Below are 49559 nucleotides of genomic sequence, written 5' to 3'. Positions count from 1 at the left end.
AAAACAGCGCTCCTTGGCCGTGTATGGAGCTATCCCCAGGGGATAGTTTCCACTGAGCACAGCGATTGAAGGGTGCTCAATCAGGTACAAGTTTTGGTGATAGCTTCTTGGCATGCCATGAGTCTGTCTCCGAGGTCTGTTTGATGTGCAGGCGTTACGGTCTGCAAAACAGTCAGGCGGCATTGACCATATCGAAGGTTGCGGCACCCGCGCCGCCGTTGAAGCCGCACGCGCCAAGTTCGTGCCGCCTGCATAGGCGCGGCACTTTTCCAGTGACATCCACTGGAGCGACGGCGGAACACACAGCCTATCCAAAACAGCGCTTTATGGCGCTCAGTGGAAGTGTCCCCTGGGGACACTTTTGACCAATAAGCATTTACGCGGAAAACAACCGGGAGCATCCCGATTGCGGTTTATTGACTGACAGCCTTCCCGCTCATCTTGAAACTGACGGCTCGTTTATTTCTACCGCGAGCCGTCACCATGTCCAATCCCGAATCCTTGCAACTGAACCTCGGTTCCCTGCGCAGCAATATGTCGCTGACGCTGCATACCCACCACGCCTCACGTATCTGGCATGGCCGGGCGGCCAGCGAAAGGCAGGCGGCGATTGTCGGGCTGAACGGCTATATCGCTGCAATGAACAAGATGAAGCGCGGCAGCGAGCAGGACGATCCGTATTCCGACTGGTGGATGCTGCGCATTGAAGACAAACTCGACCAGACCAAGGCGACCTTGCAAATCCTGCGTGAACAGGTCGAACAAGTGCTTGTCAATGTCCCACCGGCCTTGGATTTGGGCGAGAACCTGAACGTGCAGCCGGTGAAACTGCCGCTGTTTATCAGCGCCCAACTGGGCTTTGCCGCAGTTTACCTGCTGGCCGAATACGACGACATCGCTCGCAAACTGCTGTTGGCGCATCACGCGGCGCTGATTGACCGCCCCACACTGGACGGCTGGCTTAACGACGGTGCGCACGCTTTGCGCAGTCTGTTTGCGCTGGCACAGCATTACCGTTACTCCGGCTGCACCCGCGACGATTTTGCCGCCAATAACGCCGCTGCCCGTGCCGCGCTGGAAAAGTTTGGCGAACTGCCGCAAGACGTACTCGAAGGCACCCGTCGCAGCCGCTTTGCGCCGCCCATTGTGCGGCGAGGGGGATTACAAACAAAGAATGACAGCACGTCGGCACCTGAGACAGAGGACATCGAAGTCACAGCGTCCAGCGAAGCCGAACGGGTTGTATCCGATCATGAGGAATCCGCATGACCCCGTGCGACAGCCCCCAACCCAGACACTTCCAACCGCTGGAACAGACCGCCTTCCGACGGCTGGAACACGCAGCCTACCTAAAAGGCCTTTTAAAGCCTTTTAAAGGTAAGGGGAGTTTGAAAGTCTGGGCCAACCAGTGCGTAGCGCTGCGCGATGCAATGATGGGTTTGGCAGAACATCACATCCTGCCACAGGTTCGCAGCTACCCCTACAGCCTGCTGGGTGTGCAACTGGCCCAACAACACACTGGCGCAGGCACAACCTTTCTGCGCTGGCGCAACCTCGACCGTTCGGCGATGGGCGTGGTGCTGTGGCAGCAGGTGATGATGAGTCCGGCAACCCCAACGACGCTGATTGATGACCTTTACGTCATCGAACAACAACGCATCGTGCTGAATATGCAAATCAGTTTGCTGCATACGCTGGCACGGCAGGCACGAGAATGCGCCAACAAGGTAGCGGCTGCCGAGAACGTATATCTGCGCCGAATGGCAGAGGCTGCACAATGAGGCCGTCCCCCGAACACTGGCTGGACAAAACCCACGCGGGTGATTGCCTGGGATTACTGCAACGCATGCGTGATGATGGTGTGCAGGTGCAGACCTGCATTACCAGCCCGCCGTATTTCCGGCTGCGCAGCTATCTGCCATCAAACCATCCCGATAAACCGCTGGAAATCGGCGCGTGTGCAACGCCCGAACAGTACATAGACCGTCTGGTGCAGGTTTTTCGCGTGGTGCGCGAAATCCTCACCGATGACGGCACGTTGTGGATTGTCATCGGTGATAGCTACGCAGGCAGTCGCAGCGCCCGCTCTGGCAGTGTTTATATCGGCGGCAAGCATGGCAAAGCGCAAGCAGCAGTCAACAGGATTACACCCGTCGGCGACATCAAACCCAAAGACCTGCTCGGCATCCCGTGGCTGCTGGCATTCGCCTTGCGCCGTGATGGTTGGACGTTGCGCCAGGACATCATCTGGCACAAACCCAACGCCATGCCCGAAAGCATGACCGACCGCTGCACCCGTTCGCACGAATACCTGTTTTTGCTGTCCAAATACCCGCGCTATTACTTTGACCAGACCGCCATGCAGGAACCCGCTGCATATCCGCGCGGACCGGGCAATCTACATCCCGCACGCCAACCACCGCATGAGCATTTACGGCTACGCAGCAATCTGCACAACATCGGGACGCGTGCTGTTCGCAACAAACGCGATGTCTGGACGGTCGCCACCGGCGGTTTCAAAGGCAGTCATTTCGCCGTCTTTCCGGCCAGATTGATTGCGCCTTGTGTACTGGCGGCCTCGCGTGTGGGCGACACCGTGCTTGACCCGTTTATGGGCAGTGGTACTACGGCTGCCGTGGCGTTGCAACACCAACGCCACTTTATCGGCTGCGAGCTTGTTCATGAATTTATCGCGCAACAGCGTCTGCATGTTTGATGCAGGATTTTTCCACCCAACCGGAGTTTTTGATATGAGCACCTATTTCAGCGGCGAAGGCAATATCGGTTCCGCGCCCGAATACCGCGAGTTCCCTAGCGGCAATGAGGAACCACGCCGACTGCTGCGGTTAAACGTTCATTTTGATAATCCCGTACCAACCGGCGATGGAGAATTTGGAGACCGTGGCGGTTTTTGGGCACCCGTGGAAATCTGGCACAGGGATGCTGGACATTGGCAAACTCTGTACCAGAAAGGCATGCGGGTATTGGTTCAGGGCCGCATGGTGCGCGACGAATGGGAAGATGCCGACGGCAAGTCGCGCGAGACCTTCAAAGTACAGGCGCGGCGCGTGGGGATTTTGCCCGTGCGCATCGAAACCATCACGCTTACGTCAAAACCGGCGGATGCGCAGCAGAACGAATAAGCGATAGGGAACACGCACCAAACTATCCCCGGGGGATAACGCCATACTGCGCCAAGGAGTTTCGTTTTCCCGTGCTTGAGACCTGTCCCCTGGGGACAGGTCTCAAAAACAGACACGGCCACATTCGGTTTGTTGACTGTCAATTACCGTCATTTCCGACATTCTCCCATCCAGAATTGATTCAACAGGATGCGAATAACCCATGCGGCTGTTTTTATGCGAGAAACCTTCCCAAGGCAAAGACATTGGCCGCGTACTGGGCGCAACCCAGCGCGGCAATGGCTGCCTTAATGGCGCCGGTGTCACCGTGACCTGGTGCATCGGTCATCTGGTTGAAGCCGCCGCGCCCGAAACCTACGATGCACAACTCAAACGCTGGGCTATCGAGCAGCTTCCCATTATTCCCGAGCGCTGGCGGGTGGAGGTCAAACCCCAGACCGCTGCGCAGTTCAAGGTTGTCAAAGCGCTTCTCGCCAAGGCAACCCACCTTATCATTGCCACCGACGCTGACCGCGAAGGCGAGCTGATCGCCCGCGAGATTGTTGAGCTATGCGGTTATCGCGGGTCGATTGAACGGCTGTGGCTGTCTGCATTGAACGATGTGTCCATTCGCGCGGCGTTGAATAAACTGCGGCCATCGAACGAAACCATGCCGCTGTACTACTCGGCGCTGGCGCGTTCGCGGGCAGACTGGCTGGTCGGCATGAATTTGAGCCGCCTGTTTACCCTGCTGGGGCGCAAGGCCGGTTATGACGGTGTGCTGTCCGTCGGGCGTGTGCAAACGCCGACGCTGAAACTGGTTGTGATGCGTGACCGCGAAATTGCCAAGTTTGTCGCTGTGCCGTATTGGGCGATTGACGTGGAGTTATCTGCCAACGCGCAGGCATTTTCTGCACAGTGGCTTGCGCCAAAAACCAGCGCCGATGATGCCGGACGGTGTTTGCAGGAAACCATCGCACAACAAGCCGTGCAGCGCATCCGCAGTGCAGGTACCGCACAAGTTGTCTCCGTCGAAACCGAGAGAATACGCGAAGCGCCGCCATTGCCTTTTGACCTTGGCAGTTTGCAGGAAACCTGTTCAAGGCAGCTTGGTCTTGATGTGCAGGAAACCTTGAATATCGCCCAAAGCCTGTACGAAACACACAAGGCCATCACCTATCCGCGTACCGATTGCGGCTATCTGCCTGAAAGCATGTTGTCCGAAGTCCCCACGGTATTAAACAGCCTGCTCAAAACCGATGCCACGCTGCAGCCTATCATCGGCCAGCTTGACCGCAACCAGCCCTCGCGTGCCTGGAATGACAGAAAAATCACCGCCCACCACGGCATGATTCCTACACTGGAACCGGCCAATCTGGCTGCGATGAACGAGAAAGAATTGGCCGTATATCGGTTGATTCGTGCGCATTATCTGGCACAGTTTCTGCCGCAGCATGAATTTGACCGAACCGTTGCCCGTTTCTCCTGCACGGGTGAAACCCTGCAGGCCACCGGCAAACAAGTCGTTGTACAGGGCTGGCGTTTGGTACTGGCAGAGCCGAAGGATGCGGATAACACACAGCGCAGCCAAAACCTGCCCGCACTACATGAAGGCTTGAGTTGCCAGGTATCCAACGTCGAACTGAAAGCGCTGAAAACTCAGCCACCAAAGCCCTATACGCAAGGCGAGCTGGTCAAGGCAATGAAAGGCGTTGCCCGCTTTGTCACCGATCCGCACTTGAAACAAAAGCTCAAAGACACCACCGGCATCGGCACCGAGGCGACCCGCGCCAATATCATCAGCGGCTTGCTGGCACGCGGGTATCTGCAAAAACAAGGCCGCGCGGTGCGGGCTTCTGATGCCGCATTTACCTTGATTGATACCGTCCCCGCCGCCATTGCCGACCCCGGCACGACGGCGATTTGGGAACAAGCGCTGGACATGATAGAAGCCGGACAGCTTGCACTGGATGCGTTTATCGATAAACAGGCGCAGTGGGTCACGCAGCTTGTTCAGCAATACCGCGATACCGCTTTGACAATCAAGCTGCCCGAATCGCCCGCTTGTCCATTATGCCAAGCAGCCATGCGCCAGCGCAGCGGCAAAAACGGCGCGTTCTGGTCATGCACGCGATACCCTGATTGCAAAGGCACGTTGCCGGTGGATTCCGGCAAAGCCGTGACCATACGCAAGCGTCGCCGAGCATCCCAATCATCTTGACCATTCCCCGTCCTGCATTCCCCGCAGGACAGCCAGCGCGCTTTGCCTTCCAAGATGTGCGCGTTTCGCAAGGCTGCGGAACCAGAAGGCCGATTTCTCCTACGCCTGCGCGTGATTGTTCTGATGATGAGGTTGGCTGCGAAGGGTCTTCTGATGCTTTTCTGGATGAGAGCCATCAGAAGACCCTTTGCGGTCAGCGGTATTCGATGCCTGCACCCGCAGGCGAAACAACGGGTGCCTTTTGTGCGCGGATGTGTGCCAATTGATACCGATTCCAGCCACGACAAGAATCGGGTGCGAGTGCTGAAAACAGCAAACGGTTTAGCGATGGCCGGTGCTGCGTCAGCCCACGGGTGTGTCTCTTTCCCAGCCGAAGGCGTATTCGCCTTCGGCATCTTGGTCTGCTGTCACAAAAAACGCCATGACCGATTGCGTATTGATGCGCGACAAATGCTGATCGCCGCGCCATCCTGATTCCCGCACTTGCTGACTGACTGTCAGCCCTTGCCAGCAGCCAAGGTCGCTCGGGCTGCGTCACGTTTTGACGTGCCGACCACTTTCTTCATCGGGCTTTGCCCATTCCCCCTATCCATCACGGCAAATCGGCTCCATGCGTTCGCGCATCGGGGACGGCTGCGCCTGTTTTTTCCAAGGAGTGACTCCCATGCGTACCATCTCGTTAAAGACCAATCAGCACCGCCTGATTGCCAATCTTCGCCATGCCTTTACCCCGCGTTCCATGCTGGGCGAGTTGTTGCAAAATGCTCGCCGTGCCAAAGCCAAACGTATCGATGTCACGGTGGACGGCGATACCCTGACCGTCAGCGATAACGGCTGCGGCATTGCGGATTTGCAGACGCTTATCTTCATTGCCGAATCCGGCTGGGATGAGCCGACCAAATCCCGCGAAAACGCTTTTGGTCTGGGGGTCTTGTCCACGCTGTATTTCGCCAGAACCTTGAGCGTGCATTCGGGCGAGCAGGCGTTTGCGGCAGAGACAGCGGCCATCATCAACGGTGATGACATCACGGTTCATGCAAAGCCACCGCGCATCGGCACACAAATCCGTCTGAGCGGCGTGCAGTCACCCGACCCCGCCAAGCGCCTGCGCGTTTGGGTCGCCAAAGAGTTGCAGCGGCTGTGCAAAGCCTTTCCGGTTCCTGTGTTTTGCAACGGTGCTGAAATCGCCCGTCCCTTTGCCGATAAAACGTTGCCGTGGCGTAAAACCAAAATGGGCAAGGTGCTGATAGACCTGAAGGCTTCACCCCATCAATGGCGTGCCTTTCTACAGGGCTTGCCGATTGGCGTTAAGGAATCGTACAACGATCATGGCTGGCACCAGACGGTGTTGCTGCCGGATGGCACGCTCGCCAAACTGCCAGATCGGCAACACTTACTCAACGAAGAGCAAGACAAGCGGCGCATTCAGGCCGCTGTCAATACGGCCTACCGCGAGGTATTGATGGAAGCCAAGGCCAGCTTGTCGCCTGAAGCGTTCATCACCCAGCACGCCAGACACTGCCTGGATTCCCGCAATGCCGACCTGCTCAACGATGTGCCGTTTGCATCATTGAACTGGTTTCGGGATTGGGACGATGAACCGGCAGGGTTTCGCCATGACTGGAACCGTTGTTATCGTGACGGCCTGGTTTCGCGCAAGGAAATCGAAGCGCGTGGTGTCTGGCGCATGGCCGCAAGCGACGACGAGCGCGACACCTTTGCCGCGCAGGTTTATCTTCAGGCTGCGCAGGCGTTTGTGCTGGAAGAAGAGCGTCTGGCTCACGGTCACTGGCTGCATGATGCGGCCAAAACCGTTGAACTGCCACGTATCCAGGTGCGTCATGGTGCCATCCGGCACCGCAGCCACGCGGTCGGTCTGGAAGACGCCGTGGAACTGGTTTTGGTCGATAGTCTGCATGTGGGGATGCAGGGGCTGCCTGAATATGTCGTGGATGCAATACGGCATCACGACGTGCTCTATCTCACCACCCAGGCCAATGCCCCTACCCAGCTCGTGTCCGATTACATCTTCAACGAGGCTTACGAGGAAGCGGCTGAAGATAACGATGCTGACCGCATCCGCACCTTTATCGCTATCGCGTGCGAGGATTCGCCTGCCAAGGTACTGACGGCGTTGCTGCCGTATTCCTTGCGCTATGCCGGGCAATCCAAACTCGCCAACGCGAAGGTTCAACTGCGCTTTGATAACGAGGGCAAGTTGATCTGGGTGGATTGAATCGGGTTCGGTGTTTCTCTGCGGCTCCCCCTTATCCGGGGAGCCATTTTTTTGCGCGTCAAAAAAACGGAAAGCAGTGCGTTCGGATTTTTACATGACTGGCCAGTCTCCATGCCTGATGCTGCGTCCATGCGTTGCTGATGTATTCAGCGCATGCCAGCAGTCAAGGGTTTCAGACTGCCGCGAGAGTCTCTCTCGTGCTGCCCGACTTCACCCACCCACCTGCGGGAACGCCTTTCCCGCACGGGACAAGGATATTCCGCATTTTTTCAGGAGCTTCCACCGATGTCCCAATCCACCACTTACGGCCATCTGGCCTGTGTCTTCACCGGTCAGACCCATCCATCCAAACCGGAGTGATTCACATGAGCACAACGCTACCTGATGGCGCTCTCGAACAGATTGAACGCGAGCAACAGCATTTCGAGCTTGCACCCCACGAGTTTTTCCACGCCTGGAAACGCGGCGTTGAAATTGCTGGACCGCAATGGTTTGGCGAGGGCAGCCGCGAAGGCTTGAACCGGGCGAGCAGTATTTGGGATTTACGTCCCAATCTGCCCATGATTGCCGAAGCGCTGGATGTGCTCAGTCGCGGCGAGCGCTTGTTTCTGGCCGCAATGGTGAGTTTTTATAACGCCCACGACAGCGCACCGTTACTCAAACGCTGTGATTTTGAAGGACTGGCCGATTTGGGTCGTCTTGATCTTGAACGCCGTCAAGTGATTACCGATCTGGTTTTGAACTACCACGGATGGTAATCGCTGTTGACGCGTTTCTTTCACCCATCGGGGTTCAATCCCCGGTGCGGGGATTGGCTCCATCACCCACTTTTGGAGAAATCCCATGTCTCAATCTTCCAACGCTTCCAATCCCTTTGTACGCGGTTATTTGAATCTGCGCGTAGTGCAAACCCAAGCGCCGGTGTATGCCATCTACGGCGATGATGTGGATGGCCGCGCCGTCCACATCGGCGATGCCGATTCCGAACAAGCCGCGCAAGCGGTTGCGCAACGTCTGGGGTTCAGTACAGGCATCTACAGCCGCTGCTGGGAAATCAGCTCGGCGCACCTGTGCGAATCGTCCAACCACTACCTGATGCAACTGGCCGATATTGCCACGCCCGAGCGGTTCCTGTTGATCGCCTTTCGCATTCCGTACAGCCCGGCCATCGGCGTAAAACTGATGGCCACACCGTGGACGGATGCCAACCTGCTGCATGTGGACGGCATCACTGCTGACGACTTGCGGCAGATTCACCGCGATAAAGGCATGCCGGACGATTTGACGCAGGTGCTGTTTCTGGCTTCTGAGGCCGACGTGCGCATTCTGATCTTTGATGCCGATGCACCATTGTTGCCGGGGCTGCCGGTCTACGAGCTTGAGTAGAAAACAGGTATCACCCAATCCCGTTTTCTGCGTGCAAAGCGTTTGATGCTGCTACAACATCCATCCCCATGTTTGTCGGCGACGCTGACAGCATCCCAGGCAGTCAAGGCCATCAGGACTGCGGCGCGGCAACTGTGCGCTGGCTGGTTTTTTCACGGACGCTATGCGTCTTTCACCCCAAGGGACAAACCACCCCTTGGGGCTGGGGAGTCCCATTTTTATTTGGAGATTCCCCATGAATCGTTCACTTCTTAAAGCCCAGTTGCAAACCTTGCTCAGACCCCATGTGCCGAGCAATGCTCGCGGATTCAAATACGGCATTATCGATGGTCTGCCCCAGCCATCCATGCTGGGGATTGCGTTTGACCCGAAGCCGTTTGGCGGCAAGGTTGTGGCGCTGACCGATGAGGCGATTATCGTCAAAACCGGCCGCACCCAATTTATGGTGCTTGACCGCCGTTTGGCGAGCGTGATTCCCGATGAAGGCACCAAGGTCTTTGTGCGTCCCTACGCCCGCCGCCGTTTTGACGGTTTGCGGGCGGATACGCCGGAAGAACGTACCGAAATCGGGTCAGATGGCGTGTCGCATACCGTAACCACGCAAATTCTCGGCGCGGCCCCGGCCAGGCTGCCGGTTCCCAAACCGCAGTGCCTGGAACTGGCGCAGTTGATCGAACAGATGGAACACCTGCCTGCACCCGACGGATTCAGGAAGATTACTCATCTATTGGTCGATGCCAATGCACGAGATTTTACGTGCGTTGACCCAAAGCCTGCTGACATCATCCGCACGCCGCCCGCCATCAACTTTACCGTTTCGACGGCGAAATTTGCGGGCCAGGTCTCGGTGCTGTATGACCGGGGCGCGGATGTGTATGTGGTGGAACTGCACCAGAACGGCGAGTTGGTTGTTCGCCGTGATGAGGTCTATTTCAATGACCTTGGCGCGGTGCTGGCGGATTTGATTGACGACGGCACCTGGCGGCAAATCGTGATCGATGTGGTTGACGGCAAAACCGCCAAAATGCGCAAGGCGGCGTAGGTTTTCTTCACCGTTTCATCCCAGAAGCCTCCGATTTTTCGGGGGCTTTTTTAATGGAAAGATAAAACAGTCACGGCTTGATGCCGATTGTTTGTCGCATTGCCTATTTACAAGGCGCTTTCGCATGTGACGCTGGAAACGAATGCGTTGCCGAGCATGGAGGTCGCCCCTTGGGCGCTGCGCATGGCAACGTCACCCGATACGCGCTGAAACGAAAAAGCAGGGATGGTCAGAAACCGAACCTGCTTGGAATTACATTGTGATGTGTCTATCGGGCGACTCCCGCAACAATATGCTGTCCCTTCGGGAACTCAGGTAAGGCCAACTCGGAAATCCCCATATTATTGGCAACCAGATGTCGTGGCGCGTTGGACAGCCAATCAGGGAGATTGCTGATTTGATAATCGCCACTATCCAGCGCTCCGAGAATTTCTGCGGTTTCGTTGCCAATATTGAGTATCGAATGGCCGCAGTTGCTTGGAATATAGGCAATATCTCCCGCGCCAATATCGGCGACGGCGACTCGTTTGTCGGGAGAAAACAACGTTATGCGCACCTTGCCTTTCAGGATGTAGTGCCATTCGTTGGCATTGGGATGCCAATGCGGCTCCTGCATGGCACCGGCATTCAGCCGCAACAAGAGGCTGCTGAACTCCTGCGCCAGTGGAAACTCCTTGCGCGTTGCCAGATAAAGCTCACCGCCCGCGTTCTGAACCAAAGGCGTACTTGCGATCAGGGGATAACGGTGCGTTTTTTCTGGTGCAAGTGGCCGCGCCTTGCGTGCTTGCGGTCCGTCAAGTGCCAGCACAGGCCCTTGCATGATGTAGGTTTCGCCCAAGGGCTGTTGCGCAATGATTTCCTGTGACACACCCAAAACCTTTGACAGCACCGCAGGTTCATAACGACTCATCCAGTCGCTGATACCGAAGGTGCCGTGGTCGGAATACAGACCGTCGTTGAATGCAAGAATGGCGTGGCACGGCTTCTCGCCCAGCGTCTGTACCGAGTGCGCATGCCCTCTGGGGAAATGCCATAAATCCCCCGGATTAAGATTGACCACTTCGGTTTCGCCATGCGGGTCAACCACTGTCACCTGACAATTCCCGCCCGCGATATAACCCCATTCCACCGAATCGTGCCAGTGCATTTCACGCGCGCCGCCCGCATTGATGAACAGGTGCGCACCGGCAATGCCGGTGGCAATCGGCAGTTCCTTGACGGTGACATCTCGCGCCCAGCCGCCAGTGGTGGCTTTGATGGGGCTTTTATCCAGCGCATAGGTAAAGACGACCGGATCGCCGGTTTTTCTCGGAATGGTGGACAGGAACTCCGTAGCCGCAGCTACGTTGTAGCCCGTCAATTCATTCGCCCATAGGCGTGTTGTCATGCCCGATGTCAGGCCTAGCGCGAATACTTGCATCAGGTGTCGTCGATTGGGTTGCATGGTTGCCTCCTTGTTGTTTGCTACTCCATGTTTTTATCCATGCGGTGGATAAAGCCTTTCAAACCCCCGGTTTTTGTCAATGCAGGCATTCCTCCTCAAGTTTCGTTATGGGCAACCAGTCGCGGTATGTTCCTGAAACGCTCGGGGAACAACTGCTTGAGGTTGTCCACCTTGGGCAGGTCATTGATGACGATATAGGGCTGGGTGGGGTGTTTGGTCATATAGTCTTGGTGATAATCCTCGGCAACGTAAAAGGGTTTGTCCACTTCAATGGTGGTGACGATGGCGGCGCGGTAGGTTTTCGCGGCATTGAGCTGGTCGATATAGGCGCTGGCAATTTGTGCCTGCTCGATGTTTTGCGGGAAGATGGCCGAGCGGTATTGCGTGCCTCTGTCCGGCCCTTGGCGGTTGAGTTGGGTCGGGTCATGCGCGACTGAAAAGTAAATCTGCAAAATCTCGCCATAGCTGATGACCTTCGGGTCATAGGTCACTTGTACCGCTTCGGCGTGACCCGTGCGACCGCTGACGACGGCGCGGTAATTGGCGGTTTTGGCATCCCCGCCCGCGTAGCCGGAGACCGCATTTTCAACGCCCTCAACATGCTGGAACACGCCCTGCACGCCCCAGAAGCATCCCGCCGCCAGTACGGCTACCTGAAGGCCAGAGGCATCGGTTTGGTCGAGTTTGGGCGCGGGAATGGCAATACCTTCCTGTGCGCCTGCGGGCAAAGCGCCGCTGAGGCCGACGAATAAGGCTGTGGCGGCAACCACGGCGAAGAAGGATGGGATTTTGGTTTTCATGATGTCACTCCTCTAAATCAACCAAAGGTGAAGGCATAGGCTTGAACGCCCGGGTCAAGAAACTGGATGTCAAAGCGGTGTTCGCCAATCGAGCCATCGTTTTGACGGATCAGTTGATAGAGGCGCTCTTCTTGCACCACGCCTTCGCCCTCGGCGTTGATGTCCACACCATGCACGACACCGGGCGGCACGCCGTCTATGGTGACTTTGAAGCGCACCGGCTTGCCGCCCTCGCCTGGGCCGAGCACCAAGTGCAAATCCCGCGCGTGAAAGCGAAAGGTAATGCCGCCTTGGGAACTTTTGAGGCTGGCGTGCTCTTCACCCACCTGCCACTGGCCGCTCAAGCCCCATTCGTTTAAGCGTGGCTCGTCCGTGGTGTAGTGCTTGATACCACCGCGCATAAAGCCGCCCGGCGAGATGAAATTTCTGGCACGCTGAAATCCCAAGTAGGTTTCCGGCGACAGCACATTCTGAAAATCCGGTGCGGCTTCAGCGCCGGTCGCAACGATGGTAATCACGTCGTCTGCCACATCCGATTGTCCGGCTTCACGCAGCAATTGCTGGATGATGCGTTCGGACTGTTCGTACTCGCCCTCGCCAAACTGGTGGTGACGAATCTGCCCCTTGGCATCGATAAAATAATGTGCAGGCCAGTATTGGTTGTTGAACGCGCGCCAGACGGCATAGCTGTTGTCCACCGCGACCGGATAGGTAATTTTCTGGCTGGCAATGGCGCGTTCGACGTTGCTGATTTTGCGCTCAAAGGCAAATTCCGGCGTATGCACGCCGATGACGACCAAGCCTTGGTCTTTGTACTTTTCTGCCCAGGCACGCACATGGGGAATGGCACGCAGGCAGTTGATGCAGGAATACGTCCAAAAATCAATCAACACGACCTTGCCGCGTAAAGATTCCACGGTCAGCGGTGGGGAATTGAGCCATTGCGTCACGCCATCCAATGGCGGCAGCGTGCCTTCCACGGCAAGCGCGGCGTTTTCTGCCAATGCGGGGTCTGCGGCCATCATCGCGGGATTGGCGCTCATCATCATGGCGGGATTGGCCGCCATCATCGCGGGGGACGCGGGATTTTCAGCCGACGGTTCGACCGGCATCGGTTTCAATCCGTCCAGCAGACGCTGTTCAATCGCATTGGTGCTGGCGAGCGACAGTTGGGTCAACAGGCCGGTATCCAGCCCCAATGCAATCGCACCGACTGCCACCAATACCAGAGCGCCCATGCTGCGGCGCATCCATTCGCCTAGCCCCAAGGCGCGTTTCATCGCGGCAAACACCTTGCCACCGACCAACAACGCCAACGCCAGTGAGGTGGCAGCGCCCAAGGCATAGGTCAACAGCAATAAGCTGGTATTGACGTTGGGGCCGTTCAAGGCCGCTCCGGTCAAAATCAAGCCCAGAACTGGTCCGGCGCAAGGCACCCACAACAGACCGGTTGCCACGCCCAATAATGCCGAACTGCCGACCCCGCCGCCATCGGTTTTGGCCGATTTGGCCGACAAACGCCCGCCCAATGCGGCCACAGGTGCGGCCAGCCGCGCCGCCAAACCCGGCCACAACAGCAGCACGCCAAAACCCGCCAGCAACACCATGGCGGCCAAGCGCCCATAATCATTGACGGCAACCACCCAGCCACCAGCCACGGTTGCCAGCGAGGCGACCAGGGCAAAACTCGCAGCCATGCCCATCAGCATCGGCAAGCCTGAGCGCATGAAAGGCTGTCCGGCACGGGTAAACACGAACGGCAGCACCGGCAAAATGCACGGGCTGAGCATGGTCAGCACGCCGCCCAGATAGGCAAAAATAAACAACAGCATGGCAGGTTCCTTCAGCTATCAAAGGGCTTGAACAACATGGCATCGCCATTCATGCAGTAGCGCAAGCCGGTGGGCGGCGGGCCGTCATTGAAGACATGCCCCAAATGCCCGCCGCAATAGGCGCAGTGAATTTCGGTGCGCACCATGCCGTAAGACGTGTCGCGGCTTTCGCCCACGGCCTCTTTGCTAATCGGCATCCAGAAGCTCGGCCAGCCGGTGCGGCTGTCATACTTGGTTGTGGACGAAAACAGTTCTTTCTCACAGCCCGCGCAGACAAAGATGCCACGTCGTTTCTCGTTATTGAGCGCACTGGAATAGGGGCGCTCAGTGCCATGCCTTCGCAAAATGGCGTACTGCTGGGCTGTCAGGCGCTTGCGCCACTCGTCATCATCGAGAGCAAACGGGAAGTTGCCGGAGGCGGCATGCGCCTGCCAGGCGGTCTTTGACAGCAGGGACAGCAACCCCGTGCCGCCCGCAAGGCAGGCAGCACCCGAGAACAGAATGAAACGTCGTGTCAACATGACAAGCTCCTGAATGTGATTTCAAGTCACGCCGCGAAGGGCAGCGCGGCGAGGATTCCTGCTTGCGTAGACTTGTGCAGAACGGCTTTATTCCAGCTTTGTGAAATTTTTTTGGGGCTGACTTGCTTAAATAAGAAAATCGCGGCAGGGTGGAATAAATTGGCGTTGTGTGCGTCTACTGGTCTGCAACCTTGCGCTTGCAGGGAATCGACATTGCCGGTCACGAGGAAACCTATGCCACCAGACATCATGCGCACCCTCTCACCGCTGATACCCGCCCTGCGGCGCTATGCCCGCGCCTTGCTGCACGATGCGTGGGATGCCGATGATTTGGTGCAAGACTGCCTGGAACGCGCCATTGGGCGCTGGCATCAATGCCGTGATGACGGCAATGCCCGTGCCTGGGTGTTCACCATCTTGCACAACCTGGCGATGACCCGGTTGCGCCGTGCGACCCGACAACCGCGCATGCTGCCTATCGATGGGGCTGAACCGGCAAGCATCCGCGCCACACAGGAAGAACACTTGCACTGCCAAGACGTGATGAGCGCACTGGCGCATCTGCCCGATGAGCAGCGCAGCGTATTGCTGCTGATTGCCGTAGAAGACCTTTCCTATCTTGAGGCTGCCAAGGTGCTGGATATTCCCGTGGGCACTGTCATGTCGCGCCTGTCACGGGCGCGTGACCGCCTGCACCGGCTGCTGTCCGGCGAAAGCACCCGTGCGCCGCTGCGCATCGTGAAAAATGCCATGAATGGAGAATGATGTGAACGAGCGCCCGATTACCGAAGACGATTTGCATGCCTTTGCCGATGAACAGCTCGATGGCCTGCGCCGCGCCGAAGTTACCGCATATCTCGAAACCCATCCGGCGGTTGCTGCCCGCGTCACCGCCTGGCGCACGCAGCGCCAGCAATTGCGCGACACTTTGGCACCCATTGCCGCAGAACCGCTGCCGCCTGAACTGAATCTGCGCCGCATGCTGGGGACGTATGCAAGTGAAAAATCATGGTGGAACAAGTGGCGGCTTCCCTATTGGGCGCTGAGTGCAGCCGCCAGCCTGTTGCTGGCGGTGGGCGGCGCGGGCGGCTGGATGGTGCGCGGCATGGGCATGGGTAGCAGCGCAGGTTTGATGGCACTGGGGCATGAGGCCATTGCCAGCTACAGCGTCTACGCCCCCGACCGCCTAAGACCGGTAGAACTGCGCGCGCAAGACAAACCCCTGTTGGCGACTTGGGCGCAAGAGCGCACCGGCCACCCCATTGCCATTCCTGAACTGGAAACCTCCGGTTATCGCTTTATGGGTGGGCGCGTAGTGGCAGGCACGCACGGCGCAGCAGTGCTATTGATGTATGACGACGACAAAGGCACCCGCCTGGTGATGCTCGCCCAGCCCATGCCCAAGCGTGACGACAGCACCATGACCGCTGTAGCGGCGGGGGATGTGCATGGATTTGTCTGGTCGGATGGTGGTTTTGGCTACAGCCTCGTGGGCGAAGCGACCCCTGAAAGGCTGCATCCGCTTGCCAATGCAATACGGCAACAAATCAGGGAGCGCATCTGATTCTAATTAGCGTTAGAAACTGAATTAATAATCAAAGGCCATGCCAGATTCTTCGGATGCGCTCCGAGTCGAATTATTCATGTTTTTAACGCGAAATGGAATGAATAGCGTATCGGAGCAGGTTCGATGTTTCCAAGTGGCTGACTGAAAAACGGACATCACCGGATACCGTTTTTTTTGGAGACTTTCCCCATGAATCGTTCACTTCTTGAAGCCCAGTTGCAAACGTGCGGATGTATACGTTGTGGAACTGCACCAGAACGGCGAGTTGGTTGTTCGCCGTGATGAGGTCTATTTCAATGACCTTGGCGCGGTGCTGGCGGATTTGATTGACGACGGCACCTGGCGGCAAATCGTGATCGATGTGGTTGACGGCAAAACCGCCAAAATGCGCAAGGCGGCGTAGGTTTTCTTCACCGTTTCATCCCAGAAGCCTCCGATTCGTCGGGGGCTTTTTTAATGGAAAGATAAAACAGTCAAGGCGTGATGCCGATTGTTTGTCGCATTGCCTATTGATTGGCGGCACGCTTGGGGCATGTTTGCTGGCGTTGTCAGCACATGCCCAGGCAGCCATAGGTCTTTAAGGCTGCGGCGCAGGTTTTGACTTGCGTTAGACCATCCAGTTCGCTTTCGGCATCTTCGCGCGAACGGCCATCCGTTGGATGGTGATGCCTGTTTTTCCAAACTCGTTTCATCAACCCACGCGGGGGTTGCACACTTCTCCCGCTTGGGCGTGGTGTGTCTTTCGCTTTCTTTATCCAACTGGAGTTCACACCATGACACCTTCCAACGAGAAATCGTATTTTGACCTGCACATTTCTGGCATCGGCTATCTCAATCGCATCCGCGAAGTCACCCCAAAGAAAGGCGAGCCTTTTCTTGCGTGCGATATTGCGGCGCTCAATGGCGAAAGCGACAAACCGACCTATGTGCGTTTTGATACCCGCGTCTCCGGCAGCGAGGCACAGCACCTGGTGCGCCGCTGCGAGGAGGCCGTCAAGGCCGAGAAGAAAGTCTTGATTGGTTTTCGCCTCGGCGATTTGTGGGCGGATATTTTTACCTACAGCAAAGGCAAACGCGCGGGCGAACAGGGCGTGAGTTTCAAAGCTCGCTTGCTCTATATCGGCTGGATCAAGATGGACGGCAAAACCGTCTACAAGGCTGAACCCAAAGCGGTGCAAATCGATACAGAGGAAACGCAAGCACCTGCTTCTGAACCCGCGACATCGGACGTTGAAACGCAATCTGCACCTTCGCAAACCACCGACGCAGCAACTACTGTCGAATCGTTCTGATGCAAACCCTGCAAGACCCCTGAACTACGGGGTCTTGCACTTATTCCTAATCCCGTCCAGGAGATTTCTCATGATTACTATTCCCGGTCAATTGGCGATAAAGACCATCCACGGACGAAACGGCGACTTCAATGTCGGTCGTCTTGCCACCAATATTGGCGACTTCGTGGTCAAAAACGCCGAACTCGATCAGTACGATGAAGGCAAATACGAAGGCGATTTCATCATTGCCGAAATCCGCCCCGCAACCTATACGGCCAATGGCCGCATGGTGATCGAAATCCGCGCCCAATTGGGCGGGATGACGATTTCCAGTATCGATGCCCTGAACTGCGACGAAGCCAAGCGGCTTAGTCCGCAGGAAATCGACCCGCTTGACGAGGAGGCACAAGCACCCGTAGCCGCTGCTCCCAACGCAGTCGCCAAGGAAGCATCGCGCGACCCGCGTCATCCGCTGGTTGACACCACACCCTTTGGTTCCGAGCCTGAACTGCCCGTCTCTGCCGAAGGCGTTGCGGACGCAGACGATGCCGCCTTGTTCGGCTTGCTCTGGCCGCTGGGCGAAGTGGTCAAACTCGATGCCACGGTGGAGCGTCGTGTCATGCGTCAACAGCGCGATCGGCTGATGGCATTGGACTACACCTTCGAGCCGCTTTCGCAAGATTGGCATAAGAGCAGTTTCTGAACTCGCCTGATTGCCTTTTTCTCTCACCCGTTGGGGTTTTGCCCCGATGGGGCAGCCCCGGCCTCTTATTGGAGACCTCTCATGGGCTGGTATTTTTCAGCGCAATCGAAATCCGCACTTATCAAAGAACTGACCGCTCCTCGGGAAACTGAGAACGCCCATACCATCACCATTGCCCACAAAGACTGTGGCGAGGTGTTGTGGTCGGTCGTTGAAGTCAAACCCAAGACAAGTGGCAAGCCGCAGCGGTATATCTTTTGCGACCTGCTGGATTGCCATAACGGCATGTGGGGACACAAGCCGATGGAGGAAGCGATGCACCCGTATCGATACAGTTGCCCGCTTGCGTATCTTGAAATGACTCCCGAGCAATCCCGCGCGTGGCGCAACAACGTGCGTGCCTGGCATGCGCAGCGCAGCGACGCAATGGCCGCTTGAAAACTTCTATTTAAACCACCATCGCCTGACCATCAGGCATTTTCCTTCACCCCACGGGGCAGCCACTGCCCCAGCGGGCGGTGCTGTCCTTCTTTTATCCGAGGACTACACCATGCCTGCAATTTCTACCCCCACGCTTTACCGCATCGACGAATGCCCCGATGTCATGCTTGATGCTTGCGTCAGCGACGAACAGGGCAATCTGGTATTGCTCTCCATCTGGGCGCGGGATACCGCCGTGCAGCAGTTTCTGGCGCGTCTGACCTTGGGTCGTGACGCACAGGGATTGGAGCAGTTTCACATCATCACCGAACAAGGCGGCGCTTTGCCCGTATTTGTCGGCGATGTGGAACGCCTGGAAAAGCGTAGCGCCCGTGCCTATCGACGCACGCTGTTTGGCACGCTCACCAACCTGTGGCTGTTCGACCGGCGCTGCATCCAGCCGGATAAATCCAACGCCAGCGCGTTGGTATTACTGCCGCGTGATTCATCCCATCAATCCGAACGGCTGTGGACATTGGTGCAGGAGACCTGCCCGTTGCCACTACTGGATCACTGGCACGATGTGGTGCTGGATTTACTCAATACCCACGACATGCTGCGCCGTCTGCCAACGACCCTCGGGCCGTTGACGGGGTTCCGGCTGGACATGGATGTAGACGTTCTGACGCAAGCGCTGGGCGCTTTGATTCGTGCGGGCGTGTTGACGGCGGAACCTTTCCAGCCTGCTGTTCATGACCCGCTTGATGCCCAGCCCTCCGACCTGCCGCTGTTTGCACAAGCGGCATAGGCATTCGTTGATCCCATCCACTTCAGGAGATGTTCTCATGATTACCCTTTCCAGACAGTTGTCCATCAAAACCATCCACGGCCGAAACGGCGACTTCAATGTCGGTCGTCTTGCCACCAACATCGGCGACTTCGTGGTGAAGAACACCGAACTCGATCAGTACGACAAAGGCAAATATGAAAGGAACATCTAAAAACCCGGTTGCACAAGACAGTCATCAAGTGATTTTCCACCTGTTCTCAGGTGGTGTGAGTATCTGCTTTATCGTGCCAATAAAAAACGATATTTTTCGATGTTTCCTTAAATTCTCACAATTCCAGCATCATTTGTTCGTGGAATTCATCCATATCCACTGATTGCCCCGTGATAATATCGTCATACAAGGAGCGGGCAATTTCGGGGTTTATATCTTTGTCAAGAAAACGAAATGCAGATGCCGCAACATATTCGGGAAGCTCCTCGAATGTTAACCATCGCCGTCCTTCAGATTGCGCCACTTGACCTGTTGTGTTTGAGCCGCCAAAGATGTCCACAACAATATCATCTGGTTCAGTCAGCATCCTGATAAAAAACTCCGGCAACCTGGCAGGAAAACGCGCAGGATGGCTTTTAATGCCAACAGCTCTGCAACCCCGAATATATTGACTGTTTGATTCGGTGTTGGGTATTTGCAATAAATTTGGCGGGATGGATCCGCCGTTGTCTTTGGCAAAGCTCTTACCAATATCATGCCCGGACGGTCGAACCTTTGGCGTATAAAATTTTTCCGGGTCTTCCAGTAATTTCTTCATGCGGTCGCTGTATGGTGAAAGCACTTTGGTAATATCCGATTTTGGCCACTGTGTTTTACTGAACCACCACACGGTATTGACCGAATCCTTCACGCGCAACTTACGCTTGTTGACCCATTCAATTGGACTTGGCAGCTTTGATGGATTGAACCAATAAAAGTCTTCTGCGAGAAAAAAGCCAAGCTCGTCAACCATACGGAGCAGTACCCGAAAATTGTAGAGGCTGCGCGCTGGAACTCCCGACATGTACGCCCCGCCAAAATCGACCACAAAGCTGCCACTATCACGCAGTTTGCGGTGAACGATGCGCCCGAATGACAAAAACCAATCGATGTAATCGTGTTGGTCAAGATTGCCGTATTCCTTTTTCCGCTGCAAGGCAAATGGCGGGCTGGTGATGACCAAGTCCACACTGTCATCAGGCAGACACTCAAGCAGCACCCGAGAGTCTCCAATGTAGGCAGCCCCTTTTGTGGTGAAGTAGGCAGGTGCAGTTGAACCGTTCATCAACGCCGGATTGCTACTCAAAGTCTGTAGATTCATTGTCATCATGCGCCTATTCTGCGCCAAATGAAGAAAAAGTCAACCCCATCCGCCACAAGGCTATTTTTTGCCAGAAACCTGAAAGCAACACGGGAGAGGCTTGGCCTTTCCCAGGAAGCGCTGGCAGAAATTGCTGAACTTCACCGAACTTACGTAGGTTCAGTGGAGCGGGGTGAGCGCAACATTTCGATAGACAACATTGAATGCTTGGCAAAAGCGTTAGGGGTTTCTCCCGCTTCGCTATTGGAGGAATCAGCGTGAATTTCAAGCCACATGCCGATTATCAACGCTTGCTGGATATTTGGCCTGCCATACAGGATTATCAAGAACTTGCCGCAAAACATGGGATTGACGATATCTTTCAAGATAATGGCGGTAAGTTGCTGCAAGTTCTTTTGCTGTTGAATTTGGATATTTTACCTGGGCGCGAAGGAAATGATGCTGTCGATGAAACAGGCCGGGAATATGAGTTGAAGTCTGTCAATATTGAGCTTACGCATGGGTTTTCTACCCATCATCATATGAATCCATCCATCATCGAAAAATATCGAAAAGTTCCTTGGGTGTTCGCTGTGTACAGGAATATCGCTCTCCAATCGGTCTATCTCCTTGAACCAGAAGAATTGAATTTTTATTTCAAGAAATGGGAAGAAAAGTGGCATGCTGATGGCGGGAAAGACATCAACAATCCAAAGATACCCATAAAATACGTCATGGCACATGGGAAACTTGTTTTTGGAACAGCGCCAGACCTATCTGTGAAACGCAAGCAGCAGTCGGAACGCTGATGTCGGGGCTGGCTGACTATTCGTATCAGCCTTTGTGGGCTTCGGCCCCAAAGGCGTATTGCGCTGCGTGCTGCCGTTTACGATTTTTCTCAAGTTGCAGGACATCGGCGGCAACGTCTTGCCGCCTTATTACGAGGAATTTCGTGCGGTAGACATGGAAGTGTCGCAAGCCAATGCCTATCGTGACTTGGCAGACAGTCTGACTTCAGCATTGAAGCAGGCGCTGGCAAAACGCGATACGACTTTGCTGGGCGTGGTGCTCAATGTGCTCTTGGCCTGGCCGGATTGCTGCTTTCGTCCCGAGACCGTTATTCACCCACGCACGCGCAATACCTTGGCATTTGTTCCAGCCCAATTCAACGAGCTGGAAATCATGCCAAAAGAGCGCGAGATGATCGATATTTGCCGCGAGGAAAAAGCCAAGGGTCGCAAGACGCTGGTCTATACGGTCTACACCGGCACGCGCGATACCACATCGCGCTTGAAGGTGCTGCTTGAGCAGGAAGGTTTCAAGGTGGCGGTATTGCGCGCAAGTGTGGATGCCAGCCGCCGCGAAGACTGGATTGCCGAGCAGTTGGACCGAGGGATTGATGTGCTCATCACCAACCCGGAGCTTGTCAAAACCGGACTGGATTTGTTGGAGTTTCCGACGATTGTGTTTCTTCAGTCCGGCTACAACGTGTATTCGCTTCAACAAGCTTCACGGCGTTCGTGGCGCATCGGGCAGAAACAGCCGGTTCGCGTGATTTATCTGGGCTACGCCGGTTCCTCGCAGATGACCTGCCTGGAATTGATGGCCAAGAAAATCATGGTCTCGCAATCCACCTCAGGCGATGTGCCGGAATCGGGTCTGGATGTGCTGAACCAGGACGGCGATTCGGTTGAGGTAGCGCTGGCAAGGCAGTTGGTTGCTTGATGTTCCTACCTGACCGGCGACCTTCGGGTTGCCGGTTTTCCCCATGCCGCCATGTCCGCATTTTACGCAGACATGGCGGCATTTCTTTTATCTCAAGGAGAAATTCCAATGACCATTCAAAAACGCGATGGAACCATCGAAACGAAAATCGCCGTGGCTTGTCGCAATGCTTCCGGCATGCCCGATATGCCGGTCTTTACTGTCACAGCCACCCGTAAAGAATGCGAACTTGGCGTTCATTACGATAAGGCCGAAGCACAGGCCGAGGCCGCCGGATACGAAGCCCCCTTTGTCTGCTTTGATGCCAGCGAGCAAAGTTGCATTGTATTTGCCGTGCGTGAGCTGGGTTTGATTGCTTGATTAAACTGAACCCAATCCTGCCATCCACGTTCACAGGCTCCGCAAGGAGCCTGTGACGTTTGGAGGAAGCGCAGGTCATTAAAAAATCGGTCAAACCGCAGTTCGGATTGTTGGCTGACGGGGCATCAAGATGAGGCCAAGGTATCGGCGTTATCTTTGAAACCTCAGATGCCATGCCTGCCATTTCTGTTCCCCATGCTTGGATTGCTGCCAGTCTGCTGACAACCGCTTTTGTCAGCGGCTGCGCGACCCAAACCGTGCCGTCCACGCCTGTTGTTGAACAAACCGTTCCTGCAACCGAACCGGAAGAATCCATCTTCGTTCCGGTTGTGCGTTCTGGGCGGTATACGCTGGTGGAGCTTGAACCCACGGCAGCGCAGCGCGATTTGTTGCTTCAGGTGGTGGAAGTTTCTTTGCCGCAAGGCGTGCAGGCCACGGTGGGTGATGGGCTGCGGCATGTGCTGAAACGCACGGGCTGGCGGCTGTGCGAGGGAACCGCTGCCGCGATGGAATTGGATGCGCTGCCGTTACCTGTGGCGCATTTGCATCTGGGGCCGATGACGGTACGCAATGCGCTGTTGACGCTGGCCGGTTCGGCGTGGGAGTTGCGCACGGATGAGCGGGCGCGGCAGGTGTGTTTTGTGGTGCACGAAGATTTGCCAGACAACACGCCGGACGCGGACGATGAAAGCAGCGCAGATCAGGCGATCCAGTCCTTCCCGCTTAGGGAAGCGCAGCCATGAATATGCCGCGTGTTTCCCGCCGTATCAGCGCTGCCGTAGTCGTGCAGACACTGCTTTTTTGCTGGCTGCTGGGATTGAGCGTGGCAATGGTGCTGGGTTATCGCGCGGTCAATCAACTTGCCGAACAGGTACAAACACGCGTTGAATCGCAGCAGGTCTTGGCGCTGGAAACGCGGGCCGCTGAACTGGCTGCCAGCATTCAGGTACTGGAAGCCAAACCAGAACCGGCCTACGCGGTTTTGCGGACCGCTGCCTCGCCACTCGTCCATCGGACCTATAAAATCAACCTTTTCCCGATGTTGTTGCCCGAAGTGCTTGTGCCATAGAATGCACAATCCTGCTGATCTCGCTTTTCCATTGTGGTGCTTCGCGGTTTGATTCAGCCCTGCACTCTGTCAGTAAGGTGCGTAACTTTTGAGGCATCTCGGGCAAAATTTTCTGACCGGCAAGTAAAAATGTTCTGAAATCAGCCAAAGTCATCGGGACAATACGTAACGGGATTTTGGAATCATTTGGCGCATACCATGTGCCGGAACTGAAAGTGTGTGCCGTATTGCTGTCTATCTGCAACGCGATAAACAGACCACAGACCCATTTTTTACCTCCCTGTTCCTGGGCATATCTGGCAACATGCCTCCTGACCGGCTCGCCTTCAGTCGCCTCCTGTCTTGACGAAGAGGTTAGAGTGACTTCCACGACAACAATCATGTCCTCAAACTCAAACACCATATCCGGTCTTCCGCCGGGAGCGCAGTGAACAGGCAGAAAATCCTGATCGATCTTGAAGTTGCGGCATTGCCATGCTGGGATGACCAGGGAATCCATCGCCAGAAATGTGCGCCAGACAATCCATTCCAGATAGGCGGGGCGTTCGTTGCCGAGACTTTTGATCTGCGTTCCGTCTGCAAGCATGCCTGACTTCCCGCTTGCAATGGCATCCATCCAGTCGGCGATTTCCTGGACCTTGCCTGCCTGTGCGGCGGCAAATTCTTCTTCGTCCAGTTGCGAAAGCCGTTCTTCAAAAGCGTGCCGGACAGCTTCAATCTCCGCAACAGGCGTCCCCGCAGGTGGGGCAACGGATGTGACCCCGCGTGATGTTAATTGTTCGGCAAGAGAGGTGGCAACTTGCAGCGAGGTATTGGCATCATCCGTCGGTAGACTTGCGCCGACCCAAAGTGTTTGGAAATATTCCTTGGCATCGTGGAATGTATAACCATCTCGCCTGATGAGTTGTGTGAGTTGTATTTTTCGTGACGACAGACAGATGCCGCGGCCGTTACTTTGGAAAAGACCGGTAGCCCTCAGGTACCGGAAGGATAGATCAGCATAATCTTTCAATGTGGTTGTTTGTCTTTTGACTTCTGTGGCCACCGTTTCATATTGTGCACGATCAAACAGGCGAACCTGCCCCCGGTTTGATTGTCTTGCCATCCTGTAGGATAAAATCTTGGCGACAACATTATTGGCACCGTCATCGGGTGACTTTGTTTGCACAAAGAGCGCAAATTCATCAAAGCCCAGCACTGGATCTGCTCCGCTGGATTCAATCTCGCAAATCACATCCAAAACAAAGCGAAGCGGTGAAAAAGGCCTGCATTTATACCCTGTTTCAATCTGTGATGGTATCTGGTACGCTGCAATGGAGCGTAAAAAACACTCTTGTTGAGCGGCGATCACATCTGCTTTGGCGAGACGATATCCGCTGGGTGTGATTTCATATCGCTTTCCGCTCAGAGTTGCAATGTCTCCAGCATACTTCCACACGAGATCATCTTTTGCAGAAAAGTGGGTGGCCTTTTGAAGTCTTGTAAGTTGGGGCGTAATAAAACCAAGCTGTGACAGCGCAGAACGCCACTTCCTTCCCAAATCGGAAGCATCTTCTCCGCGTTCAACCCTGCCTGCTTCAACAATCCCGGACTCATGTAGCAGGCGGGCAAACGCATGCTCCTGTTCGCGCCCAAGCAGATTGCCATTGAGCGGAGAGGTCAATAATACCCGCAACGCCTCTTGCAGACGATAGGGGGTGCGTACGGTGGTATTGCCGATATGCCAGAGCATCAGAAACCTACGAAAAGATATTCTTTGACCTGATTGCGGATTTCTGATGACGCGCTGCCCTGATTGGCAAATGAGTAGCGGTGGTCTATATCGACGACCTCAACATGACGCTTGTATTTTGTCAGGAGGTGAATTATTTCATCTTTTGTGGGCAGCGAATTGGAGGAATAAGACAGCATGATGATGCTGTCTTTCAATTTCCTGAACAGGCGGTCAAAGGCATCTGCTGCCCCAACCCGTGAACTGAACGGGGTTGGATAGCTTTTGAACTTGCGGGTCTTGGTATGCCACTGTATTTCCACTCCCTTCCAGTCGCGCGCCAATCCTTCAACAAAGTGATAGCGGCGGACATATTCATTGTCAGACAGCGGGCTGTAATAAGGTGGGTCAAGATAAACCAGATCGGCCTTGACCTGCACCTGCATGGCATCTCCAGAACTGGCTGCGCATGGAATCCCATTATCAAAAACAGCCGCATTGATGGCAGCCACTGCCCGCCGGATTTGCGTTTCCATCGAGAGGGCAAGATCCGTTCGGCCATCGTCGTAGCGCATCCCGGTATAGGTGAAAATGCCGCGTGCGCGCTTTTTGAGACAGGCGCGGATAAGGGCTGAAAGGGCAATGGCGCGTTTGTGTGGGTTGCTGAATTTGCGGATATTGGCCCGGACCAGATCAATAACCGCGTTTTCTTTATCCGGGTAATAAATTCCCTGAAATGTATCCTGAACAAATCGGTCACTTTCCGTGTTGGGCGAAAAAAGCTGGTCAATCTCGCGTGGAGTCAGTGTTTGGGTGCTGTTCTCGATCATGGCCTTGGCCAAGGTCGCGTTCATGGTCATGTAGTCATTGGAGAATACTTGCTTGCCCATGCTCTTGAACATATACCCGACTGAGCCAGAACCAGAGAATAAATCCGCTACACTGTCAAATTCAAAATTCTGCGCGACTGATTTAATCCAGGGCAGCAATTTTTCCTTGGACCCCATATAACGGGTTGAAGGATAACGCCCTGCCTGTTCCGGCACGGGGTCTGGGACCAGCCGGAAGAAAACCTGTGGCGCGGGCCTCGCCGTGATGATGACATCCTCGCCTTTGCGGGTCGCGGCGCGGGAAGAAATACTCCTGCGCGTACTGATGACCTCCATCTCAAGCCCAGCATACAGTTCATGGACGAGCGGATGATTGGAATTGGTCAGGATGACGTGACACCCGATTTTCTGCAGCCGCCGCACTTCTTCGGCCAGCTCCCGGTGGTCTTCCTCATAAAACTGTTCTTTGGTATAGCGCTTGAAGTCCGCGTACTCGCCGACGGGAAGATATGGTGGATCGAGAAAAACAAAATCGCCCGAGCGCGCGTGCTGCTCAAGCACATCTTTATAGTTACCAAGGATAATGGTCGTGCCAGCCAATGCCTGTGCCGCCGCCTGCAAGCATTCGGGCTGGAAAATCGCCGGGTTTCTGTAATGCCCGAAAGGCACGTTGAACTGTCCCTTTTTATTGACCCGATACAGACCGTTGTAACAAGTCCGGTTCAGGTAGATGGTTCGGGCGGCGGCCTGCATCGGTTCCAGATCGGCAAACTCCAATGCCCTGATGTTGTAAAAAAAATCTTCATCATTGGGCATGTGGGGGAGATGTTTCACCACCCCGAGGTAATCGCGTTGCAGACATTGGTACAGATTGATCAGTTCAGGATTCAGGTCTGCAATAACCGCAGGGCGCGGATTGAGGTCAAAAAAAAGCGCGCCGCCGCCGACAAACGGCTCAATGTAGCGGTTGAATTTTTTGGGGAGGTGGGTGCGAAGTGCGTCCAGAAGCTGCGTTTTCCCGCCCGCCCACTTGAGAACGGGTCTTGCCGGTAGTGTGTGGGCCGCTTTCTGGGTTTTCATGGAGAGTGTTGCTCAATGTAATAGGCGGCGTTTTGCATTCTTTATGTTAACGCCGATACGATACATGTTCCGTCATGCTTTTGTCCAATGCGAGGATGAGTCCTGCTAAGATCAGCGATCTTGTCCGCATCTCCCGATTCCCGCATGCCTGCACCACTGGAACCGCTCGCCCGTCTGCCGCGCTGAACCGCCATCCGGACAGTGAGAGCTGTGTTGATGAAAGACGGTTTCCATCAACGCGCAGTCCACCGTGGTGCTTGCGTACAGCGTAGGAACGGGCTGGCCTGCATCATTGCCAATCGGACTGAAGCGTGCGTTGCCGCGTTGGCCGGGGTTGAATTGGTTAGCCCGATAGTGCTGAAGGTGGACGCGGTGCAGCACCTGCCCTTTGGCGATAGTGGTCAGCGTGACGTGCAATTTGGCAGGCGGCGCGGGCGTGACATCCCCTTGCCTATCCATGCGCAATCTCCTGAATCTCGTCTTGCGCCGCCGCCATCACCCGCTCGGGGTTTGAGGCCAGCAGGTCTTGTGGACGTTTGCCGCCCAGAAAACTGTTGACGCCCAAAAACCAATACGCCATGCCCCAACCGTCCTTGTGTCCGGCAAACACCTTGATGATGTCGGACAGCGCCTTGAGCGGACGAAAGTTGGCGTGACTGTCCAGCCCATAGCCGGGAAAGTAGTCAACGCCGTTGTGGTGGATGGCAAAAATCAGCCCCTGCTTTTTCCATTTGTTCGGTTGGGCGCTGGGATTGCGCGTGCTGAACCCCGCCAGTTGCGCGATGTCGGCGGCGGTCAGCCAGTCCCCGCTTTCCAGCACCGCGCGGCGAGCGCGTACCAACATAGCGGCTTCCTTGAGCAGGCGGGGCGATGGCGGCGCGTGTGGCACCAGTGCCTGCGCCAAGCGTTCCAGCGATTGGCGCTCATGGCGCTCGTGCAGCACGTCCAGCATGGATGCGGCGACATGGGTGAAATTCTCGGCCAGCGTGTCAAACATCGGCGGCTGGATGTGTTCAAAGGTCATGACCAGCACCCGTTCGGCCTGCGAGCGGGCAAGCTGCGCCTGAATGTCTTTGGGCGTGCCGGACAGGGTGGAAATGCCGGAATGTTCTGCGAGGGCGGGCATATCATGCTCTTTACGGATATTTAAGTTATCATAAAAATATCATATCCATGATAGCAAATCAAGGCCGGTTTCTGACGGTTTGTAGCTCAAAGCCTATCCCGGTAAACCGTCAATACTTCCACCGTCTTTATCAGCCCCTGTTTGCGCAATATCTCCAAATATTGGTCGGTATCGCTGGGCGGGCTTGCAAGCTGCGCACGCTGTTGTTGCGCCGCCCAAATGACGGCAGTTGCATCACGCTCCAACAATTGCAGAATAAAGTCATCGGGATGCAAGGCTCCAATCCCAAACGGGGCCAATGCTTCGCGCGGAAAGTCCCGCAGATTGAACGTCACGATAGTGCTGGCCTCACCATGAATGGCAGCGGCCAGCACATGGCGGTCGTCAGGGGCTGGCAAATGCAAGTCCGCAATCAAGGCTTCATAACCTTCGACCAGGCAATCGGGGATGGCCTTGTCCATCAGGTCTGAAACGCGGTCAAGCTGGGCGCGGCTCAACCCCGGTCGGTTGCGCAACACGTTGCGTTTCCACTCATCCTGAATGGTGCGGCTCCACCGCGCTCGAAAGCATCCCGACAACCCCAACCACATCAAAAAATCCCGCAACAGCGCCGGATACAGCACGCAGGCATCGTAGAGGACGGCGGTCGCTGCCTTCATTCGTAGCCCAAGCCTAATTCTTGTGACAAGCGGGTCAACTCGGCCATCGTCGCCTCGCTCGCACGCATGCGGGCTTCTTTGTATTGCATCAGGTCGGTCAGCCGCACGCGGCGGTGCTTGCCGGTGCGGTGAAAGGGGATTTCGCCGTCTTCCAGTAACTTGACCAGATGCGGGCGCGAGACATTGAGCAGGTCGGCGGCTTCTTGCGTGGTCAGTTCGGCGTGAACAGGCACGATCTGCACGGCGTTGCCCTCGGCCATTTCCGTCAGCACATCCGCCAACAGGCGCAGCGCCGTCGTTGGCAGCTCAATCTGATGCGTCTGATTGCGGGCATCCACAATCTGGATGTGCTGGGTCGCTTGGGTCTGGACCAGATACGCCGCCAGCGCACGCCGTCCCTGTGCGGCGGCGTGCACCTCGTGCCGGGCGGGCAGTGTTGTGATGGCGGATAGGGTAGCGGGCATGGCGGCACCTTTGGGGCGTTGACGAAACCGCCTCACAATAAACGAAACAAACGAAAAGCACAATAGACGCAACGTTCGCCCTCAACAATCCGTTTTGCCGCAGTTCCGATTGTTTGCTGCGGGGAGCGGACGGGGTTGCCACCATCACGCCATTGTTCATTGAAGGATGTGCGTGATGGGATTTTCAATCGGGCGAGGTGCCGTGCAATGCGGCCTGTCTGTGCTGCTGGCGATGCTGCTGTCACCCGCAGCATTGGCCGAAGCGGCGCACCAGCGCATCGAGCTGGCGGCTGCGCTGCGCCAGCTCGACGCGCTGGAACGGTTGGTTCGGCACAGCCAAGCCAACACGCCTGTCGTTGCAGGCGAACGCGACCACTTCGACTATCCCCGCCTACTGACCGATTTGGTGCAGGTGCGTATCGGTATTCAAACCTGGCTCACACCATCACGCGCCCAGCCGCGCGATTTGAGCGAACTGTCCGGCGATTACCGCCGCGAACAGGTGCTGCCGAACGGGGTACCGCCGCCATGACCCCAGCGCAACTTTCCGCCTTTCAAGCCAACAGCGCCATCACGCCCGCCAGCATGGCGGCTGTCCTGGTCGGCTTTGTGTTCGCCGTGTTGCTGTTGTGGGGCGTGTGGGCCATCCGAACGGCATGGGTAGGGTGGACGGAAAACAGCATCAACCAACGCCAGTTTCTCGCCGTGTGCATGCGCTTTGTGGCGATGTATCTCGTGCTGACGTTTTTTCTTCTCTCGTAAAACCCAAGGAATTTTGACCATGAAACCCCATCGCTTAACTTTCCGTACCACGCTGGCGGCGGGCATCAGCACACTACCGGCGCTGTCCTTCGCCCAAGGCTTGCCGACCATTGACCCGCCCTCGCGCGGCACCGGCTCAGGCATCATGCAGACCATCCGCAACTACGGCTACGACATGATTTTGCTCGTGGCGCTACTGGTGGTGGCGGCGATGTTTATCGGTGTGTGCTACCACGCCTACGGCACCTACGCGGAAATCCACACGGGGCGCAAGACCTGGGGCGAGTTTGGTTTGACGGTCGCCGTGGGCGCGGTGCTGCTGGTCATCGGCATTTGGCTCTTGACCGAAGCCACCGGCATTCTCTGACATGCCTGAACATCAACCTATCCGCGCGGATGGCAGCGTGACCTTTCTGCCGCATCGGCTCAATCGCCAGCCCGTGGTGGTGCGCGGGTTGACGGCGGACGAACTGTGGATTTGCTGCGGCCTGTCGGGTGCGATCGGGTTGCTGGTGGGTCTGCCGCTGGCCTGGCTGCTGTCCACCATTGCATTGATACCGACGTTGATTGTGCTCGGCATCGTTGCGGGCATTTTTGTGGGCGGCGGCATGCTGCGTCGGCAAAAGCGCGGGCGACCTGATACCTGGCTGTATCGGCAATTGCAGTGGGCGATCAGCACACGCTACCCACTGCTGGCCGGATGGGTGGGCGCAGATGGTTTGATTGCCCGCACCGGTTTGTGGACGGTCAGAAGGTGCGCAGCATGAGCCGGTTCAAAAGTGAAGTCGCACATTTGCGCGCGCATATCAAAACGCTGCGCGTTGCTGCGCTCGCCCTGTTGCTGATGGCCTTGGTGATGGGCGCGGGTTGGTGGAGCGCTCCGCGCAATCTGACCATCCACATCCCGCCTGACCTGCGTTCTGGCAGCACAAGAAAATGGTGGGAGGTGCCGCCCGAATCGGTCTATGCGTTCACGTTCTACGTGTTCCAGACCCTCAACCGCTGGCCGACGAACGGCGAAGAGGACTATTCGCGCAACCTCCACACGCTCTCGCCGTACCTCACCCCGTCGTGCCAAGCCTTCCTGCGGGCGGATTATGACTACCGCCGTAACGCCGGAGAACTGCGCCAGCGTGTGCGCGGGATTTACGAGATTCCCGGGCGCGGCTATGGCGATAACCCCGCCGCGCGGGTGCGCGTGGTCTCGGAGCGCGATTGGCTGGTCACATTGGACTTGAGCGCCGATGAGTATTACGCCGCAGAACAGGTCAAGCGGGTGCTGGTGCGCTACCCCATCAAGGTCGTGCGCGCCGATGTAGACCCTGCGCGTAATCCCTTTGGCTTGATGCTGGACTGCTATGACGGCACGCCGCAGCGCATCGAGGTGCCAGCAGCAGAAACGCCCACACGCAGCGGTTTGGGAGCGAACCCATGAAGCATTATCTGTTTGGCTTGTTGATACTGATACTGATACCCGCAGCGCAAGCCGTGGAAATCCTGCACTGGCAACGGCTACCGTTATCTGTGCCACTGCTTGTAGGGCAGGAGCGCATTGTGTTTGTTGACCGCAACGTGCGCGTCGGTGTGCCAAACAGTGTCGCCGGACGCTTGCGCGTACAAAGCGCGGGTGGCGTGGTGTATTTGCGGGCGAATGAACCGATTGAACCCACACGCCTGCAATTGCAGGATGCCGATACCGGCGCTTTGATTTTGCTGGACATCAGCGCTCGCGCGGCAAGAGACGGTGAGCCGGAATTGGAGCCGGTGCGGATTGTGGAAGGCGAAACCGCGCCAGGCAACGCCACACAATCACCGCCACGCCAAACCCCAATCGCCGTCGTCCTGACCCGCTTTGCCGCGCAAAACCTGTATGCACCGCTGCGCACGATAGAGCCTATCCCCGGCATTATGCGCGTCAATCTGCGGCGTGATTTGAACTTGGATACCTTGCTGCCGACATTGCCTGTGCAGGCAGCACTACTGGCCGCGTGGCGACTGGACAACCAGTGGGTGACGGCGGTTCGGCTGACCAATACCAGCGCTGATTGGATCACCCTTGACCCGCGCCTGTTGCAGGGTGATTTCCTCACCGCGACTTTCCAGCACGCCACACTTGGCGCGAACGGTACACCGGAAGATACCACCGTTGTCTATCTGGTCACGCGCGGCTCTGGTCTGGCGCAAGCCTTGCTGCCCGCCATTCAACGTTTTGACCCTGCCGTGCATTTCAACAAGGAGCATCACAATGCGCAGTAATGCCTTGTTGAAATGGCTGATGATTCCAGCGCTGCTGCCTTGCAGCGCCGCTTGGAACGCATTGGCTGGGATCTGCCTTGAACGGCCTTGACGTGGGATGGTTCATCCGGTAATGCGTTACCATGACGAGGTTGATGAACAGCAAACGAGATTTTTTTGTGACCACAGAAAAGACATTCAGAGACTACAAGAACGAAGCCGAGGAGTGGATCACCCTTGCCACGGGCGAGTACTACCCGGACATCCTGTATGATGCCTGCCGACTTTATGAGCCTGTGCTTGTTCAATTTGGCTTGTTGCTGAAATCATCGCACTCGTCCACAAATTTTTTCATGTCTATCATGGAAACAAAAAATCAGTGGATGCGCACGCAGCTTTGCCGAATTTTCAAAAAATACGTCAGTCCGCAAACGCCTGTCGAGATGTTAAAGCGAAAGACAGACGCAGAAAAAATATGCAGCCAATTTGGCGAATCTTTCCGAAAGATCGTGGAAGTACAGCGCAAATTCTCGTCACGCCCCATGCCGGATGAGGCGCTTTGCGCTGTTCTCTGGGAATATAAAGACCGTGGTAAAAAAGGTTACGACCTGACCGAGAGGCTATTTGATGTTTTACGCAGTCATCATCCCGATTGGGTGATTGCCGGACCGGAACGTGCGGGCAAAGATGTATTGCTGGGGAAAATATTTGACAACTACCCAAAACCCGACCGGCCTGTCGATTTCGTCATTTGCGAAGGGAAAAAAGTACTTGCGATTGGCCTTGCCCGCTACGATTCCGACAGGGGCGGCGCTCAAGAAGACGACAGAACCGGACAATACCGTGAAGTGGCGCAAGAAATCATTGGATACGCCGATGCTCACGGCATGCCGAATCTCAAAGTGATTTATGTCAACGATGGTCCGGGTTTGCTGCTGGGGTCAATGTGGAATGACTATGCCTATATTGAGGAACAGTGGAAAGGCCGCGTCAAGGTTGTCACCTTGCGCATGGTGCCAGAACGCATCTCAAAAAAATGGCTGGAGTCCTGATATGGCTGTACCCGTTCCAGCAAAAGGGAAAAGACCTTCAAATGTTGCCAAGACAGCGGCATTTCGTCTTGATTACCCCGGTAAAAAAACAGCAGAAGAAATCTTGAATACTCCCGCCGGAAGCTATGTCCCTGACATGACTTTTAGCAGCGGCAAAAATCGGCTTTATCATGCTGATAACCTGCGCGTACTGGCGGCATTGGCACAGGATGAATCCATTGCAGGCAAAATCAGGTTGGCGTACATCGACCCGCCTTTTGCTACCGCTGCGGCATTTGAATCGCGCAAACAAGCGCACGCCTATGATGATTATCTGACCGGCTCCGAATTTGTTGAAGCATTGCGTGAACGGTTGATTTTTATTCATCACTTACTGGCTGACGACGGCTCTTTTTATTTGCATCTTGATGAACGCATGATTTTTCATTTGCGTCTCATTCTGGACGAAATTTTCGGCGAGTCGAATTTCAGAAATTGTATTACACGAAAAAAATGCAATCCAAAGAACTACACCAGAAAGACTTACGGCAACATTGCAGACTACATTCTGTTTTATACCAAGACCAGCAATTACGTCTGGAATCGCCCCATAGAGCAATGGGATGAAGCCAGAGCACTCAAAGAATACCCATATATTGATAGCGATGGGCGCAGATATAAAAAAGTTCCAGTCCATGCGCCAGGTGTCCGCAATGGAGAAACCGGAAAGGCGTGGCGAGGAAAACTTCCTCCCCCCGGAAAGCATTGGCAATATTTGCCGGAAACTTTGGATGCAATGGATGCCAGCGGAGAAATATTCTGGTCTTCTACTGGCAACCCAAGGCGCAAGATTTATCTGGAAAACAGCAAAGGAATCCCCGTTCAGGATATTTGGATGGATGTTCGTGATGCACATAACCAAAATATTCGCATTACAGGCTATCCAACCGAAAAAAATCCGGCGTTGCTGGCCCGTATTATTGAGGCATCCTCAAATCCGGGGGATATAGTGATGGATTGCTATTGCGGTTCAGGGACAACCCTTGCTGTGGCATCCGAAACGGGGCGGCGCTGGATCGGTGTTGACAACAGCAAAGAGGCCATAAAAACGACGCTGAGCCGCTTTAAGTCAGGAACCGAACGTATGGGGGATTTTGTCAATAACAAAAGACAAAGCGAACTTCCTTTGCATAATTCAATCTCGGATTTTGTGCTTTATACGCCCGAAGATTGCCATTTTGAAAATTCAGTACCGAAGGAAGAATACGAAATGGCGTAGAACCTGCCGCACCTGGCCAAGAAGGCCGTGGGCGAGACGCTGGCATCCGAACAAACCCTCAAAGACGTACAGCAAGCGCGGTCTTTGATAGGCAGTTCGCACAAACTCTATCGCGGCGCGTTGGCGTTTTACCTGCGCGGGCGCGATGAAATCGAACTCGATCAGCGCGGCCTGCAACTGGCCAACGTCATGCTCAACGCCGGTTTGCAGCCGGTCAGGGAAACCGATGAAGTCGCGCCGCTCAATAGCTATCTGCGCTGGCTGCCATGCGTCTACAGCCCAACGCAAGACAAACGGCAGTGGTACAGCCAACTGATGTTCGCCCAGCACGCCGCCAATCTCTCGCCGGTCTGGGGACGCAGCCAGGGGACAGGCCACCCCGGCATCACCTTCTTTAATCGCGGCGGCGGGCCGATTACCTTTGACCCGCTCAACCGGCTTGACCGGCAAATGAACGCGCACCTGTTTCTGTTCGGGCCGACGGGTTCGGGCAAATCGGCCACGCTGAACAATCTACTCAATCAAGTCACGGCCATTTATCGGCCAAGATTATTCGTCGTGGAAGCAGGCAATTCGTTTGGTCTGTTTGGCGAATTTGCCAAGCGTCTGGGCTTGACCGTCAACCGCGTCCGGCTGGCACCGGGCGCAGGTGTCAGCCTTGCGCCGTTTGCCGATGCCCGTCGTCTGATTGAAACGCCCAGCGACGTGCAAACGCTGGATGCCGACGCACTGGACGAGGAGCAATTAGCAGACGCCGCAATCGAAGCCGACGAGCAGCGCGATGTGTTGGGCGAACTGGAAATCACCGCGCGGCTGATGATTACCGGCGGTGAAGACAAGGAAGAAGCCCGCATGACCCGCGCCGACCGCTCCTTGATTCGCCAGTGCATTCTCGATGCCGCGCGGCTGTGTGTGGATGAATCCCGCACCGTCTTGACCCGCGATGTACGCGATGCCCTGCGCGATCGCAGCCGCGATCACACCCTGCCCGAAACCCGCCGCACACGCCTGTTGGAAATGGCCGATGCAATGGATATGTTTTGTCAAGGTTCCGATGGCGCAATGTTTGACCGCGATGGCACGCCGTGGCCGGAGGCCGATATTACGCTGGTAGACCTCGCCACCTACGCCCGCGAAGGCTACAACGCGCAGCTATCCATCGCCTATATCAGCCTTATCAGCGCCGTGAACAATATTGCCGAACGCGACCAGTATCTGGGCAGGCCGATTATCAACGTCACCGACGAAGGCCACATCATTACCAAAAACCCGTTGCTGGCACCTTATGTCGTCAAAATCACCAAAATGTGGCGCAAACTCGGCGCATGGTTCTGGCTCGCCACCCAGAACGTCGATGACCTGCCCAAAGCCGCCGAACCCATGTTATCGATGATCGAATGGTGGATCTGCCTGTCCATGCCGCCGGACGAAGTCGAGAAAATCGCCCGCTTCCGCGAACTCTCGCCTGCTCAAAAGGCCTTGATGCTGTCTGCTCCCTTGACAAAGGGACAGATTGCGGACAAAATGACCCTGAAATTACCCTAACAAGGATTGACGGCAATGCATTTGCAACCCGCCACGCTGCTCAAACAGGCGCGTACCCGCTATACCCAGCGTGAGCTTGCCCGCCATATCGGCAAGGACATCAGGACACTGCGGCGCTGGGAAACGGGTCAGACCCCTTGTCCCGACATGCTGGGACCGGCCCTTCAACTTTTGCTGTTCCCTTCCGGCACCGCAAAGCAGTCAGAAAACAACCGGTTTCGTTTCATCGACCTGTTCGCGGGCATTGGCGGCATCCGCAGCGGGTTTGAGACGCACGGCGGGCAGTGCGTGTTTACCAGTGAATGGAACGATTTTTCAAAAAAAACCTATCTGGAAAATTTTGCCGACCTTCATCCGTTCGCGGGCGACATTACCCGGATGGATGCGGATGAAATCCCTGACCACGATGTTTTGCTGGCGGGTTTTCCGTGCCAGCCTTTTTCCATTGCCGGGGTCAGCAAGAAAAATGCACTGGGCAAACCGCACGGATTTGAATGTACCACCCAAGGAACACTATTTTTCGACGTGGCGCGGATTATCGCCCGCAAACGTCCGGCGGCGTTTTTGCTGGAAAATGTCAAGAACCTGCTCTCGCACGACAAGGGCAATACGTTCAAGGTCATCCTGCAAACCTTGCGCGATGAATTGGGCTATGAGGTGCATTACAAGGTGATCGACGGTCAGCATTTCACCCCGCAGCATCGGGAACGGATTGTCATTGTCGGCTTTCGGGAAAACAGCGGTTTTTCGTGGGACAGCCTGCAATTGCCTGCACAAGGCCCGCGTCTTGGCAGTATCTTGCACGCCACGGACGGTAGCGAACCGGTACTGGAGTGGGACGGCAACCGTTTTTTTGACCATGAAAAACAGCGCATCCAGCCAAAATACACCTTGACACCGAATCTTTGGGCTTATTTGCAAGCCTACGCGCAAAAACACCGCGCGGCAGGTAATGGATTCGGGTTTGGTCTGGTATCAAAGGATAGCGTCACCCGCACCTTGTCGGCGCGATATTACAAAGACGGCTCGGAAATTCTGGTTTCACAAGGTGGCAGAAAGCGCCCGCGCCGCCTGACTCCGCGCGAGTGCGCCCGCCTGATGGGTTTTCCTGATACGTTCAGAATACCGGTCAGCGATACCCAGGCGTACCGGCAATTCGGCAATAGCGTGGTTGTGCCGGTCATGCAGGAAGTCGCCCGCATCATGGCGCCGCATGTGCTGGAAATATTGGAGCAAGACGCGGGCGGCAGGGCGATCTCGCTGCCCTTGTTTGCCTGATGACCGATGTTGTAGCCAGCGCCACGCGCAGCCGGATGATGTCCGGCATCCGCGCCCGCAATACCAGGCCGGAAATGCAGGTGCGCCAGATATTGCACCGCATGGGCTTTCGCTTTCGCCTTCATGTGCGCAAACTTCCGGGCACGCCGGATATTGTTTTACCACGCTGGCGGGCAGCAATTTTTGTACATGGCTGCTTCTGGCATGGACACGACTGCCCGGATTTCAGGTTGCCGAAAACCCGAACGGATTTCTGGCAGGACAAAATTTCCCGCAATCGACACAACGATAACAACGCGAGGCAAGCATTGCGGGCAACCGGCTGGCGCGTGGGTATCGTATGGGAATGCGCCCTGCGTGGTGTAAACCGGAATGGTGACAAGCTGGCATCGCAACTTGAACGCTGGCTGCATTCCAAAACAGCAGAAGTGGAGATAAGGGGATGAAACAGGGGTATCTGTCGCAGTATTTTGATGGTGTTGCCGTCAAGCGTTTGAGCGCGGTCGAAATTGATGTTGGCCGCTCCAACCAGCGTGAGTTCAACGGCGCAAAAGAGATGCGTCGCCTGTTTGGTGAACCTACAGGCAAGGTTCAATTTCCGGCGCGATTCCTTTATCTTTGTGACGATGATGATGAGCCTGTTGCTGGCCAAGGGATTCTGACATGGTACGATGCCCGCGAAAAAGCGCGGATGGAACGGGGCGTGATGCGGCAGGAATACCGGCTTTATTCCCCATCCATTGCCACGGTATCGCAATGCGCCGCCGAAGGTGACTTGCTGCTGGTTGCCAAACGCACGGATGGTGGCGCTCTGGTGGTTGTGGCGGAAAAAAACACGCTCATCGAGCGTCAACTGCTTTGGCTGTTTGATTTGTCCGAAAAACTGACGTACCCGGGCTTTTCAGTCCGCGCAGAACTGGAAACCAACCAGGACAAAATTGGCTTTGCCGCACGTGTTATCCTGGAACAAATCGGGGTAGATGCCGAAGAAGAAGCGCTGGATTATCTTGAGCAGATGCTGGCACAATTTGGCAAGACCTATCCCAAAGCCGAACTGTTTTCTGCCTTTGCCAGAAACACCCTGAAAGATGTTTCCAGTCTGGACAGTACTGACGGCGCACTGATTGCCTGGATGGAGCACGAAGAAATCCTGTACCGAACTTTTGAAAATCACCTGCTATGTGAGCAGTTGCAAAAAATCGGGCAGGCTAATACAAAAGATGCCAATCCGGTCATCAAGATTGTACAAAGTACCCTGCAACGACGCAGGTCACGCGCAGGATTGGCGCTGGAAAACCATATGGAGCATATATTCAGGGAACACGACATTACCTATACACGTGGCGGCATTACGGAAGGTCGGCTCAAGCCGGATTTCATTTTCCCCGGTATCACTCATTACCATGACATGGCATTTCCTGAAAATTCTCTGACCATGCTGGCCGCAAAAACCACCTGCAAGGACCGCTGGCGACAAATACGCAATGAAGCGGGGCGTATTACGGTCAAGCATCTTTTGACATTGGAGCCGGGCATCAGCGAGCACCAGACACGCGAAATGCAAACCGAAAATGTGCAACTTGTGCTTCCCCGCAATTTGCATGAATTTTTCATGCCTGCTCAACAGGCATGGCTTCTGGATGTTTCTGATTTCATTCATCTGGTCAAGAAACGACAACAATATACATAACCGTTGCTACAACCTGCGCGAAGCAGGCAGCGTGTCTTTACCGATTACGCGCGGCGTCATCGAAGCACTGCGCGATGAACCCGACCAGGACATTCTGGCACACCGATTGGCTTCGGAAGTGGCGCTGGCTTCCGTGCTGGAAAAAGCCCTGTTGCTGCAACGCACGCTGCTCACCGGCCAGAAGGAACCCAACGTCGCCGCAAACCAGTTGGCCGTTGATGCGGTTAACCATGAAAGCGACGTCCTGATCCGCGAAATTCAAAATCTCAAGACTGAACTGGATCTGCGACGCACGTTGGCGAACAACTCGCCGATGGCCATCATCCAGCGCCACGGCGTGCGGGCAGCGGGTTCGCGTGGCATCTACGAAGGCGATCCGATTCCCAATCGGCTCGATGAGTTGAACAAGGGAACCACGCCGTGAACCTGTGCCCGCGCTGGCTGTTTCGCCACAACGTCGGCAAGGTGCTGCTGTGGACGCTGTTGCTGCTGGCCTTGGCTGTGGCCGCCAACGTTCTTGGAATTTATCTGCTTGGCAGTATCAATCACTGGAAAAACTGGTTGGACGCTGCGGCGGGGTATTTTTTGATCTGGCGGCTGTGCCTGTATGCCGCAACGATTTACGGCTGGCGCTGGATGCGGCGGCGTTTGCTGGCGCGGGAAGCAGGAGACGATGCACGGAAAAGACTGATACGCGCCGAAATCGCTGCCGTGATTGCTGTGGCAGCGCTGGAAATCAGCTTGATGGTTCAGGACTGAATAATGACGCTCTTTACCACGAATTACCTCGAATACTACCTGACGCTGGTCTCATGGATCGTCCATAACGGCATCTGGGCCGTGCTGGTATCCAGCGGCGTATTCGCCATCCCCTTTATCGCCATCATCATCCAGGAATGGCTCAAAGCCCGAACCGAAGGCGCGGACGAAGGCAACAAGGGTGTGCTGTCCTCGATGCGCATCGAGAACCGCATTTGGGTTGCCATTGTGGTGCTGATGTTCGCGGGTATGCCGTTTATCGACATCGATTTGAACACCATCAAATACGACCAATCGCGCTCGACACAGTGCCAGGTCAACGTACCAGAACCGAGCAATACGGGATGGAGCCAATCCTTTACCACCCTGAACAACCAAAGCGCCAAACTCCCCGTCTGGTGGGCGTTTATGCACGCGCTCTCGCGGGCGATTACCGGCGCATCCGTTGCCGCCATCCCCTGCGGCAGCGACCTGCGGCAAATCCGCATGGACATCAACGCCACCCGCATTGACGACCCGATACTCGCGCAGGAAGTCGCCGACTTCACCCACGACTGCTACGGCCCGGCGCGCGCCAAGCTGTTTATGCAGCGGCCAGAATTGGATGAAAAACAAATGCACGACGTCAGTTGGATAGGTTCCAACTATTTCACTGGTATAGCGGGTTACTACGACAACTACCATTCCCGCACCCCGCGCGATGCTTGGCCTTACGACAGCACCCGCGATGCGGGTCTCGCGCAAGTCGCGAGCGGTGGCGGTTATCCGACTTGCCAGCAATGGTGGAATGACGGCAACAACGGCCTGCGGGCAAGGCTACTGCAACAGGTAGACCCCAGCCTCCTGAACCGGCTCGCAGGCTGGGCGGGCTTCTTGAGCCGCACAGAAGTGGATGATTCCGTCATCCGCGCCATCGCCACGCCGCGTCAACAGAAAATCAATCAAGGCGCGGTCTACACCGACTACGGCGGACAGATCGACAAGACCCTCCCCAATATCGTGACGCGGGCTGCGGGCGATGTCGGCATGGCCGTGGGCGCGATTGCTGCCTTTCCCGCAATGGACGTGATGCGCCAAGCGCTGCCAATGGTGCTGGCCTTACTCAAAATGGCACTGGTGATTTGCATCCCGCTGGTACTGGTCGTGGGCACCTATGACCTGAAAACCGTTGTCACTGTCAGCGTTGTGCAGTTTGCATTGTTTTTCGTGGATTTCTGGTTTCAACTCGCCCGCTGGATAGACAGCACCATCCTCGATGCCCTCTACGGCTGGGGTTTCGGGTGGAATCGCCCGCATACCAACTTTGACCCGCTGGTCGGACTAAATAATACCTTCGGGGATTTGCTGTTGAACTTTGTATTGGGGACGATGTTTTTGGTGTTGCCTACGTTTTGGCTGGCGAGTTTGGGGTGGGTCGGGATTCGAGCAGGACATGCTGCCCAAGGATTTTCAGATGGCAGCAGTAACGCGGCGCAAGCCGGTGCCAAGGGGGCGGGCGCACTCAGTGGCGGAAAACTGAAATGAATTTCTGTCGGTCGTCAATGAACAACTCATGTGAGGCATCGTTGTACAGATTCGGATCGTACCCAGACTTCTTCCGTAGTTCAGTCAGATCAGTGAACGGCCACCACTTCTCTTCCTCTGGGGTGTTGGCAGCGGCTGCCCATCCTGCACCCACCATGAAAAGCAGCAGCAACGCAATCCAGAATGCCACGTAAAGCAGCACTCCTAGAACCGCCAGCTTGACCACCCATACCAGCGTAGCCGTCACGACCACCGGCGCACCCTTGTCCACCAACCACGCCGACACCCGCCGTTCGCCGCGCACACAACCACGCCAACCCCGACCCAGCCAGCGGCCAAAGCGTTCTGCGGTGCGAATACGGGTTGTCGTGTTCATGATGTTCACCTACTGCAACATGTTAGGCCTGTTCATTTCAAAAATGACGATTTCTGTCTTTTTACATTCCATATTGCGCCCAAAAATCTGCTGGGGTCACGATGGGATAGCGATCTGCCAGAGCCAGTAAATCCTTGTCGCCCGTCACTAAATAGCGCGCTCCTGACGTCAGCAAAGTCTGCAATATTGCTTGGTCGGCTGGGTCGCGCAGCGCCAAATCCGGCACGCCATCCGGCTCCACCATTTCCGCCTGAAACATCAAACTGTCAGCCAGATCACGGATTTCCATTGCTGTCATATGAACCTTCTTCAACCGTGGCAGCACTTGCACCAACTCGTCCAGAATGTAGTGCGACAACACCACACCCAGCCCGCCCTGTTGCCAGACCGTCATGATGCGTCCGGGAACACTGCCGGGATAGGCCAGGCCAGACACCAGTACATTGGTATCCAGCACAACCCGTAGCCGCGCCATCAGCGCGACTTCCGTACGGCGGCGACGGCGGCATCAATCTCGGCCAGCCCTTCGTGCATGGGCGTTGCGGCATAGCCTTCGCTGATCCGCTGGCTCAACGCCTCAAAGCGTTCGCGCATTCGGCGGATGCGGGCAAACAGTTCTGCATCCACCAACGCCGCGACTGGCCTGCCATCTTTATTGATGACGATGCTGTCGTTGCGATACTGCACCTGATTGAGCATCTCACCCAGGTTTTGCCGGAAATTCACGGCGCTGACTTCGGTAATCATGGCGCACCTTTACCCATATCGATTGATATGGTCATTATGGTTGAAGACTGCTCTGATGTCTACCGACGAAAGGCACACCGGTACGGTGCTGCTCAAAACAGGCTCGACACGGGTCTTTTGGCCGCTTGTTGACTACAAACGGCCAAAGGTGCAACAGTACAAAAGGGGGCAAGGGTGAAAAGGCAAGGGAACGGAATCAAGGGGAAAGGCCCTACCTCGAAAAGGCTAAAAGGCGCATGGCTGGCCTTGCTTTCGGCTGCTGGCACCTTTTCGCTGTCCCAACTCAAAAGGCCTCAACCAGCCGCAGCAGAACCCGCCCCCGAGCCAGAACCTCCAAAAGGCTGGCTGCGCCCAGAACCGGCGGCAGACTTACTCGCAACCCCGCGTCGGCAAAAACTGCTGGAACACATCTGGCAACGCACGTCGCTGTCGCGCCAGCAATTCAACGAGCTGTATCTGGCTCCCTTGCAACGCTACGCCAAACTGGTACAGCAATTCCCCGCCTCGGAAAGCCACCACCACGCCTATCCTGGCGGCATGCTCGACCACGGCTTGGAAATCGTTGCCTACGCCCTGAGACTGCGCCAGTCACACCTGCTGCCCGCTGGCGCAAGCCCAGAAGACCAGGCGGCGCAGTCCGAGGTCTGGACCGCCGCCACGGCCTACGCCGCGCTGCTGCACGACATCGGCAAGATTGCCGTGGACATTCACGTTGAATTGATGGATGACTCAATCTGGCACCCGTGGCACGGCACGCTGCAACAGCCTTACCGTTTTCGCTACCGCGAGGGCAGGGCATACCGCCTGCACAGCGCAGCTACAGGATTGCTTTATCACCAACTACTTGACCGCCATATTCTGGACTGGCTCTGCGATTATCCAGACCTGTGGGCATCGCTGCTGTACGTTCTTGCCGGTCAATACGAGCACGCAGGCATTTTGGCCGAACTGGTCATCCAGGCCGACCGCGCCTCCGTCGCCCAAGCACTCGGCGGCGACCCCGCCCGCGCACTGGCCGCGCCCAAAAGCGCCCTGCAACGCAAACTGCTGGACGGCCTGCGCTACCTGCTCAAGCACGAGCTGAAACTGAACCAACCGCAAGCCTCGGACGGTTGGCTCACCGATGATGCCCTATGGTTGGTCAGCAAAACCGTCTCCGACAAACTGCGCGCGCATCTGCTGGCGCAAGGCATAGCCGGAATCCCTGCCAACAACACCGCCGTGTTCAACGTGCTGCAAGAACACGGGATGTTGCAACCTACGCCCGAAGGCAAGGCCATCTGGAAGGCGACCATCACCAGCGACACCGGCTGGTCGCACAGCTTTACCCTGCTGCGCCTGGCTCCGGCGCTGATTTGGGAAGCCAGCGAACGGCCAACGCCGTTTGCAGGAACGGTGGCGATAGAGTCTGCGACAGACGAGGCCGACAGTATGGACACGCCCGCGTTGTCCAAAGCACCAGAATCTGCGTCAGCGCCCGTTGCACAACCAACTGCACCCGAGTCAGCGTCATCCATGCCCGCAGCAACAAGCGCGGCGGGTGCAATGGACGAGCTGTTTTCCCTGTTGGAGCAGTCACAGGCACTTGAACCGGAACCTCCCGCGCAACCCGCCACGCTGCCAGCATTGGCCAATGTACAGCAGCCATCTCCCAAATCAGAATCAGCGCCGACAGCAACAGCAACACAGCCGGACGCTCACGCCGCCCCATCCGCCGAACATTTCATGCGCTGGCTCAAACACGCCCTCACCACCCGCAAACTCATCTTGAACGATGCCAAAGCCTTGGTGCATACCGTGAATGACTCCGTATTTCTCGTCAGCCCCGGCGTCTTCCAACGCTACGCACAGGAACACCCGCAAACCGCCGCGTTTGCCAAACAGGAAGGCCAGCAAGACTGGCAATGGCTGCAAAAACGATTTGAAAAACTCGGCCTGCACCGCAAGCAACCGAACGGCCTGAATATCTGGATCTGTGAAGTCACTGGCCCCAGAAAATCCCGCCGCCTGCACGGCTACCTGCTGACCAGCGCCGATGCGCTGTTTGATGAGGTTCCGCTGAGCAATCCCTATTTGGCGCTATCCCAGGCCAAATAATGGCGTGCTGCCTACCAGCAGCGACGGCCAAAAATCGATTTGGGCGAGCTGTCAAAGTAGCGGGTAAAAGTCACAGAGGATTTGTAACCGTCTTTCCAGTCATGCAGCCTGGCTTGTCCAGGTCAATGGCGATGCACGTTTGGAGCCGTTTGTGGCGGATGACTGTGCATGCCCTCCATGCGCAGCATGCCTTCAAAGGTGGCGAACAGGGCGAGGCGCTCGGCAGGAATGGCGGCTTCGGCTTTCTCGACTTGCTGCGCCAAGTCTTGTGCTGCATCAAAGGGCATGCCGGTCATCACCAGCGTATTAGCCTCTTTCAAACCATCGCCACCGCATACGGAGACTTGCCATTGGCCGTGTACGTTACGGGTGAGAAGCGCACGCCCGCCGCGTTGGCCTTGTATCCACCCCGCCACCGCCCACTTATCTTTGATGACGACCGGGCCAACTTCTAATCGGGTTTGCGGGGTGTCCCAGGTGGACATCATGATTTGACGGATGCCGATTTCGTCGGTGGATTCGTTGGGGTTGGCGGCAGCTGATACAGGCAGAATCAGGGCGATCAGCAGGCTGGCGGCGCAGCCCAGTTGGTGTAAATATTTCATGGTGATTCCTCGTGATTGGGGTTTTAAAAACTGGCCGTCAGGCCGATTTGCGCCCAGCGTCCCGGCATGGGATAACCGGGGCGATAGGCGTAACTGCGGTCAAACAGGTTTTCCACGGCAACAAACAGCTCGCCCTTGTCGCCCAAGGCAGGAACGGGGTAGGCGATGCGTGCATTGGCGACTGTGAAGGACGAGACGCGCTCGGTGTTCTGCGCACCCGCTGCGCGTGGGCGGTTCAGTGACCACGCACGGGATTGGTACTGCGCGTCGATGGCAACGTGCAGTGGGCCGATTTCGCCATTGACCCCCAGCGTGACCGACCGTTTGGGGCTGTACGGCAGGTTGTCGATACTCGGATCCAGCCATGTGAATCCGGCAAACACAGACCAGTCGCGCCCCAGCGCTTGCTGTACGGACACTTCCGCGCCGTGCATGCTGTAGACTCCCAGATTGATGAATTGGGGCGGCGGCGGAACACTGGGCGGGAAGCCAAAGATATAACGGTGTTTGATTTTGTCGTGAAACAGGCTCAAGTCGAATCGGGTGGTATCAGCGGGCTGCCACTTCATCCCGATTTCGCGGTGATCCATTTGCTCGGCATCAAGCTGCCGCCAACTGTTGCCCAGTGGCGGGATTTGCGAAGACAAGAGTGGCACGGCCAGCCCCGGATAGTTGATGCCGCGTGCGATATTGGCAAACAGCGTCAACCGTTCTGAAACCAGCGAAAGTCCGGCATGCGGCGCTGTTTTGGCGGGAAAGTGGCTGTGCTTGTAGTAGCGCACGCCTGCCGATGGCACCAGCGTCCATGCGGGTGACAGCGCGACTTCATGGCTGATGGCAAGGTAGGGCGAGGTGATTTTGAAGGTGGGCGATTGATAATAATCCTGTGGTGCAGGTGCGATGCGGTTGAAGCGAACATCGCCGCGAATGCGGTCATGGTCAATCCCTGCCAGCACCGTGCCGCCTTGCCACGGCGACAGTTGTTCTTGCCAGCGCAACCCGCTCATGCGGAAACGGTTTAGACCATCGCCGTCAGGGGCTGGTTGGTCGAGCCAGTCGGCATCACCGCGACTGCGGTAGAGTTTTAGTTCACCCTGCCAGTCGCCATGCGTGTGCGCCAGTGTGGCAACCAGTAGCGTCGCCTGGGTGTTGTAGCGCGGCGGCAAGGGGGGCGGCGCAACGCGGTTGTCGCCCGGGTCACGCGCCTGGTTGCTCATATGCAGCAGACTGGCCGCCACAGACCAATGTGGATGGAACTGGTAGCCGATGCGTCCCATCACATTGTTCAACTCGCCGTCCGCATTGGCGCGATGGCCGTCAGACTGCGCGTGACCTTGCAGCAGGTTCCAGTCCAGTTTGCCATGCCGTCCCAACAGACTGAGTTGCTCGATAAAAGTGCCGTGCATGCCGCCCGACACGCGCACATCGCCATGCATGCTGTCTTCATTGGCGCGGCGGGTTTGCAGGTTGATGGACGAAAAATTATTGCCGCTGATGTGCGGCTGCGGGCTTTTATAAACCGTAATCGACTGCATGCCGTTGACCGGCAGCAGGTCAAGCACCGGGTGGTCCCACAACCCCATGTAAAACGGAATGCCGTCGATATAGGTCTTGACTTCGCTGCCTGGGCGACTGACACCCATGCCGCGAATGAATACCGCACCGCCTTGGTCGCCGCCAAACGCGCCGACCGGGTTGTAGCGGGAGATTTGCACGCCGGGCGTGCGGCGCAGCGACGAGGCCAAGTCCACCGCGTTCTGGTCGCGCAACTGCTCTTGTGTGACTACGGCCGAGCCGACGGAAAAGGTATCGATGTGAATTTCTTCGACAATTGGATTGGCCGTAACGGTGACAACGTCCAACTCAACCGGGCGTTGCTGCGCCTGTACGGGATTGACCAGCCATACGCCACAGGCCGTTGCAAGCACACACTGGCAAAGACGCACAGGGGCAATGCCCCGTGCGCAGGGGATACTAAACATGGGAAAACTCCAACGTTGTTCGTAAAGAAACCGCACGATCGTTATGCCGCGCGACTCATGGGAGGCGAATCAAGCGTTGAAGGGCGGGGCGCGTGCCTGCTGGGCGCGGCGAAAGCCGCTGGTGATGGGCGCATCAAGCAGCGGTGTTTGCGGCGCGCGTGTGTTCAGGTCGCTGGCGGCGATGCTAGGTAGCGCCGAGGCAATGGCGATATGGTGCGCGAGCAGGCACAGCACGCACGAACCGTCGGAGGGCATCGAGCCAAGCGGTTGTTGTTCTGGGTCTTGGTCGCTATCGATGCCGAGAAACTGCGCCAGCGGCACGGTTTTCATACCCGTGCCGGTGCAGATGACGACCGTTTCTTCGTCGGCGGACAGGCTCACCACCGGCATGTTGGCAACCGCAAAGGTCTGCCACAGCAACGCTAGCGCGACGGCAATCATGCCGAAGCGGCGCATTCGGTGACGTAGCCTGCGCGGGAACATGTCGGGTGCTTCAGTTCCTGTTGCCGTATTGAAGGGTAATCATACTGCTTTCATTTCGCCCCTACCCGCAGCGACGGCCAAAAATCGATTTGGGCGAGCGGCCAAAGTAGCGGGTAAAGGCGACGGAAAAATTGTTCGGGTATTTGTACCCCACCTGCCAACCCGCCTGTGCGACTTGCTGGCCGGATTCGAGCAGGGTGTAGGCTTTGCGCATGCGCAGTTCCAGCAGCAGCGTCATCGGTGTGGCATTGTACAGAATACGAAAACCTTCCTTGAGCTTGTGTTCGTTGATGCCCACAGCGGCAGCAAGGTAAGCGTGGGTCAATGGCCGGTGCAGTTGCTCGGCCATCAGGTCGCGGGCGCGTTCAATCCGGTCGATGTCGTAGGCGGACAGGCGATTGGCGGCGATGGGCGCAGCCGGTGAAAGCCGGTTGAATTGTTCGGCCAGCAGGCTCAAGGCGTGGATGTGCAGGTCAAGGCGGCGGCCGTTTTCGCCGGAGTTGTGTGCATTCGCGCCGGGCTGCATATAGCGCGTCAGCGCGGCGGCGTGCGCCATGCTGGTGTGGCTGCTGGGGTGAAATGATAAGTGGTGCAACCCCGCGCCAGTCAGGATGCTGGCGGCGCGTTCGCGTCCCACATATTTGTGCAACGCATCCTCATTGATGACCAGCCGCAGTTGCGAGACGGCCTGTGCGCGGTCATAGCGCCGTTCGCCGCGGATGGCGCGAAATGCGGTGATGGTGGTGTGTCCAGCCTGAAAACGCAGGGTAGAGGCATCTTCGCCCAGATAGCCGGACGCGCCGCATAGCCCCAGCGTCACCACCATCACCCGCCCAACGTGCGGGCCGGTGCTCTCTTCAATCAGTGCCCGGGTCGGATGGTAGTGCAGGCGACCCAGCGACAGTCCGGGTTCCAGTTCCAGATGCTCGGTGTAGCAGTTGCCCAATTCATCGGGTAGGTGCAGCCGCACATGGCCGTCGTTCAATGTCTGGCAGCGCTTGGGCTGCTCCGCCGCGAGACGGCAGCAGGCTTTGCTGGTGCGTATGGGCATGGGCGCTGTGCTGTTTTCCACGTTTCGCATACGAATAACTCCGCCTCGCATAGGCTTTAATAAAAATAATTCTCATTAAAACTATATCATTTTGCCTGTGCAAGGGTTTTGCACGTCACCGTGATATTTGAATGGGAGAGTGCGATGCGTCGCATGTTGAAAGCCGTTGGATCACAAGATTGTTTGGCCACGAGCCAAAGCGCAAGCCTTGCCGTTCACGGCGAGGTCAAGCGAGGCGGTTGTTCTATGGAGCCGAAGGCTCCCCTAACGGGTGGCGCAGATGCGCCGGACGCAAGGCCGGGGTTCTTCACCGAACCGCACGCGTTGCAAGCCTGTTGGGCGGGACAACTGGACGGGCTGGGTGCCGATGCTGTGCGCGTGGCCTTGGAGTGTGGGCTGTTC

57 protein-coding genes and 4 pseudogenes are annotated in these 49559 nt (G+C 56.3%); 40 read left to right on the top strand and 21 right to left on the bottom strand.

Annotated elements, in window-relative coordinates:
• Positions 1–172 precede the first annotated feature (172 nt).
• The gene (locus tag AXE65_RS14295) at positions 173–304 is read right to left on the bottom strand and encodes a hypothetical protein (protein ID WP_275574864.1); all 132 of its coding nucleotides are present in this window, start codon (positions 302–304) and stop codon (positions 173–175) included.
• A 179-nt stretch (positions 305–483) separates the two neighbouring features.
• Here AXE65_RS14295 and AXE65_RS06680 point away from each other — a divergent pair, with 179 nt between their 5' ends.
• The 10 genes from AXE65_RS06680 to AXE65_RS06635 all read left to right on the top strand — a co-directional run bounded on the left by AXE65_RS06680 (position 484) and on the right by AXE65_RS06635 (position 10007).
• Positions 484–1269, top strand: a complete 786-nt coding sequence (locus tag AXE65_RS06680) for a PFL_4669 family integrating conjugative element protein (protein WP_068389837.1) — start codon at positions 484–486, stop codon at positions 1267–1269.
• The gene (locus AXE65_RS06675) at positions 1266–1781 is read left to right on the top strand and encodes a DUF3158 family protein (RefSeq protein WP_068389834.1); all 516 of its coding nucleotides are present in this window, start codon (positions 1266–1268) and stop codon (positions 1779–1781) included. The genes AXE65_RS06680 and AXE65_RS06675 overlap by 4 nt, the downstream gene beginning before the upstream one ends.
• Positions 1778–2716 (top strand): DNA-methyltransferase, encoded by a 939-nt coding sequence (locus AXE65_RS06670; protein ID WP_068389831.1) that lies wholly within the window; start codon positions 1778–1780, stop codon positions 2714–2716. The genes AXE65_RS06675 and AXE65_RS06670 overlap by 4 nt, the downstream gene beginning before the upstream one ends.
• 34 nt (positions 2717–2750) lie before the next feature.
• The gene (locus AXE65_RS06665; RefSeq protein ID WP_068389855.1) at positions 2751–3143 is read left to right on the top strand and encodes a single-stranded DNA-binding protein; all 393 of its coding nucleotides are present in this window, start codon (positions 2751–2753) and stop codon (positions 3141–3143) included.
• 202 nt (positions 3144–3345) lie between these two features.
• Positions 3346–5343, top strand: coding sequence for a DNA topoisomerase III (locus AXE65_RS06660; RefSeq protein ID WP_068389827.1), 1998 nt, complete (start codon positions 3346–3348; stop codon positions 5341–5343).
• A 42-nt stretch (positions 5344–5385) separates the two neighbouring features.
• Positions 5386–5817, top strand: a complete 432-nt coding sequence (locus AXE65_RS06655; protein WP_153015406.1) for a hypothetical protein — start codon at positions 5386–5388, stop codon at positions 5815–5817.
• A 190-nt stretch (positions 5818–6007) separates the two neighbouring features.
• On the top strand, positions 6008–7579 hold the full coding sequence (locus AXE65_RS06650; protein WP_068389820.1) for an ATP-binding protein: 1572 nt from the start codon (positions 6008–6010) through the stop codon (positions 7577–7579).
• Between the two features lie 365 nt (positions 7580–7944).
• Positions 7945–8337, top strand: coding sequence for a hypothetical protein (locus AXE65_RS06645; protein ID WP_068389817.1), 393 nt, complete (start codon positions 7945–7947; stop codon positions 8335–8337).
• 85 nt (positions 8338–8422) lie between these two features.
• Positions 8423–8965: a DUF5983 family protein gene (locus AXE65_RS06640; RefSeq protein ID WP_068389814.1), complete on the top strand. Its 543-nt coding sequence runs from the start codon at positions 8423–8425 to the stop codon at positions 8963–8965.
• Positions 8966–9200: 235 nt separating this feature from the next.
• Positions 9201–10007 (top strand): GTPase, encoded by an 807-nt coding sequence (locus tag AXE65_RS06635; protein ID WP_068389811.1) that lies wholly within the window; start codon positions 9201–9203, stop codon positions 10005–10007.
• 268 nt (positions 10008–10275) lie between these two features.
• Here AXE65_RS06635 and AXE65_RS06630 read toward each other — a convergent pair whose 3' ends face one another.
• From AXE65_RS06630 to AXE65_RS06610, 5 genes are all read right to left on the bottom strand, one after another.
• Positions 10276–11451, bottom strand: coding sequence for a cupin domain-containing protein (locus AXE65_RS06630; protein WP_079214075.1), 1176 nt, complete (start codon positions 11449–11451; stop codon positions 10276–10278).
• A 95-nt stretch (positions 11452–11546) separates the two neighbouring features.
• Positions 11547–12251, bottom strand: a complete 705-nt coding sequence (msrA, locus tag AXE65_RS06625) for a peptide-methionine (S)-S-oxide reductase MsrA (RefSeq protein WP_068389805.1) — start codon at positions 12249–12251, stop codon at positions 11547–11549.
• 17 nt (positions 12252–12268) lie between these two features.
• Positions 12269–14083, bottom strand: a complete 1815-nt coding sequence (locus tag AXE65_RS06620; RefSeq protein ID WP_068389802.1) for a cytochrome c biogenesis protein DipZ — start codon at positions 14081–14083, stop codon at positions 12269–12271.
• A gap of 11 nt (positions 14084–14094) precedes the next feature.
• A complete protein-coding gene (msrB, locus tag AXE65_RS06615; protein WP_068389799.1) occupies positions 14095–14604 on the bottom strand; it encodes a peptide-methionine (R)-S-oxide reductase MsrB in 510 nt (169 codons plus the stop codon).
• 26 nt (positions 14605–14630) lie between these two features.
• Positions 14631–14855: a hypothetical protein gene (locus AXE65_RS06610; protein WP_068389796.1), complete on the bottom strand. Its 225-nt coding sequence runs from the start codon at positions 14853–14855 to the stop codon at positions 14631–14633.
• Here AXE65_RS06610 and AXE65_RS06605 point away from each other — a divergent pair.
• The 3 genes from AXE65_RS06605 (at position 14839) to AXE65_RS13870 (ending at position 16574) form a co-directional block, all read left to right on the top strand.
• A complete protein-coding gene (locus AXE65_RS06605) occupies positions 14839–15369 on the top strand; it encodes a sigma-70 family RNA polymerase sigma factor (RefSeq protein WP_068389793.1) in 531 nt (176 codons plus the stop codon). The genes AXE65_RS06610 and AXE65_RS06605 overlap by 17 nt on opposite strands.
• Before the next feature lies 1 nt (position 15370).
• Entirely contained in the window at positions 15371–16168 is a 798-nt protein-coding gene (locus AXE65_RS06600) for an anti-sigma factor family protein (RefSeq protein WP_068389790.1), read from the top strand.
• 244 nt (positions 16169–16412) lie between these two features.
• Entirely contained in the window at positions 16413–16574 is a 162-nt protein-coding gene (locus tag AXE65_RS13870; protein ID WP_160330603.1) for a hypothetical protein, read from the top strand.
• A gap of 145 nt (positions 16575–16719) precedes the next feature.
• Here AXE65_RS13870 and AXE65_RS13865 read toward each other — a convergent pair whose 3' ends face one another.
• The gene (locus AXE65_RS13865) at positions 16720–16863 is read right to left on the bottom strand and encodes a hypothetical protein (protein WP_160330602.1); all 144 of its coding nucleotides are present in this window, start codon (positions 16861–16863) and stop codon (positions 16720–16722) included.
• Positions 16864–16944: 81 nt separating this feature from the next.
• On the opposite strand from AXE65_RS13865, the gene AXE65_RS06590 reads away from it, so the two are divergent.
• The 5 genes and pseudogenes from AXE65_RS06590 to AXE65_RS13560 all read left to right on the top strand — a co-directional run.
• A complete protein-coding gene (locus AXE65_RS06590) occupies positions 16945–17463 on the top strand; it encodes an STY4534 family ICE replication protein (protein WP_068389784.1) in 519 nt (172 codons plus the stop codon).
• A gap of 70 nt (positions 17464–17533) precedes the next feature.
• Positions 17534–18148 carry a DUF3275 family protein gene (locus AXE65_RS06585; RefSeq protein WP_068389780.1) on the top strand — a complete coding sequence of 205 codons (615 nt, stop codon included), beginning with the start codon at positions 17534–17536 and terminating at the stop codon, positions 18146–18148.
• An 81-nt stretch (positions 18149–18229) separates the two neighbouring features.
• Positions 18230–18586, top strand: coding sequence for a hypothetical protein (locus tag AXE65_RS06580; RefSeq protein WP_068389777.1), 357 nt, complete (start codon positions 18230–18232; stop codon positions 18584–18586).
• 112 nt (positions 18587–18698) lie between these two features.
• Positions 18699–19376: a hypothetical protein gene (locus AXE65_RS06575; RefSeq protein WP_068389852.1), complete on the top strand. Its 678-nt coding sequence runs from the start codon at positions 18699–18701 to the stop codon at positions 19374–19376.
• Positions 19377–19413: 37 nt separating this feature from the next.
• A pseudogene (locus tag AXE65_RS13560) lies at positions 19414–19557 on the top strand (DUF3275 family protein); the annotation flags it as partial.
• A 127-nt stretch (positions 19558–19684) separates the two neighbouring features.
• Here the strand turns inward: AXE65_RS13560 and AXE65_RS06570 are convergent.
• Entirely contained in the window at positions 19685–20719 is a 1035-nt protein-coding gene (locus tag AXE65_RS06570) for a DNA-methyltransferase (RefSeq protein ID WP_079214074.1), read from the bottom strand.
• Between the two features lie 18 nt (positions 20720–20737).
• Between AXE65_RS06570 and AXE65_RS13300 the strand changes: the two genes are divergently transcribed.
• From AXE65_RS13300 to AXE65_RS06545, 6 genes and pseudogenes are all read left to right on the top strand, one after another.
• Positions 20738–20971 (top strand): helix-turn-helix domain-containing protein, encoded by a 234-nt coding sequence (locus AXE65_RS13300; protein WP_079214073.1) that lies wholly within the window; start codon positions 20738–20740, stop codon positions 20969–20971.
• Entirely contained in the window at positions 20914–21498 is a 585-nt protein-coding gene (locus AXE65_RS06565; RefSeq protein WP_239685040.1) for a PDDEXK family nuclease, read from the top strand. The genes AXE65_RS13300 and AXE65_RS06565 overlap by 58 nt, the downstream gene beginning before the upstream one ends.
• A gap of 37 nt (positions 21499–21535) precedes the next feature.
• A pseudogene (locus AXE65_RS06560) lies at positions 21536–22414 on the top strand (helicase-related protein); the annotation flags it as partial.
• 108 nt (positions 22415–22522) lie between these two features.
• Positions 22523–22774: a hypothetical protein gene (locus AXE65_RS06555; RefSeq protein WP_068389771.1), complete on the top strand. Its 252-nt coding sequence runs from the start codon at positions 22523–22525 to the stop codon at positions 22772–22774.
• Positions 22775–22947: 173 nt separating this feature from the next.
• Positions 22948–23517, top strand: a complete 570-nt coding sequence (gene pilL2 / locus AXE65_RS06550) for a PFGI-1 class ICE element type IV pilus protein PilL2 (protein WP_068389768.1) — start codon at positions 22948–22950, stop codon at positions 23515–23517.
• Positions 23514–23843 carry a hypothetical protein gene (locus AXE65_RS06545; protein ID WP_068389765.1) on the top strand — a complete coding sequence of 110 codons (330 nt, stop codon included), beginning with the start codon at positions 23514–23516 and terminating at the stop codon, positions 23841–23843. Before pilL2 ends, AXE65_RS06545 begins: the two co-directional genes overlap by 4 nt.
• Here AXE65_RS06545 and AXE65_RS06540 read toward each other — a convergent pair.
• The 6 genes from AXE65_RS06540 to AXE65_RS06515 all read right to left on the bottom strand — a co-directional run bounded on the left by AXE65_RS06540 (position 23800) and on the right by AXE65_RS06515 (position 29713).
• Positions 23800–25575, bottom strand: a complete 1776-nt coding sequence (locus tag AXE65_RS06540) for an AlwI family type II restriction endonuclease (protein WP_068389761.1) — start codon at positions 25573–25575, stop codon at positions 23800–23802. The two genes, AXE65_RS06545 and AXE65_RS06540, sit on opposite strands and share 44 nt — an antisense overlap.
• A complete protein-coding gene (locus AXE65_RS06535; protein ID WP_068389758.1) occupies positions 25575–27464 on the bottom strand; it encodes a Dam family site-specific DNA-(adenine-N6)-methyltransferase in 1890 nt (629 codons plus the stop codon). Before AXE65_RS06535 ends, AXE65_RS06540 begins: the two co-directional genes overlap by 1 nt.
• A gap of 111 nt (positions 27465–27575) precedes the next feature.
• On the bottom strand, positions 27576–27923 hold the full coding sequence (locus AXE65_RS06530) for an RES family NAD+ phosphorylase (RefSeq protein ID WP_068389756.1): 348 nt from the start codon (positions 27921–27923) through the stop codon (positions 27576–27578).
• Entirely contained in the window at positions 27916–28590 is a 675-nt protein-coding gene (locus tag AXE65_RS06525; RefSeq protein ID WP_068389753.1) for an XRE family transcriptional regulator, read from the bottom strand. The genes AXE65_RS06530 and AXE65_RS06525 overlap by 8 nt, the downstream gene beginning before the upstream one ends.
• A gap of 86 nt (positions 28591–28676) precedes the next feature.
• On the bottom strand, positions 28677–29249 hold the full coding sequence (locus AXE65_RS06520) for a PIN domain-containing protein (protein ID WP_068389751.1): 573 nt from the start codon (positions 29247–29249) through the stop codon (positions 28677–28679).
• Complete coding sequence (locus tag AXE65_RS06515) at positions 29246–29713, bottom strand: helix-turn-helix domain-containing protein (protein ID WP_068389748.1); 468 nt, start codon at positions 29711–29713, stop codon at positions 29246–29248. Before AXE65_RS06515 ends, AXE65_RS06520 begins: the two co-directional genes overlap by 4 nt.
• A gap of 175 nt (positions 29714–29888) precedes the next feature.
• Here AXE65_RS06515 and AXE65_RS06510 point away from each other — a divergent pair, with 175 nt between their 5' ends.
• The 15 genes and pseudogenes from AXE65_RS06510 (at position 29889) to AXE65_RS06440 (ending at position 41816) form a co-directional block, all read left to right on the top strand.
• Positions 29889–30245 carry an integrative conjugative element protein, RAQPRD family gene (locus tag AXE65_RS06510; RefSeq protein ID WP_068389745.1) on the top strand — a complete coding sequence of 119 codons (357 nt, stop codon included), beginning with the start codon at positions 29889–29891 and terminating at the stop codon, positions 30243–30245.
• On the top strand, positions 30242–30475 hold the full coding sequence (locus tag AXE65_RS06505; protein WP_068389743.1) for a TIGR03758 family integrating conjugative element protein: 234 nt from the start codon (positions 30242–30244) through the stop codon (positions 30473–30475). The genes AXE65_RS06510 and AXE65_RS06505 overlap by 4 nt, the downstream gene beginning before the upstream one ends.
• A gap of 19 nt (positions 30476–30494) precedes the next feature.
• Positions 30495–30842, top strand: coding sequence for a TIGR03745 family integrating conjugative element membrane protein (locus AXE65_RS06500; protein WP_068389741.1), 348 nt, complete (start codon positions 30495–30497; stop codon positions 30840–30842).
• Between the two features lies 1 nt (position 30843).
• Positions 30844–31242 (top strand): TIGR03750 family conjugal transfer protein, encoded by a 399-nt coding sequence (locus tag AXE65_RS06495; RefSeq protein ID WP_068389738.1) that lies wholly within the window; start codon positions 30844–30846, stop codon positions 31240–31242.
• Positions 31239–31910 carry a PFL_4703 family integrating conjugative element protein gene (locus AXE65_RS06490; protein WP_068389735.1) on the top strand — a complete coding sequence of 224 codons (672 nt, stop codon included), beginning with the start codon at positions 31239–31241 and terminating at the stop codon, positions 31908–31910. The genes AXE65_RS06495 and AXE65_RS06490 overlap by 4 nt, the downstream gene beginning before the upstream one ends.
• On the top strand, positions 31907–32731 hold the full coding sequence (locus AXE65_RS06485) for a TIGR03749 family integrating conjugative element protein (protein WP_068389732.1): 825 nt from the start codon (positions 31907–31909) through the stop codon (positions 32729–32731). The genes AXE65_RS06490 and AXE65_RS06485 overlap by 4 nt, the downstream gene beginning before the upstream one ends.
• Positions 32732–32865: 134 nt before the next feature.
• Positions 32866–33762: a bstEII gene (locus AXE65_RS06480; RefSeq protein ID WP_068389846.1), complete on the top strand. Its 897-nt coding sequence runs from the start codon at positions 32866–32868 to the stop codon at positions 33760–33762.
• Between the two features lies 1 nt (position 33763).
• On the top strand, positions 33764–35020 hold the full coding sequence (locus tag AXE65_RS06475) for a site-specific DNA-methyltransferase (protein ID WP_068389729.1): 1257 nt from the start codon (positions 33764–33766) through the stop codon (positions 35018–35020).
• Positions 35021–36553, top strand: a pseudogene (locus AXE65_RS06470) (conjugative transfer ATPase); the annotation flags it as partial.
• A gap of 27 nt (positions 36554–36580) precedes the next feature.
• Entirely contained in the window at positions 36581–37843 is a 1263-nt protein-coding gene (dcm, locus tag AXE65_RS06465) for a DNA (cytosine-5-)-methyltransferase (RefSeq protein WP_068389726.1), read from the top strand.
• A complete protein-coding gene (locus tag AXE65_RS06460; RefSeq protein WP_068389723.1) occupies positions 37843–38289 on the top strand; it encodes a very short patch repair endonuclease in 447 nt (148 codons plus the stop codon). The genes dcm and AXE65_RS06460 overlap by 1 nt, the downstream gene beginning before the upstream one ends.
• Positions 38286–39533, top strand: a complete 1248-nt coding sequence (locus AXE65_RS06455) for a type II restriction endonuclease (protein WP_068389720.1) — start codon at positions 38286–38288, stop codon at positions 39531–39533. The genes AXE65_RS06460 and AXE65_RS06455 overlap by 4 nt, the downstream gene beginning before the upstream one ends.
• A gap of 10 nt (positions 39534–39543) precedes the next feature.
• Positions 39544–39957: pseudogene (locus AXE65_RS06450) on the top strand (integrating conjugative element protein); the annotation flags it as partial.
• Positions 39954–40292 (top strand): hypothetical protein, encoded by a 339-nt coding sequence (locus tag AXE65_RS06445; protein WP_068389714.1) that lies wholly within the window; start codon positions 39954–39956, stop codon positions 40290–40292. The pseudogene AXE65_RS06450 and the gene AXE65_RS06445, both read left to right, overlap by 4 nt.
• Before the next feature lie 3 nt (positions 40293–40295).
• Positions 40296–41816: a conjugal transfer protein TraG N-terminal domain-containing protein gene (locus AXE65_RS06440; protein ID WP_068389711.1), complete on the top strand. Its 1521-nt coding sequence runs from the start codon at positions 40296–40298 to the stop codon at positions 41814–41816.
• Here the strand turns inward: AXE65_RS06440 and AXE65_RS06435 are convergent.
• The 3 genes from AXE65_RS06435 to AXE65_RS06425 form a co-directional block, all read right to left on the bottom strand.
• Complete coding sequence (locus AXE65_RS06435; protein WP_068389708.1) at positions 41794–42192, bottom strand: DUF3742 family protein; 399 nt, start codon at positions 42190–42192, stop codon at positions 41794–41796. The two genes, AXE65_RS06440 and AXE65_RS06435, sit on opposite strands and share 23 nt — an antisense overlap.
• A 61-nt stretch (positions 42193–42253) precedes the next feature.
• Positions 42254–42667, bottom strand: coding sequence for a putative toxin-antitoxin system toxin component, PIN family (locus AXE65_RS06430; protein WP_068389705.1), 414 nt, complete (start codon positions 42665–42667; stop codon positions 42254–42256).
• Positions 42667–42939, bottom strand: a complete 273-nt coding sequence (locus AXE65_RS06425) for a type II toxin-antitoxin system Phd/YefM family antitoxin (protein WP_068389702.1) — start codon at positions 42937–42939, stop codon at positions 42667–42669. Before AXE65_RS06425 ends, AXE65_RS06430 begins: the two co-directional genes overlap by 1 nt.
• Before the next feature lie 246 nt (positions 42940–43185).
• Here AXE65_RS06425 and mobH point away from each other — a divergent pair, with 246 nt between their 5' ends.
• Complete coding sequence (gene mobH / locus AXE65_RS06420; RefSeq protein ID WP_068389698.1) at positions 43186–45036, top strand: MobH family relaxase; 1851 nt, start codon at positions 43186–43188, stop codon at positions 45034–45036.
• Between the two features lie 122 nt (positions 45037–45158).
• Here the strand turns inward: mobH and AXE65_RS06415 are convergent, their stop codons facing one another.
• The 4 genes from AXE65_RS06415 to AXE65_RS06400 form a co-directional block, all read right to left on the bottom strand.
• On the bottom strand, positions 45159–45641 hold the full coding sequence (locus AXE65_RS06415) for a copper uptake system-associated protein (protein WP_068389695.1): 483 nt from the start codon (positions 45639–45641) through the stop codon (positions 45159–45161).
• Positions 45642–45664: 23 nt separating this feature from the next.
• Positions 45665–47623 (bottom strand): TonB-dependent receptor, encoded by a 1959-nt coding sequence (locus AXE65_RS06410; RefSeq protein WP_079214072.1) that lies wholly within the window; start codon positions 47621–47623, stop codon positions 45665–45667.
• Positions 47624–47692: 69 nt separating this feature from the next.
• The gene (locus tag AXE65_RS06405; RefSeq protein WP_079214071.1) at positions 47693–48106 is read right to left on the bottom strand and encodes a DUF2946 family protein; all 414 of its coding nucleotides are present in this window, start codon (positions 48104–48106) and stop codon (positions 47693–47695) included.
• A gap of 61 nt (positions 48107–48167) precedes the next feature.
• Positions 48168–49187: a helix-turn-helix domain-containing protein gene (locus AXE65_RS06400; protein ID WP_239685039.1), complete on the bottom strand. Its 1020-nt coding sequence runs from the start codon at positions 49185–49187 to the stop codon at positions 48168–48170.
• Between the last annotated feature and the right edge of the window lie 372 nt (positions 49188–49559).

The sequence above is a fragment of the Ventosimonas gracilis genome (genome assembly GCF_001580025.1).
GTDB lineage: Bacteria > Pseudomonadota > Gammaproteobacteria > Pseudomonadales > Pseudomonadaceae > Ventosimonas > Ventosimonas gracilis.
The sequence above is the reverse complement of the archived record's forward strand: the minus strand, read 5'-3'. Positions and strand labels throughout refer to the sequence as shown.

Bases quoted from the DNA above. Each gene is read 5' to 3' on its own strand.
- AXE65_RS06680 (WP_068389837.1), top strand. From the start codon at position 484: ATGTCCAATCCCGAATCCTTGCAACTGAACCTCGGTTCCCTGCGCAGC.
- AXE65_RS06675 (WP_068389834.1), top strand. From the start codon at position 1,266: ATGACCCCGTGCGACAGCCCCCAACCCAGACACTTCCAACCGCTGGAA.
- AXE65_RS06670 (WP_068389831.1), top strand. From the start codon at position 1,778: ATGAGGCCGTCCCCCGAACACTGGCTGGACAAAACCCACGCGGGTGAT.
- AXE65_RS06665 (WP_068389855.1), top strand. From the start codon at position 2,751: ATGAGCACCTATTTCAGCGGCGAAGGCAATATCGGTTCCGCGCCCGAA.
- AXE65_RS06660 (WP_068389827.1), top strand. From the start codon at position 3,346: ATGCGGCTGTTTTTATGCGAGAAACCTTCCCAAGGCAAAGACATTGGC.
- AXE65_RS06650 (WP_068389820.1), top strand. From the start codon at position 6,008: ATGCGTACCATCTCGTTAAAGACCAATCAGCACCGCCTGATTGCCAAT.
- AXE65_RS06645 (WP_068389817.1), top strand. From the start codon at position 7,945: ATGAGCACAACGCTACCTGATGGCGCTCTCGAACAGATTGAACGCGAG.
- AXE65_RS06640 (WP_068389814.1), top strand. From the start codon at position 8,423: ATGTCTCAATCTTCCAACGCTTCCAATCCCTTTGTACGCGGTTATTTG.
- AXE65_RS06635 (WP_068389811.1), top strand. From the start codon at position 9,201: ATGAATCGTTCACTTCTTAAAGCCCAGTTGCAAACCTTGCTCAGACCC.
- AXE65_RS06630 (WP_079214075.1), bottom strand. From the start codon at position 11,451: ATGCAACCCAATCGACGACACCTGATGCAAGTATTCGCGCTAGGCCTG.
- msrA (WP_068389805.1), bottom strand. From the start codon at position 12,251: ATGAAAACCAAAATCCCATCCTTCTTCGCCGTGGTTGCCGCCACAGCC.
- AXE65_RS06620 (WP_068389802.1), bottom strand. From the start codon at position 14,083: ATGCTGTTGTTTATTTTTGCCTATCTGGGCGGCGTGCTGACCATGCTC.
- msrB (WP_068389799.1), bottom strand. From the start codon at position 14,604: ATGTTGACACGACGTTTCATTCTGTTCTCGGGTGCTGCCTGCCTTGCG.
- AXE65_RS06605 (WP_068389793.1), top strand. From the start codon at position 14,839: ATGCCACCAGACATCATGCGCACCCTCTCACCGCTGATACCCGCCCTG.
- AXE65_RS06610 (WP_068389796.1), bottom strand. From the start codon at position 14,855: ATGATGTCTGGTGGCATAGGTTTCCTCGTGACCGGCAATGTCGATTCC.
- AXE65_RS13865 (WP_160330602.1), bottom strand. From the start codon at position 16,863: ATGAAACGAGTTTGGAAAAACAGGCATCACCATCCAACGGATGGCCGT.
- AXE65_RS06590 (WP_068389784.1), top strand. From the start codon at position 16,945: ATGACACCTTCCAACGAGAAATCGTATTTTGACCTGCACATTTCTGGC.
- AXE65_RS06585 (WP_068389780.1), top strand. From the start codon at position 17,534: ATGATTACTATTCCCGGTCAATTGGCGATAAAGACCATCCACGGACGA.
- AXE65_RS06580 (WP_068389777.1), top strand. From the start codon at position 18,230: ATGGGCTGGTATTTTTCAGCGCAATCGAAATCCGCACTTATCAAAGAA.
- AXE65_RS06575 (WP_068389852.1), top strand. From the start codon at position 18,699: ATGCCTGCAATTTCTACCCCCACGCTTTACCGCATCGACGAATGCCCC.
- AXE65_RS06570 (WP_079214074.1), bottom strand. From the start codon at position 20,719: ATGATGACAATGAATCTACAGACTTTGAGTAGCAATCCGGCGTTGATG.
- AXE65_RS13300 (WP_079214073.1), top strand. From the start codon at position 20,738: ATGAAGAAAAAGTCAACCCCATCCGCCACAAGGCTATTTTTTGCCAGA.
- AXE65_RS06565 (WP_239685040.1), top strand. From the start codon at position 20,914: ATGCTTGGCAAAAGCGTTAGGGGTTTCTCCCGCTTCGCTATTGGAGGA.
- AXE65_RS06555 (WP_068389771.1), top strand. From the start codon at position 22,523: ATGACCATTCAAAAACGCGATGGAACCATCGAAACGAAAATCGCCGTG.
- pilL2 (WP_068389768.1), top strand. From the start codon at position 22,948: ATGCCTGCCATTTCTGTTCCCCATGCTTGGATTGCTGCCAGTCTGCTG.
- AXE65_RS06545 (WP_068389765.1), top strand. From the start codon at position 23,514: ATGAATATGCCGCGTGTTTCCCGCCGTATCAGCGCTGCCGTAGTCGTG.
- AXE65_RS06540 (WP_068389761.1), bottom strand. From the start codon at position 25,575: ATGCTCTGGCATATCGGCAATACCACCGTACGCACCCCCTATCGTCTG.
- AXE65_RS06535 (WP_068389758.1), bottom strand. From the start codon at position 27,464: ATGAAAACCCAGAAAGCGGCCCACACACTACCGGCAAGACCCGTTCTC.
- AXE65_RS06530 (WP_068389756.1), bottom strand. From the start codon at position 27,923: ATGGATAGGCAAGGGGATGTCACGCCCGCGCCGCCTGCCAAATTGCAC.
- AXE65_RS06525 (WP_068389753.1), bottom strand. From the start codon at position 28,590: ATGCCCGCCCTCGCAGAACATTCCGGCATTTCCACCCTGTCCGGCACG.
- AXE65_RS06520 (WP_068389751.1), bottom strand. From the start codon at position 29,249: ATGAAGGCAGCGACCGCCGTCCTCTACGATGCCTGCGTGCTGTATCCG.
- AXE65_RS06515 (WP_068389748.1), bottom strand. From the start codon at position 29,713: ATGCCCGCTACCCTATCCGCCATCACAACACTGCCCGCCCGGCACGAG.
- AXE65_RS06510 (WP_068389745.1), top strand. From the start codon at position 29,889: ATGGGATTTTCAATCGGGCGAGGTGCCGTGCAATGCGGCCTGTCTGTG.
- AXE65_RS06505 (WP_068389743.1), top strand. From the start codon at position 30,242: ATGACCCCAGCGCAACTTTCCGCCTTTCAAGCCAACAGCGCCATCACG.
- AXE65_RS06500 (WP_068389741.1), top strand. From the start codon at position 30,495: ATGAAACCCCATCGCTTAACTTTCCGTACCACGCTGGCGGCGGGCATC.
- AXE65_RS06495 (WP_068389738.1), top strand. From the start codon at position 30,844: ATGCCTGAACATCAACCTATCCGCGCGGATGGCAGCGTGACCTTTCTG.
- AXE65_RS06490 (WP_068389735.1), top strand. From the start codon at position 31,239: ATGAGCCGGTTCAAAAGTGAAGTCGCACATTTGCGCGCGCATATCAAA.
- AXE65_RS06485 (WP_068389732.1), top strand. From the start codon at position 31,907: ATGAAGCATTATCTGTTTGGCTTGTTGATACTGATACTGATACCCGCA.
- AXE65_RS06480 (WP_068389846.1), top strand. From the start codon at position 32,866: ATGAACAGCAAACGAGATTTTTTTGTGACCACAGAAAAGACATTCAGA.
- AXE65_RS06475 (WP_068389729.1), top strand. From the start codon at position 33,764: ATGGCTGTACCCGTTCCAGCAAAAGGGAAAAGACCTTCAAATGTTGCC.
- dcm (WP_068389726.1), top strand. From the start codon at position 36,581: ATGCATTTGCAACCCGCCACGCTGCTCAAACAGGCGCGTACCCGCTAT.
- AXE65_RS06460 (WP_068389723.1), top strand. From the start codon at position 37,843: ATGACCGATGTTGTAGCCAGCGCCACGCGCAGCCGGATGATGTCCGGC.
- AXE65_RS06455 (WP_068389720.1), top strand. From the start codon at position 38,286: ATGAAACAGGGGTATCTGTCGCAGTATTTTGATGGTGTTGCCGTCAAG.
- AXE65_RS06440 (WP_068389711.1), top strand. From the start codon at position 40,296: ATGACGCTCTTTACCACGAATTACCTCGAATACTACCTGACGCTGGTC.
- AXE65_RS06435 (WP_068389708.1), bottom strand. From the start codon at position 42,192: ATGAACACGACAACCCGTATTCGCACCGCAGAACGCTTTGGCCGCTGG.
- AXE65_RS06430 (WP_068389705.1), bottom strand. From the start codon at position 42,667: ATGGCGCGGCTACGGGTTGTGCTGGATACCAATGTACTGGTGTCTGGC.
- AXE65_RS06425 (WP_068389702.1), bottom strand. From the start codon at position 42,939: ATGATTACCGAAGTCAGCGCCGTGAATTTCCGGCAAAACCTGGGTGAG.
- AXE65_RS06415 (WP_068389695.1), bottom strand. From the start codon at position 45,641: ATGAAATATTTACACCAACTGGGCTGCGCCGCCAGCCTGCTGATCGCC.
- AXE65_RS06410 (WP_079214072.1), bottom strand. From the start codon at position 47,623: ATGTTTAGTATCCCCTGCGCACGGGGCATTGCCCCTGTGCGTCTTTGC.
- AXE65_RS06405 (WP_079214071.1), bottom strand. From the start codon at position 48,106: ATGTTCCCGCGCAGGCTACGTCACCGAATGCGCCGCTTCGGCATGATT.
- AXE65_RS06400 (WP_239685039.1), bottom strand. From the start codon at position 49,187: ATGCGAAACGTGGAAAACAGCACAGCGCCCATGCCCATACGCACCAGC.